The following is a 57,145-nucleotide window of genomic DNA, read 5'->3' on the forward strand; positions in this document are numbered from 1 at the left end:
CATTAAGAGAGGCGGAGCCAGCGTGCCTTGAAAATTTGCCGGGCTGCTAAACCCGATCACTGAACATTCAGCGACCGGACCACGATAGAACTCGACCCCAAAGCGCACAAGCCGGCGGATTCTGGCTTGGCTGTAGGCAATGGCGCAAGGATTTGTAGCCTTGAGACCGTGTCAGCAGGTGTCTTTTAAACAGCTTCGTTTAAATCGAAAAAATGCGCCGCATTCGATGGCCTTTTCGCGAGCAGGCTCGCTCCCACAGCGGCCGTATTCCAAATGTCCGATTGGGAATGCATTTCAAACGGTGGGAGCGAGCCTGCTCGCGAAGGGGTTAGCCCAATCAGCCGATAATCCCAAGTAAAACCGCTCTATTTCATTCCCTGGCAAAAGTTGGAAAGCTTCTTGCAATAGCCGCCCTGCGCCCGTTCGGGGCGTCAAAAGTTTGCTTTAAAGGAACGGGGAAAACCGGTGGATCGCACTCAGTTATTCAATACAGCACGCACCAACGTTGCCGACCTCAGTCGAGGCAATCTGGGCGTGCCGTTGTTGCTGCTGGTCATGCTGGCGATGATGATGTTGCCAGTACCGCCGTTCCTGCTCGACGTCTTCTTTACCTTCAACATCGCTCTGTCGATCGTCGTCCTGCTGGTCTGCGTGTATGCGCTGCGGCCGCTGGATTTCGCGGTGTTCCCGACCATTCTGCTGGTGGCGACGCTGCTGCGGCTGGCCTTGAACGTGGCGTCGACGCGGGTGGTGATGCTCCACGGTCAGGACGGCCACGCCGCTGCCGGTAAGGTGATTCAGGCCTTCGGTGAGGTGGTGATCGGCGGTAACTACGTGGTCGGTATCGTGGTCTTCGCGATCCTCATGATCATCAACTTCGTCGTGGTGACCAAGGGTGCCGGGCGGATTTCCGAGGTGAGCGCGCGTTTCACCCTCGATGCGATGCCCGGCAAACAAATGGCGATCGACGCCGACCTCAACGCCGGTCTGATCGACCAGAATCAAGCCAAGTCGCGCCGTCAGGAAGTCGCCCAGGAGGCGGAGTTCTACGGTTCGATGGACGGTGCGAGCAAGTTCGTCCGCGGTGACGCCATCGCCGGCCTGCTGATTCTGTTCATCAACCTCATCGGCGGTATGGCGGTCGGTATCTTCCAGCACGGCATGAGCTTCGGCGATGCCGGCAAGGTTTACGCTTTGTTGACTATCGGTGACGGTTTGGTGGCGCAATTGCCATCACTGTTGTTATCGACAGCGGCGGCGATCATGGTGACCCGTGCCTCCGGCTCGGAAGACATGGGCAAGCAGATCAACCGCCAGATGTTCGCCTCGCCGAAAGCGCTGGCCGTGGCCGCTGGTTTGATGGCGGTGATGGGCCTGGTGCCGGGCATGCCGCACTTCTCCTTCCTGAGCATGGCGGCGCTGGCCGCAGGCGGCGCGTACCTGTTCTGGAAAAAGCAGAATGTCGCCAAGGTCGTGGCGCTGGAAGAGGTCAAGCGTCAGCAGGAACTGCTGCCGTCGCCGGCCCGCGCCATGGAAACCAAGGAGCTGGGCTGGGACGACGTGACGCCGATCGACATGATCGGCCTGGAAGTCGGCTATCGCCTGATCCCGTTGGTGGACCGCAATCAGGGTGGGCAATTGCTTGCGCGGATCAAGGGCGTGCGCAAGAAGCTCTCGCAGGATCTGGGCTTCCTGATGCCGACCGTGCACATCCGCGACAACCTCGATCTGGCGCCGAGCGCGTATCGCTTGACGCTGATGGGCGTGATCCTCGCCGAGGCCGAGATCTACCCGGATCGCGAACTGGCGATCAACCCCGGCCAGGTGTACGGCTCGCTCAACGGTATCAACGCCAAAGATCCGGCTTTCGGCCTGGAGGCGGTGTGGATCGAAATCAGCCAGCGCGCCCAGGCGCAATCGCTCGGCTACACCGTGGTCGACGCCAGCACCGTGGTCGCCACGCACTTGAACCAGATTCTGTACAAGCACTCCAGTGAGCTGATCGGCCACGAGGAAGTGCAGCAACTCATGCAATTGCTGGCCAAGAGCTCGCCGAAACTGGCGGAAGAGCTGGTGCCGGGCGTGGTTTCGCTGTCGCAGTTGCTCAAAGTTCTGCAAGCGCTGCTCGCTGAGCACGTGCCGGTGCGTGACATCCGCAGCATCGCCGAGGCGATCGCGAACAACGCTGCCAAGAGTCAAGATACCGCCGCGCTGGTCGCCGCTGTGCGGGTCGGCGTATCCCGTGCAATCGTCCAAAGCATTGTAGGCACTGAGTCCGAGCTGCCTGTAATCACATTGGAACCAAGGTTGGAACAGATATTGCTCAACAGTCTGCAGAAGGCAGGACAAGGCTCGGAAGAGGGCGTTCTGCTGGAGCCGAGCATGGCCGAGAAGCTGCAGCGTTCGTTGATCGAAGCGGCCCAGCGTCAGGAAATGCAAGGCCAACCGGTGATCCTGCTGGTGGCAGGCCCGATTCGCGCGATGCTCTCGCGCTTCGGTCGCCTCGCAGTGCCAGGCCTGCATGTACTGGCCTACCAGGAAGTACCGGACAACAAGCAAGTGACCATCGTTGCGACAGTAGGGCCCAACGGCTGAGGTAGTGGTTTATGCAAGTTAAGCGTTTTTTCGCCGCCGATATGCGTCAGGCCATGAAGCTGGTTCGCGATGAGCTGGGCGCTGATGCCGCCATCATCGGCAACCGCCGCATTGCCGGCGGCGTCGAGTTGACGGCGGCTCTGGATTACAAATTGTCGGCGCTGGCGCCACGGGTTCCGAACATGGAACTCGAAGACGAGCTGCGCAAGACCCAGTCGCGCATCGTCACCGCCCAGGCCGAGCTGAGCCTGCGTGGCGAAGCCGACGGCAACACCAATCAGCAATTGTTTGCCGGGCTGCCATTGACCGCAGGCCTGCCGCTGACCGCTGCCGAGCCGCTGAGCGAGCCGACCTACGCCGCACCGACGCGTCCGGCCGCAGCACCTGCGCAGGCCTCGGCGGGTGTCGATCCGCGTGCGCTGGATTCGATGCGTTTTGAATTGAACAGCCTGCGCGAGCTGATGGAAGTTCAGCTCGGCACCCTGGCCTGGAATCAGCTGCAAGGCAGCCGTCCGGCCCAGGCCAATCTGTATCGCCGTCTGCAGCGCATCGGCCTGTCCGGCCCGCTGTCGCGCGATCTGCTGGCGATGATCACCGATATCGAAGAACCCCGTCAGGCCTGGCGCATGCTGCTGGCGCACCTGGCGCGGATGATTGCCGTACCGGAAGTCGAGCCGCTGGAAGAGGGCGGTGTGATTGCCATGGTCGGCCCCGCCGGCATGGGCAAGACCACCACGCTGGCCAAGCTCGCCGCGCGTTACGTGCTCAAGTACGGCGCGCAGAACGTTGCACTGGTGAGCATGGACAGCTTCCGCATCGGCGCGCAGGAACAACTGAAAACCCTCGGGCGCATCCTCAACGTGCCGGTGACGCACGTCGATCCGGGCCAGTCGCTGGTGCAGGCATTGGATCCACTGCTACGCAAACGCGTGGTTTTGATCGATACTGCCGGGCTGCAAGCCAGTGATCCGGCGTTGCGCATGCAGCTTGAGAGCCTGGCCGGGCGTGGCATTCGCTCAAAAAATTATCTGGTCCTGGCAACCACCAGCCAGAAACAGGTTCTAACCGCCGCTTATCACAGTTACAAGCGTTGCGGGCTGGCCGGCTGCATCCTGACTAAACTGGATGAAACGGCCAGTCTCGGCGAAGTGTTGAGCCTGGCGATCAGTCATGAATTGCCGGTCGCGTATCTGACCGATGGCCCACGGATTCCGGATGATTTGCATCTGCCGCGTCGTCATCAGCTGGTCAGCCGCGCCGTCAGCGTGCAAATGCAGGAAGAACCCAGCGAAGAAGCCATGGCTGACATGTTCGCTGATATCTATCACAGCCCGACCAAGCAGGTTGGCTGAGGTAATCATGAACAGTTTTTGTACCTACATCGATGGTCTGCCACGCATTGTTCCGATCAGGAACGCGCAGCCAGTAATGTGGCCTCCGTCTATGCAAGACAAGGTAAAGAAATAACATGGGCAGCATGCATCCCGTACAGGTGATCGCGGTGACCGGCGGCAAAGGTGGCGTCGGCAAGACTAACGTGTCAGTGAACTTGTCGCTGGCGCTGGCAGAGCTTGGCCGTCGGGTCATGCTGCTGGACGCCGACCTGGGCCTGGCTAACGTCGACGTTCTGCTGGGGCTGACACCCAAGCGCACACTGGCCGACGTCATCGAAGGCCGTTGCGAACTGCGCGACGTGCTGTTGCAAGGCCCGGGCGGGATTCGCATCGTGCCGGCGGCCTCCGGCACGCAGAGCATGGTGCACCTGAGCCCGGCGCAACACGCCGGCCTGATCCAGGCGTTCAGCGACATCGGCGACAATCTCGACGTGCTGGTGATCGACACCGCTGCGGGTATTGGTGACTCGGTAGTCAGTTTCGTTCGTGCCGCCCAGGAAGTGTTGCTGGTGGTCTGCGACGAGCCGACTTCGATCACCGACGCTTACGCGCTGATCAAGTTGCTCAACCGCGACTACGGCATGAACCGCTTCCGCGTGCTGGCCAACATGGCGCAGAGCCCGCAGGAAGGGCGCAACCTGTTCGCCAAGTTGACCAAGGTCACGGATCGCTTCCTCGACGTCGCCCTACAATACGTCGGCGCCGTGCCGTACGACGAAAGCGTGCGCAAGGCAGTGCAGAAGCAGCGCGCCGTCTACGAAGCCTTTCCCCGTTCCAAGTGCGCGCTGGCCTTCAAGGCCATCGCCCAGAAGGTCGACACCTGGCCGCTGCCGGCCAACCCGCGCGGGCATCTGGAATTTTTCGTCGAGCGTCTCGTGCAGCAAACCGCAGGGCCTGTGATATGACCGCCAGTGGCATGAATCTTTACAAAAAGTCGGCGCGTGACGCGCAATACGAATTGATCGAGCGCTACGCGCCGCTGGTCAAGCGCATTGCCTATCACTTGCTGGCGCGCCTGCCGGCCAGCGTGCAGGTCGAAGACCTGATCCAGGCCGGGATGATCGGTTTGCTCGAAGTCTCGACCAAATACGACGCCAGCAAAGGCGCCAGTTTCGAAACGTACGCGGGCATTCGAATCCGCGGCGCGATGCTCGATGAAGTGCGCAAAGGGGATTGGGCGCCACGCTCGGTTCACCGTAATACCAGGATGGTCAGCGACGCGATTCGCTCGATTGAAGCTAAAACCGGCCGTGACGCTAAAGATCACGAGGTTGCGGCCGAACTCCAATTGAGTCTCGACGATTACTACGGGATTCTGAATGACACCTTGGGCAGTCGCCTGTTCAGTTTCGACGACCTGTTGCAGGACGGCGAACACGAAGGGCTGCACGAGGATGGCGCGAGTGCTCATATGGAGCCGTCACGCGATCTGGAAGATGAACGCTTCCAGGCGGCGCTGGCGGACGCGATTGCCAATTTGCCGGAGCGTGAGCGACTGGTGTTGGCGCTGTACTACGACGAAGAGCTGAACCTCAAGGAAATCGGTGAAGTCCTTGGCGTCAGTGAATCGCGGGTCAGCCAGTTACACAGCCAGTGCGCGGCCCGTCTGCGGGGGCGTTTGGGGGAGTGGCGAGCGCGCTGAAGGCAGTGTGGGGACACTGCGAAACGAGGCTGGTGCGGTGATGAACGGCGCCGGTCTCGATCCGTTGTGCTCCAGACAAACTTTAAGTGCTGCGCCGATTGATTGAAGTGGCGCGTCCAGGTGCTGGGCGCGTTTAAGACTGCTTGGAGGTCGAATTGAACAAAGACATGAAAATCCTCATCGTTGATGACTTCTCAACGATGCGGCGGATCATCAAGAACCTGCTGCGCGATCTTGGGTTCACCAACACCGTCGAGGCCGACGATGGCACCACTGCCATTCCGGTGCTCAACAGCGGCAGCATCGACTTTCTGGTAACGGACTGGAACATGCCGGGCATGACCGGTATCGACCTGCTGCGTCACGTGCGCGCCGATGAAAAACTCAAGCACCTCCCGGTGTTGATGGTGACTGCTGAAGCCAAGCGCGAGCAGATCATCGAGGCCGCCCAGGCCGGTGTGAACGGTTACGTGGTCAAACCTTTCACGGCTCAAGCGTTGAAAGACAAAATCGAGAAGATTTTCGAACGCATCGGCTGATGAATGCGCGGGGGAGCTATGGAGCATAACGAATCATCACAGGGCGATTTCGAATCGACCCTGAAAAAACACGCGGTCGAACTGGTCGAGAGCCTTGAAAAAGGCAAGTTCGGCGACGCGGTGCAACTGATCCATGAGCTCAATCAGACCCGTGACCGCGGCCTGTATCAGGAAGTGGGCAAGCTCACACGTGAACTGCACAGTGCGATCGTCAATTTCCAGATCGATCCGCACATGCCGCAGGCCGAGGAAGTGTCGCAAATCACCGACGCCACCGAACGCCTGGGCTATGTGGTCAAGCTGACGGAAGCCGCGGCCAACCGCACCATGGATCTGGTGGAAAGCGCCACACCGGTGGTCAACAGTCTGGCTGATGAAGCGCAGACGTTGAGCGCCGATTGGGGCCGCTTCATGCGTCGCGAGGTCGGGGCTGAAGAGTTCCGCGAACTGGCGCGCCGGGTCGACGGTTTTCTGTCACGCAGCAGCACGGACAACCGTGCGGTGTCGAGCAACCTCAACGACATCCTGCTGGCTCAGGATTACCAGGACCTCACAGGTCAAGTGATCAAGCGTGTGACCCAACTGGTCACCGAAGTCGAAAGCAATCTGCTCAAACTCGTGCTCATGGCCAGTCAGGTCGACCGCTTTGCGGGCATCGAACATGACCGCGCCGCAATGCTTGCTGAAAAAGATCCACAAAAACATCTCTCGCAGGGTGAAGGTCCGCAGATTCATGCCGATAAACGAGAAGACGTTGTGTCCGGTCAGGACGATGTGGACGATTTGTTATCCAGCCTTGGATTCTAGAGTTTCGGAATTCGGGTTTTTTGGGTTTTTAGACCTGTAGGAGCACCCCATTAATGAGCTTCGGCGCCGATGAAGAGATCCTTCAGGATTTCCTGGTTGAGGCCGGCGAGATTCTTGAGCAACTGTCCGAACAACTGGTCGAGCTGGAAAGCCGCCCGGATGATGCAGATCTGCTCAATGCAATTTTTCGCGGTTTCCACACTGTAAAAGGGGGCGCCGGCTTCCTTCAGCTCAATGAGCTGGTGGAGTGCTGTCACATCGCCGAAAACGTGTTCGACATCCTGCGCAAGGGTGAGCGTCGCGTTGATGCAGAACTGATGGACGTGGTGCTCGAAGCACTGGACGCGGTGAACAGCATGTTCAGCGAAGTCCGTGAACGTGCACCGATCACCGCTGCCACGCCGGAACTGCTGGCCGCGCTGGCGCGTCTGGCCGAACCGCAATCGGCGGATGAAGCCGTTGCCGCGCCAGTGGAAGTGGTGGAAGAACCGGTCGCCGAAAGCGCATCGGACGACATCACCGATAACGAATTCGAACAACTGCTGGACTCGCTGAATGCCGTCAAGGCCCAGGCCGAGGCCCCGGCCGCTGCCGTGGCGCCCGCGCAGGTTGCCGACACGGCGGCCAGCGATGAAATCACCGACGCCGAATTTGAATCGCTGCTCGATCAACTGCATGGCAAAGGCCAGTTTGCTGTGGATGCGGTCGCTCCGGCGGCACCAGCAGCGCCGGCTGCTCCGGCCGCGCCTGCTGCGGGCGACAGCTCGGACATCACCGACGACGAATTCGAAGCCTTGCTCGATCAGTTGCACGGCAAGGGCAACTTCGCCGTTGACGCGCTGGAATCGGCCATCGCTTCGGCGCCGGCAGCACCTGCTGCACCGGCAGCCGCTGCGGCCGGCAGTGACCTGATCAGCGATCACGAATTCGAATCGCTGCTCGACGAATTGCACGGCAAAGGCAAGTTTGACGCCAGCGCTGCGACTGCCGGCTCTGCGTCGAGCGTCGCCACGCCAGCGGCGAAAGCTCCGGCTGCCGCTGCTGCGCCGAAACCTGCCGCCAAGCCTGAACCGAAAGCTGAGGCGCCGAAACCGGCCGCTGCTGCTGCACCGGCTCCGGCCCGTGCCCCAGCCGCTGCACCGGTGGAAAAACCGGCCAGCGAAGCGGAAACCACTGTGCGCGTCGATACCGCGCGGCTCGACGAGATCATGAACATGGTCGGCGAGCTGGTGCTGGTGCGTAACCGTCTGGTGCGCCTGGGCCTTAACAGCGGCGACGAAGCCATGTCCAAGGCCGTGTCGAACCTCGACGTGGTCACCGCTGACCTGCAGACCGCCGTGATGAAAACGCGGATGCAGCCGATCAAGAAGGTCTTCGGGCGCTTCCCGCGTCTGGTTCGCGACCTCGCACGTCAGCTCAAGAAAGAAATCAACCTGGAACTGGTGGGTGAAGAAACCGACCTCGACAAAAACCTTGTCGAGGCTCTGGCCGACCCGCTGGTCCACTTGGTGCGCAACGCCGTTGACCATGGCATCGAATCGCCGGAAGAACGCGAAGCATCGGGCAAGGCTCGTGGCGGTCGCGTGGTGCTGGCGGCCGAGCAGGAAGGCGACCATATCCTGCTGTCGATCTCCGACGATGGCAAAGGCATGGACCCGAACGTCCTGCGTTCGATCGCGGTAAAACGCGGTGTGATGGACAAGGACGCGGCCGATCGCCTGAGCGATACCGAGTGCTACAACCTGATCTTCGCCCCGGGTTTCTCGACCAAGACCGAGATCTCCGACGTGTCCGGCCGTGGTGTCGGCATGGACGTGGTGAAGACCAAGATTTCCCAGCTCAACGGTTCGATCAACATCTACTCGACCAAGGGCCAGGGCTCGAAGATCGTCATCAAGGTGCCTTTGACCCTGGCGATCATGCCGACGCTGATGGTCATGCTCGGCAATCAGGCGTTCGCGTTCCCGCTGGTCAACGTCAACGAAATCTTCCACCTCGACCTGTCGACCACCAACGTCGTCGACGGTCAGGAAGTGGTGATCGTGCGCGACAAGGCGCTGCCATTGTTCTACCTCAAGCGCTGGCTGGTCAGCTCCGCTGCTCACGAAGAGCAGCGCGAAGGCCATGTGGTGATTCTTTCGGTGGGCACACAGCGGATCGGCTTCGTCGTCGATCAACTGGTCGGCCAGGAAGAAGTGGTCATCAAGCCATTGGGCAAAATGCTCCAGGGAACTCCGGGCATGTCCGGCGCCACCATCACCGGTGACGGCCGCATTGCGCTGATTCTCGATGTTCCAAGCATGCTCAAGCGTTACGCCACAAAGCGTATTTGAATCCGGGGCGGCGGCGCGTTGACGCGCCGCTGCACCTAATGGAGTGTTTATGGCAGTCAAAGTCCTGGTGGTGGACGATTCGGGTTTTTTCCGCCGCCGCGTCTCGGAAATTCTTTCGGCGGATCCGAGCATCCAGGTGGTCGGCACGGCCACCAACGGTAAAGAGGCGATCGATCAGGCCATGGCCCTCAAGCCTGACGTGATCACCATGGACTACGAGATGCCGATGATGGACGGCATCACGGCAGTGCGGCACATCATGCAGCGCTGCCCGACCCCGGTGTTGATGTTCTCCTCGCTGACCCACGAAGGCGCGCGGGTAACCCTCGATGCGCTGGACGCCGGCGCGGTGGATTTCCTGCCGAAGAATTTCGAAGACATCTCGCGCAACCCCGAGAAGGTCAAGCAACTGCTGTGCGAGAAAGTCCACAGCATCTCGCGCAGCAATCGTCGTTTCAGTGCCTACAGCGCGCCGGCTCCCGCCGCTGCGCCAGCGCCGACGCCTGCTCCGGCAGCGTCGAGCTACGGCAGCCACACGAGCCACAGCAGCCCTGTCCCGGCACGTCCGGCGCCTGCGCCAGCGCCTGCTCGCGCATCCGCTGCCAGCGCTTCGTCGCCAGCACCGAAACGCAAAGCCTACAAACTGGTAGCCATCGGTACTTCGACTGGCGGCCCGGTTGCGCTGCAACGCGTACTGACGCAGTTGCCGGCGAACTTCCCGGCGCCGATCGTGTTGATCCAGCACATGCCGGCGGCGTTCACCAAAGCGTTTGCCGAACGTCTCGACAAACTCTGCCGCATCAGCGTCAAGGAAGCCGAGGATGGCGACATCCTGCGTCCGGGCCTGGCGCTGCTGGCGCCGGGTGGCAAGCAGATGATGATCGACGGCCGTGGCGCGGTGAAGATTTTGCCGGGTGACGAACGTCTGAATTACAAGCCGTGCGTGGACATCACTTTCGGTTCTGCAGCCAAGTCCTACGGCGACAAAGTTCTGGCAGTGGTGCTGACCGGCATGGGCGCCGACGGCCGCGAAGGCGCGCGTCTGCTCAAGCAGGGCGGCAGTTCGGTGTGGGCGCAGGACGAAGCAAGCTGCGTGATCTACGGCATGCCGATGGCCATCGTCAAAGCCGATCTGGCTGACGCCGTGTACGGTCTGGACGACATCGGCAAGCACATCGTCGAGGCGTGTATCTGATGGATGTTCTCAGCCTTATCGGCCTCATCATGGCGTTCGTCGCCATCATCGGCGGCAACTACCTTGAAGGCGGTCACCTCGGCGCGCTGGCCAACGGCCCGGCGGCGCTGATCGTACTGGGCGGCACGGTCGGTGCTGCGCTGCTGCAATCGCCGATGAGCGCGTTCAAGCGCGCTATGCAGATTCTCGGCTGGATCTTCTTTCCGCCGCGTGTCGACCTGGCCGGCGGCATCGACCGCGTGGTCAATTGGAGCCTGACGGCGCGCAAGGAAGGCTTGCTTGGCCTCGAAGGCGTGGCCGACGCCGAACCTGACAGCTACTCGCGCAAAGGTCTGCAACTGCTGGTCGACGGCGCCGAGCCGGAGGCGATTCGCAGCATTCTCGAAGTGGATTTCTACACTCAGGAATCCCGCGATATCGAAGCGGCCAAAGTGTTCGAAAGCATGGGCGGCTACGCGCCGACCATCGGCATCATCGGTGCGGTGATGGGCCTGATTCACGTGATGGGCAACCTCGCTGATCCGTCGCAACTGGGTAACGGCATTGCCGTGGCGTTCGTCGCGACCATCTACGGCGTGGCCAGTGCCAACCTGATCCTCTTGCCGGTCGCGGCCAAGCTCAAGTCCATCGCGTTGCGGCAGTCGCGTTATCGCGAAATGTTGCTGGAAGGAATTCTGTCGATCGCCGAAGGTGAAAACCCTCGTTCCATTGAGTTGAAGCTGCAAGGCTTCATGGATTAAGGGAATAACCTCATGGCTCGTCGTCGCCACCAGGAAGAACACGTCAATCACGAGCGCTGGCTCGTGTCCTACGCGGATTTCATCACTTTGCTGTTCGCGTTTTTCGTGGTGATGTACTCGATCTCGTCGATCAACGAAGGCAAGTACAAAGTCATTTCCGAAGCGCTGATCGGCGTGTTTACCGACTCCGATCGCTCGCTCAAACCGATTCCGATCGGCGACGAACGACCGAAAACCGTGACCCCGGCCAAGCCGCTGGTCAAGGATGCCGAGCAGGTCGACGCCGGTATTTCCGGGGCCAGCGACCCGCTGAAAAGCATCGCCGATGACATCAGCGCCGCCTTCGGTGATTTGATCAGCTCCAACCAGATGACCGTGCGCGGCAACGAGTTGTGGGTCGAGATCGAGCTCAATTCCAGCCTGTTGTTTGGCAGCGGCGACGCCATGCCGAGCGACATCGCGTTCAACATCATCGACAAGGTCGCGGCGATCCTCAAACCGTTCGACAACCCGATCCACGTCGAAGGCTTCACCGACGATCAACCGATCCGCACCGCGCAGTACCCGACCAACTGGGAACTGTCCTCGGCGCGTTCGGCGAGCATCGTGCGCATGCTCGCCATGCAGGGCGTAAACCCTGGGCGACTGGCATCGGTAGGCTACGGCGAATTCCAGCCAGTGGCCAACAATGCCACGGTCGAAGGCCGGGCGAAGAACCGTCGAGTGGTGCTGGTGGTGTCGCGCAATCTCGATGTGCGCCGCAGCCTCACCGGCACCGGAACCGCCAATGCGCAACCGGATGCGGCGTTGAAGCGCGCTGGCACACAAACTGCACCGACCCCGGTCAAGACGCCGGGACGCGAGAGTGCCGTCAATTCTCCGTCGCCCGCATTAACACGCTGAAGCATGTCTCGGCCAATCAACCTGGCCGGGAGGAACGAACTGAATGAGAGTCTGGGCAGTCGCCAATCAAAAGGGTGGTGTCGGTAAAACCACATCCTCCATCGCTCTAGCCGGGTTGCTGGCCGAGGCGGGCAAGCGCGTGGTTGTGGTCGATCTCGATCCGCACGGCTCGATGACCAGCTATTTCGGCTACGACCCCGACAGCCTGGAACACAGCAACTACGACCTGTTTCTGCACAAGGGCAGCGTGCCGCACGGCCTGCCGGGGCAGTTGCTGTTGTCGACCAGCGACGAACGCATTTCCCTGCTGCCATCGAGCACCGCACTGGCCACCCTTGAGCGCCAGTCGCCGGGGCAGAGTAGCCTGGGTCTGGTGATCGCCAAGAGTCTGGCGCAACTGTGGCAGGACTTCGATTACGCGATCATCGACAGCCCGCCGTTGCTCGGTGTGCTGATGGTCAACGCCCTCGCCGCGAGCCAGCAACTGGTGATCCCGGTACAGACCGAGCACCTCGCCGTGAAAGGTCTGGAGCGCATGGTCAACACCCTGGCGATGATCAATCGTTCGCGCAAACAGCCGTTGCCGTTCAGCATCGTGCCGACGTTGTTCGACCGCCGCACGCAGGCGTCGATGGGCACCTTGCGCGTGCTGCGTGACAAATTCCCCGACGACATCTGGCACGGCTACATCCCGGTCGATACTCGTCTGCGCGACGCCAGCCGGGCGGGCGTCACGCCTTCGCAATTCGACGGCAAGAGCCGTGGCGTGCTGGCCTACCGCGCGCTGCTCAAGCACCTGCTCGCGCAGCAACTTGTTCCGCAGGTGGCCTGAGATGATTTCGATCTGTTTGCCCGAACCCTGTGGGAGCGAGCCTGCTCGCGAAGCAGACAACGCGGTTTCCCTGTCAGGCGCTGATCACCGATGAACCGCCCAGTGAAACTCACGTCACGTCCGCAACAGGCCTTGCAGTCCTATCTGGAAGACCTGCTGCTCGACTTGCCCGAGGACTTGCCTGCGCCGGTCGAAGCGCTGCCGCCAGTCGTCGAACCGGCGCAGCCTGATGTGGTGGAAAGCACCGAGGCCATGGACGAGTTCCAGGCCGCGGTGCTGGAAGAGCAGGCCCGTGACGCGCAGAAATCTGCCGGCCCGGTCGCCGCGCCCGCTGCTGCCCCGGTGGCCAAAGCACCGGTGGCGCTGATCGATGAACCGCGTGCGCCACTGTCGACACTGGCGCCGCTGCTGCAAACACAATTATTGACCGTGCCGGAACCCGAACCGGAGCCAGAACCCGCGCCGCAGATTGCTGAGCCGCAGGTGCTGGTCCCTCCGCTGGTCGAAGTGCACCTGCCGCCGAACAACCCGCCGCCACCGGTCGAGCCCGATGGCCGTCCGGCCTGGGCTGCCGAAGCCTTCGAATGCTTGTTGTTCGATGTTGCCGGGCTGACCCTGGCGGTGCCGCTGGTGTGCCTTGGCTCGATCTATTCGCTGGCCGGCCACGAGCTGACGCCGCTGTTTGGCCAGCCGGAGTGGTTCCTCGGCATTCTGCCGAGCCAGGCCGGCAATCTGAAAGTCTTGGACACCGCGCGTTGGGTCATGCCGGATCGTTACCGCGATGACTTCCGGCAGGGCCTGCAATACGTGATTTCGGTACAAGGTTACGAGTGGGGGCTGGCGGTGCATCAGGTCAGCCGCTCGTTGCGCCTGGACCCGAATGAAATCAAATGGAGAAGTCACCGGGGTCAGCGGCCATGGCTCGCCGGCACCGTGATCGAGCACATGTGTGCATTGCTTGACGTATCCGCACTGGCCGAGTTGATCGCCAGCGGCGGGGCAAAGCACTTGAGTGGCAACAAGCCGCTACATAAACCGACATAGCAGCCGACATAACAATCAGGCGATGGCATTTTCCAGTGCCACCACACAGAACACACACCGCCCGGGGCGGTTTTTTCGAGGGGTCAGGGTATGAGTAGTCAGGCGTCGAATGCAAAAGGTTCTGAAGATCCGATCCTGCAATGGGTGACCTTCAAACTGGATAACGAAACCTATGGCATCAACGTGATGCGCGTGCAGGAAGTGCTGCGCTACACCGAGATCGCGCCGGTACCGGGTGCACCGAGCTACGTGCTGGGCATCATCAACCTGCGCGGCAACGTGGTCACCGTGATCGACACCCGTCAGCGCTTCGGCCTGCACAGCGGCGAGATCAGCGACAACACCCGTATCGTCATCATCGAAGCCGACAAGCAAGTCGTCGGCATCATGGTCGACAGCGTCGCCGAAGTGGTTTACCTGCGTCAGTCGGAAATCGAAACCGCACCGAACGTCGGTAACGAAGAGTCGGCCAAGTTCATCCAGGGCGTGTGCAACAAGAACAACGAACTGCTGATTCTGGTCGAGCTGGACAAGATGATGAGCGAAGAAGAATGGTCGGAACTGGAGAGCATCTGATTTGATTCTCGAGGTTGCGGTAATTGTTCTGTTCCTGTTCTGGGCCGGCACGCTGGCGATGTTCGTCTCGTACATCAAGGCGCAGCGAGTGATCGCTGCACAGCAGGCCCAGGGTGATGCGCTGCGTGATCAGCGCATCAAGGAACTGGCCAAACGCGTCGACGATTACCAGAACGGCAACGTGCGCATGGGCGAGGCCCTGCACGAGTTGCGCGCGGTGGTAAGCCCGTTGCCGGACAAGATCGTTGCCCTGGAACAACGCGACCCGTCGAGCCTGTCATTCGCCCAGGCGGCGAAACTGGTAGGCATGGGCGCCAGCGTCGATGAACTGACTCAGTCGTGCGGGTTGACCCAGGCTGAAGCGGAGTTGATGCGCAAGTTGCACAAGGGCAGCTAGGAGCTTCAGGCTTCGAGCGGCGAATGCTGCGATTTTTTGCTTTCAGGATTGAGATCGTTCCCACGCTCTGCGTGGGAACGCATCCTGGGACGCTCCGCGTTCCGCCTGTGAAATGTGACGCGGAGCGTCACGGGCGGCATTCCCACGCGGAGCGTGGGAACGATCAAATCAAAAGCGCTATTCGCGAGCAGGCTCGCTCCCACATTTGATCACGGTCGAATGTGGGAGCGAGCCTGCTCGCGAAGGCGTCTTTGAAACCTCAATAATCATTCCCGCGTGCGGTGATGTCCTTCTCGACCATCGGCGCGTTCGGGTCCTGTCCCTCGGGGAATTTGCCTTTCAGGTTCCAGGCAAACGCGATGATCTCGGCGATGGTGCGATAGAGCTCTTCGGGGATGCTGTCGCCCAGTTCCATCCGCGCCAGCAGGCGCACCAGTTCAGGGTTCTCGTAGATCGGCACTTCGTAATCGCGGGCAATGCGTAGGATCTCTTCGGCCAGTTCTTCGTCGCCCTTGGCGGTGAGGGTCGGGGCGTGGTTGCCGTCGTATTTGAGGGCGATGGCCTGGCGTGGAGCAGTGGAATCGTTCATGCGGTTTCGTCGACCCAGCGGTGTTCGAGGCGGGTTTGGTTGCCTTGCGGCGGCGTGCCGTGGTGGCAGTCGAGGTCGCCGACGTTGAGCCCGGAATCGAGCAGGCGCTGGCGCAAGGCAAACAGATTGTTCTCGATCAGATCGGCGGTGTACGGCCGCTCGGCCCACAGCTGACTGGACAGGCTGCCGGCGATCAGTTGCGCCTGAATCTGCATCGGCCCGAGCGGTTCCAGATCGAAGGCCAGATCGACGCGCCACAACTGCTGTTTGGCTTCGCGCTCATCGCGGCGTTCGTGTGGCTGCGGCTCGCGCTCCGGCGCTTCTTCACGCTGGAACTTGACCTGCAACGGCACGATGTCTTGCAAATTGCGCATGGGGATTTCCAGCTGCCAGGTGCTGAGCAGGCGGCCATCGTCGGTGACGCCGGTCTGTTCCAGGCTCGACAGCTGATGGCTTTGCAGACGCGACACCGCAGCGGCGGCGAGGCGCAGCAGTTGTTCGAGATCACCTTCGCCTTCGAGTTTCGCCAGCAGTCGTTCGGGCAACGGGAAGCTGCTGGGCACCGGTTTGGCGCTGACCTGGCCGAGGGTGCCGAGGGCGTTCCGGACGAAACTCGGCAGCGCTTGCGCCAGGGTATTGGCGGCGATGATCGCATTGAAATTGGTGTTGCTCGGCAGGCCCGGAGTCAGTTGCGCGATCAGCTTGAGCAGGTCGGCTTTCATGTCCGGGGCGAGAGTCGGGTTTTGTCCGCCGAGCAATTTCGCTTCGAGGAACGCGCCGCTGTTGGCCAAGGCCAGCGCCACGCCTTTGGCGGTGCTCATTTGCTGCAGGTCCGGCAGGCTGGCAAGCAACTTGTCGACCACCGCGCGCAGATCGGCCGAAGTCTGATCGCTGGATGGCGGCAGGCTCTGCAACAACTTCAGCAAGCCATCGAGCGAGCCCTGACGATTTTGCTGACCGAGCAATTGCTGACTGACCGCCAGTTGCTCCTGACGGCTGCTCAGCGGCACGAATTTGAGGGTCTGCGCATCCTGCACCTGCGCCGACAACAGGGTGCCGATGCGCAGCGGTTGCGGGCTGTCGACGGTCAAAGTGCTGCCGCTCAATGCGGTGTTGAGCAGGGTGACCATCGAGCGAAATACCGCCGCTTGCCCCGGCGTCTGCGGCAGTGCCTGCGAGGTCACGACTTTGCCTTGCAGCAAGGTGCCGGCGGGCAACTGCGCGGTATCGATGCGGGTCAGGGTGGCGACGCTGCTGGCAATCGCTTGTTGCACGGTGATCGCCAGATTACCGGCCGATGGCTGAGTGATTGCCAGGTTGGTGCCCTGTGGCAACGGCAGGTTGCTGCTGGCCTGCACGGTGGTCTGACGGCCGCTGTCGAGGGTGACTTTGAGCAGCAATTCAAAGGTCTGATCGGCCTGCTTGAGCGACAACACCTCAGCCTTGGCGCTTTGCCCCGCGCCGATCAAGCCCTCGACCGGCGTCAGCAGCTTGAGCAGTTCACCCATCTGCGGGCGAGCGCTCGCCGGCACGGTGGGCGGCAGCGGGAGGATGTTCATTTCGCCTGTCATACGCGGACACAACCTGAGGAAATTGCGCTCTTGAGAGTAAGGCACGGCATGTATAATGCCGCGCGTCGTGCGCTTCGTTCAAAAAACCTGGCAATTGTTTGATCCAGCTCGCCAGTTCGAGCGATCAAAGCATCTATGCTGCATCTCTTTAACGGCCGCTCCAGAGCCGACTTGAACCGTATAAGGCCCGTGATCTCTTGACCAGTCCTGTCCTGCAAACCGTTGCCCTGGCGTGTGAACGCGATCTGCGGCTGCTTTTCGAAAACCTCGAATTGCGCCTGGCCAGTGGCGACATGGTGCAGATCAGCGGCCCCAACGGCAGCGGCAAGACCAGTCTTTTACGTCTGCTCGCCGGTTTGATGCAACCCACCGACGGCCAGGTGCTGCTCAACGGTCAGCCGCTGGCCGAGCAACGCAGCGAACTGGCGCGAAACCTGTTGTGGATCGGCCACGCCGCCGGGATCAAGGATCTGCTCACTCCCGAAGAAAACCTGTCGTGGCTGTGCGCCTTGCATCATCCCGCCGAACGCGAGGCGATCTGGCAGGCGCTGGCAGCAGTAGGATTGCGCGGTTTCGAAGACGTTCCCTGCCACAGCCTTTCCGCCGGCCAACAGCGTCGTGTGGCGCTGGCGCGGTTGTATCTGGACAGCCCGCCGTTGTGGATTCTCGACGAACCTTTCACTGCGCTGGACAAGCAGGGCGTCGCTCAGTTGGAAGAGCATCTGGCCGGCCATTGCGAACGCGGCGGCCTGGTGGTGCTGACCACCCACCACACCCTGAGCCGCATGCCGGCCGGTTATCGCGACATCGATCTGGGGAAATGGGCGGTATGAGTGTCTTCGGCCTGCTGCTTGCCCGCGAATCGCGACTGCTGTTCCGCCGCCCGGCGGAGCTGGCCAACCCGCTGATTTTCTTTGCCATCGTCATTGCCCTTTTCCCGCTGGCCGTCGGCCCGGAAACTCAAGTCTTGCAAAACCTGTCCCCGGGGTTAGTCTGGGTGGCGGCGTTGTTGTCGGTCCTGCTGTCGCTGGACGGATTGTTTCGCAGTGACTTCGAAGACGGCTCGCTGGAACAGTGGGTCCTTTCGTCGCACCCGCTGCCGCTTCTGGTCCTGGCCAAGGTGCTGGCACACTGGCTGTTCTCTGGTCTGGCACTGGTGCTGCTGTCGCCGTTGCTGGCGTTGATGCTCGGTTTGCCGGCCGCGTGCCTGCCGGTGCTGCTGCTGTCGTTGCTGTTGGGCACGCCGGTGTTGAGCCTGCTCGGTGCAGTCGGCGCGGCGCTGACGGTCGGTCTGAAGCGCGGCGGCCTGTTGCTGGCGCTGCTGATTCTGCCGTTGTACATCCCGGTGTTGATCCTTGGCAGCGGCGCGTTGCAAGCGGCGCTGCAAGGCATGCCGGCGACCGGATACCTGTTGTGGATGGCCAGCCTCACAGCGCTGGCGATCACCCTGACACCCTTTGCAATAGCCGCTGGCCTGAAGATCAGCGTCGGCGAATAATAATGAGGCCTGGTCAAAAATTGACCACTTCTATCAGAAGAAAGGCATGACCCTCTGCCAGCTCGCGATGATGAGCGGCAACCGTGATGGAAACAGTATGAACTGGACCTGGTTTCACAAGCTCGGCTCGCCCAAGTGGTTCTACGGCATCAGCGGCAAGTTCCTGCCGTGGTTGAGCATTGCAGCGTTGCTGCTGATCGGCGTTGGCGTGGTCTGGGGCCTGGCCTTCGCGCCGCCGGATTACCAGCAAGGCAACAGCTTCCGCATCATCTATATCCACGTACCTGCAGCGATGCTCGCCCAGTCGATCTACGTAATGCTCGCGGTCTGCGGCGTGGTCGGGCTGGTGTGGAAGATGAAACTGGCCGATGTCGCCCTGCAATGCGCCGCACCGATCGGTGCGTGGATGACCGCCGTGGCGCTGGTCACCGGGGCCATCTGGGGCAAACCGACCTGGGGCTCGTGGTGGGTGTGGGATGCGCGCCTGACCTCGATGCTGATTCTGCTGTTCCTGTATTTCGGCGTGATCGCGCTGGGCAATGCCATCAGCAACCGCGACAGCGCCGCCAAGGCCTGCGCGGTGCTGGCGATTGTTGGCGTGATCAACATTCCGATCATCAAATACTCGGTGGAGTGGTGGAACACCCTGCACCAGGGCGCGACGTTCACCCTCACGGAAAAGCCGGCGATGCCGGCGGAAATGTGGCTGCCGCTGCTGCTGACGGTGCTGGGTTTCTACTGCTTCTTCGGCGCCGTGCTGTTGCTGCGCATGCGTCTTGAAGTGCTCAAGCGCGAGGCCCGCGCCAGTTGGGTGAAGACCGAAGTGCAGCAGAGTCTGGAGGCGGTGCGATGAGTTTTGCTTCATTCGGCGATTTTCTCGCCATGGGCCATCACGGCCTGTATGTCTGGTCGGCCTACGGCATCTGTCTGGCGGTGCTGGCCCTCAACGTGGTGGCGCCTATTGCGGCGCGCAAGCGTTATCTGCAACAAGAGGCGCGTCGTCTGCGCCGGGAGAACGGCAAGTGAATGCGCTGCGCAAAAAACGTCTGATCATCATTCTGGCGATTCTGGTCGGAGTGGGCGCTGCTGTCGGCCTGGCCCTGAGCGCGCTGCAGGAAAACATCAATCTGTTTTACACGCCGACGCAGATCGCCAACGGCGAAGCGCCGCAAGACACGCGCATCCGCGCCGGCGGCATGGTCGAGGCCGGTTCGCTGCAACGCTCCAAGGATTCGCTGGACGTCAAATTCGTCGTCACCGATTTCAACAAATCCGTGACCATCGCCTATCGCGGCATCCTCCCGGATCTGTTCCGTGAAGGGCAGGGCATCGTCGCTCTCGGTAAGCTCAATGCTGATGGCGTAGTGGTCGCCGATGAAGTGCTGGCCAAGCACGACGAGAAGTACATGCCGCCGGAAGTGACCAAAGCGCTGAAGGACAGCGGTCAATCCGCACCGACGCCTGTGAAGGAGGGTTGATCGATGGCCGCCGCACTGTTTATTCCGGAGCTGGGCCACCTGGCCATGATCCTCGCGCTGTGTTTTGCACTGGTCCAAGCGCTGGTGCCGATGCTCGGCGCGTGGCGCGGTGACCGCTTGTGGATGAGCCTGGCGCAACCGGCAGCGTGGGGCCAGTTTGCCTTTCTGCTGTTTGCCTTCGGCTGCCTGACCTACGCGTTCATGACCGACGATTTCTCGGTCGGCTACGTGGCGATGAACTCCAACAGCGCGCTGCCGTGGTACTACAAATTCAGCGCGGTGTGGGGCGCCCACGAAGGTTCGCTGCTGCTGTGGGCGTTGATCCTCGGCGGCTGGACCTTCGCCGTGTCGGTGTTCTCCCGGCAGTTGCCGCAAGTCATGCTCGCCCGCGTCCTGGCGGTGATGGGCATGATCAGCACCGGGTTCCTGCTGTTTCTGATTCTTACCTCAAACCCGTTCGCGCGGATCCTGCCGCAGATTCCCGCCGACGGTCGCGACCTCAACCCGTTGCTGCAAGACATCGGCCTGATCGTGCATCCGCCAATGCTGTACATGGGTTACGTCGGTTTCTCTGTGGCCTTCGCATTTGCCATCGCCGCGCTGCTCGGCGGCCGTCTCGATGCGGCATGGGCGCGCTGGTCGCGGCCATGGACCATCGTCGCCTGGGCCTTCCTCGGCATCGGCATCACCCTCGGTTCGTGGTGGGCGTATTACGAACTCGGCTGGGGCGGCTGGTGGTTCTGGGACCCGGTGGAAAACGCCTCGTTCATGCCATGGCTGGTCGGCACCGCGTTGATTCACTCGCTGGCGGTCACCGAGAAACGCGGCGTGTTCAAGAGCTGGACGGTGTTGCTGGCGATCGCCGCGTTTTCGTTGAGCCTGCTCGGCACCTTCCTCGTACGTTCGGGCGTGCTGACTTCGGTGCATGCCTTCGCCTCGGATCCTGAGCGCGGCGTGTTCATCCTGATTTTCCTGCTGTTCGTGGTGGGCGGTTCGCTGACGCTGTTTGCGCTGCGTGCGCCGGTGGTGAAAAGTCAGGTTGGCTTCAACCTGTGGTCGCGTGAGACTTTGCTGCTGGGCAACAACCTGGTGCTGGTCGTCGCTGCATCGATGATCCTGCTTGGCACGTTGTATCCGCTGATTCTTGATGCCATCAGCGGCGCCAAGCTGTCGGTCGGCCCGCCGTACTTCAATGCGCTGTTCATCCCGTTGATGGCGTTGCTGATGCTGGTGATGGCGATCGGCGTGATCGTGCGCTGGAAGGACACGCCGGTGAAATGGCTGGTGAGCATGCTCACTCCGGTCTTGCTCGGCAGCGTTGCACTGGCCGTGGTGGCCGGCGTGGCTTACGGCGATTTCAACTGGGCAGTGATCGCGACGTTCCTGCTGGCGGCGTGGGTGTTGCTCGCCGGCGTGCGCGATCTGTTCGACAAGACCCGGCACAAAGGCCTGATCAAAGGTTTGCCAACGCTGACCCGCAGTTATTGGGGCATGCAGATCGCCCACCTCGGCATCGCCGTGTGCGCGCTGGGCGTGGTGTTGTCGAGCCAGAACAGTGCCGAGCGCGACCTGCGTCTGGCACCGGGCGAGTCGATGGATCTGGCCGGTTATCAGTTCGTCTTCGAAGGCGCGAAGCATTTCGAAGGGCCGAATTTCACCTCGGACAAAGGCACCATCCGCGTCATTCGTGACGGCGAGGAAATCAGCGTGCTGCACCCGGAAAAGCGTCTGTACACCGTGCAGAACTCGGTGATGACCGAAGCCGGCATCGATGCCGGTTTCACCCGCGATCTCTACGTCGCCCTCGGCGAGCCGCTGGATAACGGCGCCTGGGCCGTGCGCGTACACGTCAAACCGTTCGTGCGCTGGATCTGGTTTGGCGGCTTGCTCACCGGATTGGGTGGTTTGCTGGCGGCGCTGGATCGGCGTTATCGGGTCAAGGTGAAAAGCAAAGTGCGCGAAGCGCTGGGCATGACGGGAGCGGCGGCATGAAACGTTGGTTGATGTTGTTGCCGCTAGCGATTTTTCTGCTGGTGGCGGTGTTTCTTTATCGTGGGCTGTATCTGGACCCGGCGGAGCTGCCGTCGGCGATGATCGACAAGCCGTTCCCGGAGTTTTCCCTGCCGAGTGTGCAGGGTGACAAGACGCTGACCAAGGCCGACATTCTCGGCAAACCGGCGCTGGTCAATGTCTGGGGCACCTGGTGCATCTCCTGCCGCGTCGAGCACCCGGTACTGAACAAACTCGCCGAGCGCGGCGTGGTGATCTACGGCATCAACTACAAGGACACCAATGCCGACGCCTTGAAGTGGCTGGCCGAGTTTCACAATCCGTATGCGCTGGATATTCGTGACGACGAGGGTTCGCTGGGCTTGAATCTTGGTGTCTACGGCGCGCCGGAAACCTTCTTCATCGACGCCAAAGGCATCATCCGCGACAAGTTCGTCGGGGTGATCGACGAGCAGGTCTGGCGCGAAAAACTCGCGGCCAAGTATCAGGCGCTGGTCGATGAGGCCAAGCCATGAAGCGTTTTCTCGCAGCAGTAGTGCTGGGCTTGAGCCTGGCCGGTGTCGCCCACGCGGCCATCGACACCTACGAATTTGCCAAAGAGGGCGACCGCGAGCGTTTCCGCGAACTGACCAAGGAACTGCGCTGCCCCAAATGCCAGAACCAGGACATTGCCGACTCCAACGCGCCGATCGCCGCCGACCTGCGCAAGGAGATTTTCCGCATGCTCGGCGAGGGCAAGGACAATCAGCAGATCATCGACTTCATGGTCGATCGCTACGGTGATTTCGTCCGCTACAAACCGGCGCTCAATGCCAAGACCGCGCTGCTGTGGTTCGGCCCGGCCGGGCTGCTGCTCGGTGGTTTCGTGGTGATCGCGCTGATCGTGCGCAGGCGTCGCGGGCAGCGTGCCGAAACGCCGTCATCGCTGTCTGCCGAAGAACGTCAGCGCCTCGACCAACTGTTGGATAAAAACCAAGAATGATTGATTTCTGGCTCGCCGCAGGGCTGTTGCTTCTGGTCGCCCTGAGTTTTCTGCTGATCCCGGTGCTGCGCGAACGCCGCGCCCAGCGGGAAGAAGATCGCACCGCGTTGAACGTCGCGCTGTACCAGGAACGGGTGGCCGAGCTGCAAGCGCAGCAGGCCGAGGGCGTGCTCGACGCCGCGCAACTGGACAGCGGCCGCGCGGAAGCTGCGCGTGAACTGCTCGCCGACACCGAAGGCGCCGCCGCGCCGCGTGTCTCGCGCCTGGGTAAACCGTTGCCGCTGCTGGCCGCTGTGCTGGTACCGGTGCTGGGCCTCGGTCTGTACCTGCATTTCGGCGCCGCCGACAAGGTCGAACTGACCCGCGAATTCGCTCAGGCACCGCAGTCGATGGAAGAGATGACCCAGCGTCTGGAACGTGCGGTCGCCGCACAACCGGATTCCGCTGAAGGTCTGTATTTCCTCGGCCGTACCTACATGGCTCAGGACCGCCCGGCAGACGCGGCGAAGATGTTCGAACGCGCCGCCAACCTCGCCGGTCGCCAGCCGGAGCTGCTCGGCCAGTGGGCGCAGGCGCAGTATTTTGCCGACGGTAAAAAGTGGTCGGAGCAGATTCAGAAACTGACCGACGAAGCGCTGAAGGCCGATCCGAAGGAAGTCACCAGCCTCGGCCTGCTCGGCATCGCTGCGTTCGAAGGCGAGCGTTATCAGGAGGCCATCGACTACTGGAATCGCCTGCTCGCGCAACTGCCGCCGGATGACAACTCTCGCGCTGCGCTGCAAGGCGGCATCGAGCGTGCCGCCGAACGCCTGAAAGCCAGCGGTGGCCAGGTTGCCCAGGCAGCAGCGACGAAAGGCGCGTTGCTGACAGTCAGCGTGGATCTGGCCAGCGAACTCAAAGGCAAGGTGCAACCGGGCGACAGCGTGTTTATTTTCGCCCGCGCCACTTCAGGCCCACCGGCGCCGCTGGCGGCCAAGCGCCTGACCGTAGCTGACCTGCCGGTGACCGTCGAACTGGGCGATGCCGACGCAATGATGCCGCAGTTGAAACTGTCCAACTTCCCTGAAGTCCAACTGGTTGCGCGCATCTCGCGAGCCGGTCAACCGACTGCCGGTGAGTGGATCGGTCGCAGCGGCCCATTGGCCAGCAGCACCACCGCGCCACAAAAACTGACTATCGACAGCCCGGACAAATAACCGGATCCAACAGGAAAGCACCGCCATGCACACCATCGCCCGCATCACAGTCCTCACACTGGCCCTGGGCTTGAGTGCATGTGCGGTACAACGCCCGGAACCGACCACCAGCCTGCCGCCGATCCCGCCGTCTCAGCCAAGCCCGACCCCGTCGACCTCGCCAAGCCCCGGCAAGAGCATCCCGGCCAAACCCGCCAAGCCCGTGCCCCGCACCTCGGCCAGCTTCGCCCCGCCACCGGGCGGTAACAGCCACTGGGACCAGAAGCTCGGCGTCTACGTGCTCGACGACCAGACCAACACCTTCTACCGCCAGCGCACCTACTACCGCTGGAACAACGGCTGGAGCCGCTCGGTCAGCCCCAACGGCCCGTGGGAAGACACCAACATCCACGGCGTCCCGCCGGGGTTGGGCAAGAAGTTCGGGCAGTAAGAGAAACGGCGATCCTGGGATCGCCGTTTTTTTTACCGTTTGAATCACACCTTGTAAAACTACCAACCATCACCCCGTCCCATTCTGTGCTTGAGTAAAGATAACTCTAGAGTTACTTTTGATGGGCCAGGCCAAGGAGGCGGTTGGTGCAGAGCAGGCTATTGATGAAGGAGCTGGAGGAGGCGGACTGGACGCTGGATCGGGTTGCGGGCAGTCATCACATCTTCACTCATCGTTACAACCCGAACACGATTGCCGTCCCGCATCCGAAAAAGGATTTACCGCTGGGGACAGTCAAAAGCATTCGGCGGCGCGCGGGGTTATTCAGCCCGCCAACCCGTCATGAAGGAGATCCGTAATGCAATATCCCATCTGCATCGAGTGGGGTGACGAGAACACTGCCATCGGTATTCAGATCCCCGATATTCCCGGCGCAGTCACGGCCGGGGACAGCTTTGAGGAGGCCTACAACGCGGCCGTGGAAGTGGCTCACCTCATGCTGCAGGAGATCGCGGCGGCCGGTCAGGCGATTCCGATGCCGACCTCGGCAGCGGCGCATCGCAATCATCCGGATTTTGCCGAGATGGGCTGGGGCATGCTGGAACTGGATATCTCGCCGTACCTGGGCAAGACCGAAAAGGTCAACGTTACGCTGCCCGGCTATGTGATTCAGCGTATTGATCGCTATGTACGCGAGCACAACGTCAAAAGCCGCTCCTCGTTTCTAGCGGATGCGGCGATGGAGAAACTGGTTCGGTATTGAGGGGCTGCGCAATTGTGGGAGCGAGCCTGCTCGCGAAAGCGCTGTGTCAGTCGGTGCAAACATGATCTGAACTGACGCCTTCGCGAGCAGGCTCGCTCCCACACTGGTTTTGTGTATTGCAGTGATTCGAAGGTCACCCAAAACCTGTGGGAGCGAGCTTGCTCGCGAAGCTTTTGAAGCCTTAAGCCGTGGCCAATGAAGCGCGTCGTGAAACACTCAGAAACCGCACCAACGCCAACAGCGGAAAGACGCTGCCGACAATCACGATCCACAACCAGCCGCCATGCTCGTACACCGCGCTGGCCACCGAGGAGCCGAAGGCGCCGCCGATAAAGATGCTGGTCATGTACAGCGCGTTCAAACGGCCACGACTTTTCGCGTCCAGCGAGTACACCGCGCGTTGGCCGAGGACCATGTTCATCTGCACGCAGAAGTCCAGCACCACGCCGGTCACGGCCAGGCCGATGACGCTATAGGCCGGGTGGATGAAGGCGGGCAGGAAGCTCAGGCTGGCGAAGAGCATGGCCAGCAGCGAGGCGATGCGTGTGTGGCCGGCATCAGCGAGGCGGCCGCTGATTGGCGCGGCGATGGCACCGATCGCGCCCACCAGAGCGAAGATCGCAATTTCGCTTTGCGACAGGCCATGGTTGCGTGCAAGTTCCAGCGGCACGGCGGTCCAGAACAGGCTGAACGTGGCAAACATGCAACCCTGGTAAAACGCCCGCTGACGCAGCACCGGTTGCTGGCGCAGCAGTGTCCATAGCGAACCGATCAACTGGCCATAAGTAGCGCTGTGATCTGGCTGGCGCTTGGGCACGGTCAGCGCCAGCACCACGCTGATAGCCGCCATCAACGCTGCGGCGATCATGAACATGGCGCGCCAGCCGAGGTGATCGGCGACCACGCTCGACACCGGTCGCGCCAACAGAATACCCAGCAGCAAACCGCCCATGATCCCGCCCACCACCCGGCCACGGGATTCTTCCGGCGCCAGATGCGCGGCCAGCGGAATCAGGATCTGCACCGACACCGAGCTGAACCCCACCAGCAACGAAATCAGCAAGAACACATTCGGCTGATCGGTAAACGCCGCCGCCAGCAGGCTGGCGATTGCCACGAGGGTGGTGACGATCATCAACCGCCGGTTTTCCAGCAGATCGGCCAGCGGCACCAGGAAGAACAGGCCCAGCGCATAACCGATCTGCGTCAACGAGACGATGAAGCTGGCCATCGTGTCGGACAGGCCGATGTCCGGCGCGATCAGGCCGATGATCGGTTGTGCATAGTAGATGTTGGCAACGATGGCGCCGCAGCAGAAGGCGAACAGCAGCACCATGCCTCGGGTCATTGCGTGAGTGGTGGGCATAGGAATACTCGGGTCGGGCACAGGAAAGCGGTGAAGGCTAATGGACAACGCGGGTTGGCAGAAGACAGTTTCGGATGATAACTCTTATTACGTTGTGTAATGACTGATCGGTTGATCGAGGATAGTCGCGAGGGAGGTGGTCATAAGATTACTGTTCTCGCCCAAAAGCCCCTCACCCTAGCCCTCTCCCGGGGGGAGAGGGGACTGATTGGGGGATGCTTGGGATCCTGCCGATCTGAACGTTACTCGGTGAATCCATAATCGACTCGGTCTCGCAGGTCGATGTCTGACGCAAGGCACCTCGGTCGGCCCCCTCTCCCTCTGGGAGAGGGCTGGGGTGAGGGTAACCGGGCTCAACAAAAAGGCGACCTCAGTGGGTCGCCTCTTGTTTTTCAGAGCAAGCCTTATTGGCCCGTGTAAATCTGATCAAATACCCCACCATCATTGAAGTGCGTCTTCTGCACCGTGCGCCAGTCACCAAACGTTTTCTCCACCGAAAGGAAATCCACTCTCGGGAAGCGATCGGTGTACTTCGCCAGCACCGCCGGATCCCGTGGGCGCAGGTAGTTGGCCGCAGCAATTTCCTGACCTTCCGGCGACCACAGGTACTTCAGGTACTCATCAGCCGCAGCGCGCGAGCCCTTCTTGTCGACCACTTTGTCGACCACCGAAACCGGTGGCTCGGCTTCTGCGGAGACGCTTGGGTAGATAACTTCGAACTGATCGCGACCGAACTCGCGAGCGATCATTTCCGCTTCGTTTTCAAAGGTCACCAGCACGTCGCCGATCTGGTTGGTCATGAACGTGGTGGTGGCGGCGCGGCCACCGGTATCGAGCACCGGCGCCTGCTTGAACAGCTTGCCAACGAAGTCCTTGGCCTTGTTCTCGTCACCACCGTTTTTCAGCACATAGCCCCAGGCCGACAGGTAGGTGTAGCGGCCATTACCGGAAGTTTTCGGGTTTGGCACGATCACCTGTACGCCGTCCTTGAGCAGATCCGGCCAGTCTTTCAGGGCCTTCGGGTTGCCCTTGCGGACGATGAACACCGTGGCCGAGGTAAACGGCGCGCTGTTGTTCGGCAGGCGCGTGACCCAGTTGTCCGGGACCAGTTTGCCGTTGTCGGCGAGGGCATTGATGTCGGTGGCCATGTTCATGGTGATGACGTCAGCCGGCAGGCCGTCGATCACCGAACGCGCCTGCTTGCTCGAGCCGCCGAAGGACATCTGCACGGTGATGTTTTCGTTGTGCTCGGCTTGCCAGTGCTTCTGGAACGCAGTGTTGTAGTCCTTGTAGAAATCGCGCATCACGTCGTAGGAAACGTTGAGCAGCGTCGGTGCTGCCTGGGCGATGTTGGCCAAGGCCAGGCCGGCGGCGAGAAGTGAGGCGCCAAAGAGTTTTTTCACTGCGCATTCCTTGTTCTGTGGGGTGTCGTGTCAAAAATGAGGCGATTTGCCAGCGACTATAGCGGGCCTCGCATAGTCGCTTAAAGATTAAAAAGCTCTGTGCTTATTCCACTTTCTTGAACAGCTGACTGCCGCAGCGCGAACAGAACGCTGCGCTCTGTTCATGGTTCTTTTTCTGGCAGCCCGGGCAGTCATGTTGCAGCTGCTCGCCGCGCATGGCATTGGCCAGCTCAGCGGTGAAGATTCCTGTGGGCACAGCGATGATCGAATAACCTGTGATCATCACCAGCGAGGAGATCACCTGGCCCAGCGGCGTCTTCGGCACGATGTCGCCGAAACCCACAGTGGTCAAAGTCACGATCGCCCAATAGATGCCTTTGGGAATGCTGGTGAAGCCATGTTCCGGGCCTTCGATCACGTACATCAGCGTGCCAAACACCGTTACCAGCGTGCATACGCTGACCAGAAACACGACGATTTTCTGCTTGCTGCCGCGCAGCGCCGACATCAGATAGTTGGCTTGCTTGAGATACGGGCTGAGCTTGAGCACGCGGAAAATCCGCAGCATCCGAATGATGCGGATGATCAGCAGATACTGCGCATCGCTGTAATAAAGCGCGAGAATGCCCGGCACGATCGCCAGCAGATCCACCAGGCCATAAAAGCTGAAGGCATAGCGCAGCGGCTTGGGTGAGCAGTACAGACGCAGGATGTACTCGCCGAGGAAAATCGCCGTGAAGCCCCACTCGATATAGGCTAGAACGTCGGCGTAATTACGGTGAATGCTGTCGATACTGTCGAGCATCACGATCACCAGGCTGGCGAGGATGATCACCAGCAGGATGCCGTCGAAGCGACGCCCGGCCGGGGTGTCGCTCTGGAAAATCATGACGTAAAGCCGTTCGCGCCAATTGTTGCTGCTGTCCATGGATAACGCCTGAATCGAAGATCAGCGCAGCCTAGGGTGATTCTCCTCGTGAGCGCAAGACTCATGCGCAAGCGACGCTTTGCCAAGCATTTGAATGCCAGCCCGGATCAACCAGCAGGCGAGGATGAACGGCGCGGTTAGCGTCGCCAATCCAAGGGCAGCAAACAGCGGCGTCACCAGCAGTGCCAGAACAATTGCGAGCAGCGGCAGCCACGGATGTTGCCGTTGCGAGCTGAAGGCGAGGGCGGCGAGTACGGCGTTGTAGCCACCGAGCCCGAGCAGTGCGGCGGACGTTTCGTGGTGCAGCAGGCTGGAACCGAGGCCGATCGCCGACGCCAGCAGCGCCCAGCAGAACGCACGGCGATCGGCGAGCAGCAAACCGCTGGCGATCAACGCCCCGGCCAATGGATGGTCGAGGAACATCACCTGGCCGAATCCGCGCAGTTCAGCGGCCAGCAGATTTGTCGTGCTCAGGTCGACCAATGCCATCGGCGCGGACGGCTCGGCGAACACCAGCAGCACCCAGCTGAGCGCCACGAACGGCGAGGTATACGCCGGTATGGCGCGACTGCGGTACACGTGTTTGAGCCACTGCTGAGTGAGCATCGCACTCAAGCCGCCCGCCGCAAGAATCAACGGCGGCAGCAGTGGCGACCAAGGGAAATACAGGCTCAGCAGCAGACCGAGCAGCACGCCGTTGTAGCTGAACAGACCAGCCTGGCGATCGGCCTTGGCGTAGTTGCGCCGCTGCGCGGTGAGCAGACCGGCAACGCCACCGAGCAGCGCCCCGGCGAACAGCACCGGCGCGGTCAGCAGAATCGCCAACAGACACAGCAGGCCGCACAGCGGATGACGCTGAAAGAAAATTTGACTGAAACCGTTGAGCAAAGCCTCGGCCCAGTCGGGGCAGTGGGTGTTGAAGTGATTGGCAGGCATGGCAGTTCTGAAAGTCAGGGAAACCGAGGCGCCTGCTTCGCGAGCAAGCTCGCTCCCACATGGATCTGCGTCCAGTCATTGAGTTTGTGGTGCACACAAATCAACTGTGGGAGCGAGCCTGCTCGCGAAGAGGCCGGTACAGGCGCTAAATCAACGTCTCAATGCGCAGCGAATTGGTCGACCCCGGCTGCCCGAACGGCACGCCAGCGGTAATCAGCAGCGTGTCGCCACGCTCGGCCATGCCTTGCGCCTGAGCAATCTCCAGTGCGGTCGAGCAGACTTCGTCGACCTGACGCAGGCGATCGTTGACCACCGAATGAATGCCCCACGCCACGCTCAAGCGCCGCGCGGTTTGCAGGTTCGGCGTCAGATTGAGGATCGGTGCTTTCGGCCGCTCCCGCGATGCGCGCAACGTCGAGGCGCCGGACTCGCTGTAATTGACCAGCACCGCCACCGGCAGTACGTTGCTGATCCGGCGGATCGCGCAGCTGATCGCATCGGAAACCGTCGCCTCGGCTTTCGGACGGCTGACGTCGAGCTGGGTTTGATAATCCGGGCCGTTTTCAACCTGACGGATGATCTTGCTCATCATCTGCACGGCCTCCAGCGGGTATTCGCCGGATGCGGTTTCCGCCGAGAGCATCACCGCATCGGCGCCTTCGGCCACGGCGTTGGCGACGTCAGTCACCTCGGCACGGGTTGGGGCAGGGGAGAAGCGCATTGACTCGAGCATCTGCGTCGCCACCACCACCGGTTTGCCCAGCGCGCGGCAGGTGGTGATGATGTTTTTCTGAATCTGCGGCACGCTTTCCGCCGGCACTTCAACACCAAGGTCACCGCGAGCGACCATGATTGCGTCGCTCAACTCAGCAATCTCACGCAATTGCTCGACCGCCGAGGGCTTTTCGATTTTCGCCATCAGGAATGCCTTGTCGCCGATCAACGCGCGGGCTTCGACAATGTCCTGCGGGCGCTGTACGAACGACAGCGCGACCCAGTCCACACCCAATTCCAGGCCGAAGCTCAGATCGCGGCGATCCTTGGCGGTCAGCGGGCTCAGGTCCAGCACCGCTTGCGGCACGTTCACACCTTTGCGATCAGACAGTTCGCCGCCGTTGAGCACGGTGGTGTCGATCGCATCGGCGTACTTGGTGACCACGCGCAGACGCAGCTTGCCGTCGTCGAGCAGCAGGTCCATGCCGGCTTCCAGCGCGGCAATGATCTCCGGATGCGGCAGGTTGACCCGGCGCTCATCGCCCGCTGTCGTATCGAGATCGAGGCGGAACGCCTGACCGCGATGCAACTGCACCTTGCCGTCAGCGAACTTGCCTACGCGCAGTTTCGGCCCCTGCAGATCCATCAGAATGCCCAGCGGGTAGTTGAGCTGACGCTCGACTTCGCGGATCCACTGATAGCGCTTGGCGTGGTCGGCGTGATCGCCGTGGCTGAAGTTCAGGCGGAAGATGTTGACCCCGGCCTCGACCAGCTCGCGGATGTCGTCGATACCGTCGACGGCAGGGCCGAGGGTGGCGAGGATTTTGACCTTTTTATCAGGCGTCATGATTTGCAGTTCTCAAGGATCAGAATGGCGCGGAAGTCGTTGACGTTGGTGCGGGTCGGCTCGGTGACGATCAGCGCATCGAGCGCCTGGAAGTAGCCGTAGCCGTTGTTGTTGTCCAGCTCGTCGCTGGCGCTCATACCCAGTGCGGCGGCGCGGGCGTAGCTGTCCGGGGTCATGATTGCGCCGGCGTTGTCTTCCGAGCCGTCGATGCCATCGGTGTCGCCCGCCAGCGCGTAGACGCCGGGCTGGCCCTTGAGGCTGTCGGTCAGGCTGAGGAGGAACTCGGCGTTACGCCCGCCACGGCCATTGCCGCGCACGGTTACCGTGGTTTCACCGCCGGAGAGAATCACGCAGGGCGCCGCCAGTGGCTGGCCGTGATTGATGATTTGCCGGGCGATGCCGGCGTGGACTTTCGCCACTTCACGGGACTCGCCTTCGAGGTCGCCGAGAATCAAGGTGCTGAAACCGGCCTGACGGCATTTCACCGCCGCCGCGTCCAGCGATTGCTGCGGGCGGGCGATCAACTGGAAATGACTGCGCGCCAGGCTTGGGTCGCCGGGTTTGACCGTCTCCGATTGCGGACTTTGCAGCCAGGTGCGCACGGAGGCAGGAATGTCGATGCCGTAGCGCTTGATAATCGCCAGTGCTTCGGCTGAGGTGCTCGGGTCGGCCACGGTCGGGCCGGAGGCAATGACGGTGGCGAGGTCGCCCGGCACATCGGAAATCGCGTAGGTGTAAACCGTCGCCGGCCAGCAGGCCTTGCCGAGGCGGCCACCCTTGATCGCCGAGAGGTGCTTGCGCACGCAGTTCATCTCGCCGATGGTTGCGCCGGATTTGAGCAGGGCTTTGTTGATCGCCTGTTTGTCGGCGAGAGTGATGCCTTCGGCCGGCAGGGCGAGCAGGGCAGAGCCGCCGCCGGAAAGCAGGAAGATCACGCAGTCGTCTTCAGTCAGGTTGCTGACCAGCTCCAGCACACGTTTGGCCACGGCCAGACCGGCGGCGTCCGGCACCGGGTGCGCGGCTTCGACCACTTCGATTTTTTCGCATGGAGCGCCGTGGCCGTAGCGGGTCACCACCAGGCCGGTGACTTCACCCTCCCAGCAGCGCTCGACCACTTGCGCCATGGCGGCAGCGGCTTTGCCGGCGCCGATGACGATCACCCGACCGCTGCGATCGGCAGGCAAATGGGCTTCGAGGACTTGGTTCGGATGAGCCGCGTCGATGGCTGTGGCAAACAGCTCGCGCAGCAGTTGTTGCGGATCGACCGACATGGCGGGCTCCCGGAATTCTTGTTATTCGAAAGGGCAACTCGGAACCCTTGTGGGAGCGAGCCTGCTCGCGAACGCGGTATGTCAGCCAACATGGATGTTGAATGTGAAGCCGCTTTCGCGAGCAGGCTCGCTCCCACAGGGTTTTGTGCAGGCTTTATTTTTTGTCGCGAATCGAGAAATTGGCCATGTGCTCCAGGCCCTTGATCAGCGCCGAGTGGTCCCAGTTGCTGCCGCCGATGGCCGCGCAGGTGCTGAACACTTGCTGGGCATTGGCGGTGTTCGGCAGGTTGATGTTCAGCTCCTTGGCGCCTTGCAGGGCCAGGTTCAGGTCCTTCTGGTGCAGGCTGATGCGGAAGCCCGGGTCGAAGGTGCCTTTGATCATGCGCTCGCCGTGCACTTCGAGAATCTTCGAAGAAGCGAAACCGCCCATCAGCGCTTCACGCACCTTGGCTGGATCGGCACCGTTTTTCGAGGCGAACAGCAGGGCTTCAGCGACAGCCTGAATGTTCAGCGCCACGATGATCTGGTTCGCCACTTTGGCGGTCTGGCCGTCGCCATTGCCACCGACCAGGGTGATGTTCTTGCCCATGGCCTGGAACAGCGGCAGGGCGCGTTCGAAGGCATCGGCGTCGCCACCGACCATGATGCTCAGGGTTGCGGCCTTGGCGCCGACTTCACCGCCGGACACTGGCGCGTCGAGGTACTGCGCGCCTTTCTCGTTGATCTTGGCGGCGAAGGCTTTGGTCGCGGTCGGCGAAATCGAGCTCATGTCGATGACCACTTTGCCTTTACCGATACCGGCGGCAACACCGTCGGCGCGGAACAGCACGTCGTCGACCTGCGGAGTATCCGGAACCATGACGATGATGAATTCGGCTTCCTGCGCCACTTCGCGCGGGTTGGCCAGGGCGACGGCGCCAGCGGCGACCAGATCGGCCGGGGCCGCGTCGTGGTGTTGCGACAGGAACAGGCTGTGACCGGCTTTCTGCAGGTTCGCCGCCATTGGGTGGCCCATGATGCCGGTGCCGATGAATCCGATTTTAGCCATGAGAAAATCCTCTTGTTTTTGTCGTGCTCAAGCAAATAGGGGAGCTACTTTTCATGTGGGAGCGAGCCTGCTCGCGAATGCGGTGGAACATTCAATATCCGTGTTGACTGAACCACCGCATTCGCGAGCAGGCTCGCTCCCACAGGGGATTTGCTGTGTTTCTTAGATTGCGTTATGGGTTTTCAACCAACCCAGGCCCGCTTCGGTGGTGGTCAGCGGTTTGTATTCGCAACCGACCCAACCCTGATAGCCGATGCGATCAAGGTGTTCGAACAGGAAGCGGTAGTTGATCTCACCAGTGCCCGGCTCGTTGCGTCCCGGGTTGTCCGCGAGTTGCACGTGGTTGATCTCGCCCAGGTGCGATTGCAGGGTGCGGGCCAGATCGCCTTCCATGATTTGCATGTGATAGATGTCGTATTGCAGGAACAGATTGGCGCTGCCGACCTGTTCGCGAATCGACAGGGCTTGCGCCGTGTTGTTCAGGTAGAAACCGGGAATGTCGCGGGTGTTGATCGCTTCCATCACCAGTTTGATGCCCACCGCTTGCAGCTTGTCGGCGGCATATTTAAGGTTGGCAACGAAGGTCTTCTCCACGGTGGCATCGTCAACGCCTTGCGGGCGGATACCGGCCAGGCAGTTGACCTGGGTGTTGCCCAGCACTTGTGCGTAAGCGATCGCCAGATCGACCCCGGCGCGGAACTCTTCGACCCGATCCGGCAGGCAGGCAATACCGCGCTCGCCCTTGGCCCAGTCACCGGCCGGCAGGTTGAACAGCACTTGGGTCAGCCCGTTGGCCTCGAGTTTTGCCTTGATTTCAGCCGAGCTGAAGTCGTACGGGAACAGGTATTCCACGCCACTGAAACCGGCCTTGGCGGCGGCGTCGAAACGGGCAAGGAAATCCTGTTCGGTGAACAGCATGGACAGGTTGGCTGCGAAACGCGGCATGGTGGTCTCCCGTAAATCTTGTGAGGTCCCCTGTGGGAGCGAGCTGTGGCGAGGGGATTTATCCCCGTTCGGCTGCGAAGCAGTCGTAAACCATTGTATGCGGTGTACCTGATACGCCGCGGTTTCAGGTTTTGAGGCCGCTTCGCGCCCTAACGGGGATAAATCCCCTCACCACACAGGCTCGCTCCCACAGGGAGAGCAGTCAGCAGTTAATCCAACATCGAAATCGCCGTCGGCGCATCGTTGCCGACCAGTGCCAGGTCTTCGAACTCGTTGACCGCGTTGATCTCGGTACCCATGGAGATGTTGGTCACACGCTCCAGAATGATCTCGACGATCACCGGCACTTTGAATTCTTCGATCATCTGTTCGGCCTTGCGCAGGGCAGGGGCGATTTCCGACGGTTCGAACACGCGCAGCGCCTTGCAGCCGAGGCCCTCGGCGACTGCGATGTGGTCAACCCCGTAACCGTTGAGTTCCGGCGCATTCAGGTTATCGAAGGACAGCTGCACGCAGTAGTCCATTTCGAACCCGCGCTGGGCCTGACGGATCAGGCCCAGGTACGAGTTGTTCACCACTACGTGGATGTACGGCAGTTTGAACTGAGCGCCGACCGCCAGTTCTTCGATCATGAACTGGAAATCATAGTCCCCCGACAGGGCCACGACTTTGCGGTTCGGATCGGCCTTCACCACGCCCAGCGCCGCCGGAATGGTCCAGCCCAACGGGCCGGCCTGGCCGCAGTTGATCCAGTGACGCGGCTTGTAGACGTGCAGGAACTGCGCGCCGGCAATCTGCGACAGACCAATAGTGCTGACGTAGCAGGTGTCCTTGCCGAACACCTGGTTCATTTCTTCGTAAACGCGCTGCGGCTTGACCGGCACGTTGTCGAAGTGGGTCTTGCGATGCAGGCTGGCCTTGCGCTGCTGGCAATCCTGCAGCCAGGCGCTGCGGTTCTTCAGCTTGCCGGCGGCTTGCCATTCACGGGCGACTTCGATGAACACGGTCAGCGCTGCCGCGGCGTCGGAAACGATGCCCAGATCCGGGGTGAACACACGGCCGATCTGCGTGCCTTCGATGTCGACGTGAATGAACTTGCGACCTTCGGTGTACACGTCAACCGAACCGGTGTGGCGGTTGGCCCAACGGTTACCAATGCCCAGCACCACGTCGGATTTGAGCATCGTCGCGTTGCCGTAACGGTGCGAAGTCTGCAGACCGACCATGCCGACCATCAGCGGGTGGTCGTCAGGGATGGTGCCCCAGCCCATCAGGGTCGGGATGACCGGAATACCTGTCAGCTCGGCGAACTCGACCAGCAGGTCGCTGGCGTCGGCGTTGATGATGCCGCCGCCGGCCACCAGCAGTGGGCGCTCAGCTTGATCCAGCAAAGCCAAAGCTTTTTCAACCTGAACGCGGGTCGCAGTCGGCTTGGCCAATGGCAGCGGTTGGTAAGCGTCGATGTCGAATTCGATTTCGGCCATCTGCACGTCGAACGGCAGGTCGATCAGTACAGGGCCTGGACGGCCGGAGCGCATTTCATAGAAAGCTTTCTGGAACGCGTAAGGCACCTGGCCCGGCTCCAGAACGGTGGTCGCCCACTTGGTGACTGGCTTGACGATGCTGGTGATGTCGACTGCCTGGAAGTCTTCTTTATGCATACGGGCGCGGGGTGCTTGCCCGGTGATGCAGAGGATTGGAATCGAGTCGGCCGAGGCGCTGTAGAGCCCGGTGACCATGTCGGTACCGGCCGGGCCGGACGTGCCGATGCACACGCCGATGTTGCCCGCCTTGGTGCGGGTGTAGCCCTCGGCCATGTGCGAGGCGCCTTCAACGTGGCGAGCAAGGACGTGATCGATGCCACCGACCTTCTGCAAGGCGGAGTACAGCGGGTTGATCGCTGCGCCCGGGATGCCAAAAGCGGTATCAACCCCTTCGCGGCGCATCACCAGAACGGCGGCTTCGATTGCTCTCATTTTGCTCATGGTTTTGTGCCTCTTTACGTTTTGTAATTGTATACAAGTGGCTTTGCGCAGAGTGTATTCACGGCGGACGGCGCAGGTCAATCCATTTTCTCAAGCGCCTGTTTCATTCGTCGGAAGCCCGCTGTGCTGTGGCTTTTCGTCGCATGTGGCGCTTTTCGAGAATTATTGTATACAAAAATATAACTCATTGTGTTCTATTTGTGTCACCGGACTGCGGCACAAACGCGCAGTCCCACGACTTTCCCTATAACAAAATGAGGACGGCACCATGAGCGCTTTAACCTTGAAAGTCGCAGTCAACCTGGTCAGCGAAGCCATCAACGCAGGACGCGGCATCAACGCCGCACCGCTGACCATCGCGGTACTCGATAACGGCGGCCACCTGATCGCCCTGCAACGCGAAGACGGCGCCAGCCTGCTGCGCCCCGACATCGCCATCGGCAAAGCCTGGGGCGCCATCGCTCTGGGTAAAGGTTCACGCCTGCTCGCCCAGGACGCCCAACAACGCCCGGCGTTTTTTTCTTCGTTGAACAGCATGGGGCAGGGCAGCGTTGTGCCGGCACCGGGTGGCGTGTTGATTCGAAATCAGGCGGGTGAAGTGCTGGGCGCGATCGGGATCAGTGGGGATTTGTCGGATGTGGATGAGCAGGTGGCGATCAGAGCGGTGGAAGCGCTGGATTTGAGGGCGGATGGTGGGGTGGTTGGTTGAATGTCAGTGTCTGAATAACCGCTTTCGCGAGCAGGCTCGCTCCCACATTGAGTTTGGGTTGGACACAAAATGTTCGAGTGTTCGAAAGCCCCTGTGGGAGCGAGCCTGCTCGCGAATACGATCTGCGCTACACATCTTGCTAAAAGTCTGACGCTCTCTTCGCCATCTCCACGGCTAGCCTTTTCATGATCAACATATGAAAAGGCAACGGAATGCCGGGTTTATCTGCTTCACATCGCTTGCGCATCGGACGTTATTCAGAACACAACCGCATTTACCTTCTGACCGCCAATACCGCCGGGAGAGAACCCGTATTCAGCGATTTCTTCCTTGGCAGAATGCTTGTAAGCCAATTCCGGGCAGCTGAGGAAACGGGATTGGCCAATTCTCTGGCTTGGGTCGTAATGCCAGATCATTTTCACTGGCTGATTGAATTGAAGAGTGGCTCGCTCGGCGAATTGATGCAGCGAACCAAATCCCTCAGCACCAAAGCGGTAAAGCTTTCGACCGGCCGAAAGACCAGCCTTTGGCAACCTGGCTTCCATGACCGCGCACTGCGTAAAGAGGAGAATCTGGTGAAGATGGCGCGGTATGTCATTGCCAACCCATTGCGGGCAGGACTGGTCAAAAGCCTTGGCGACTATCCGTTGTGGGATTCGATCTGGTTATGAGTTGAGGTCTGCGGTGCGGCTATTCGCGAGCAGGCTCGCTCCCACAGGAGAATGCATTCCAAATGTGGGAGCGAGCCTGCTCGCGAAGCGGTTCCCCCGATCTCACCGATCCGGCTCACACCCCTTCAACACCAACCGGATAATCGTCTGCGCCGCCGCTTCATAATCGGCTTCATCAAGCTTGTCCTTCCCGGTCACCGCGGAAATCTGCCAGTCGAAGTCGGCGTAGGTCTGGGTCGCGGCCCAGATGCTGAACATCAGGTGGTTGGGGTCGATCGGGGCGATCTGGCCGCGGTCGATCCAGCTCTGGATGCAGGCGATGTTGTGCTTGGCCTGGGCATTTAGCTGCTCGACCAGGTCGGCGCTCAGGTGCGGGGCGCCGTGCATGATTTCGCTGGCGAACACTTTGGAGGCGTAGGGCAGGTCGCGGGAGATGCGGATCTTCGAGCGGATGTAGCCGCTCAGCACCTCGCTCGGCACGCCGTCCGGGTTGAACGGGGTCGAGGCCTGCAGAATCGGCTCGATGATGCTTTCCAGCACCTCGCGGTAGAGGTTTTCCTTGGATTTGAAGTAGTAGTAGACGTTGGGCTTGGGCAATCCCGCCTTGGCGGCGATGTCGCTGGTTTTGGTCGCCGCGAAGCCCTTGTCGGCAAACTCTTCGCTGGCGGCGCGCAGGATCAGTTCTTTGTTACGCTCGCGGATTGTGCTCATAAACCCGGTGGTTCCTTGCCTGTTCTGGCGGTGGCGCATGGTAGCACCGGCCTTGAGCGGCGCTCAACAATGCAGCCTGTGGCCGGCGGTCGCGTTATGCTTGGCAACATTCATACACAGAAGGAAACAGGATTCATGGCAGGAAGCAGTTTGCTGGTGCTGATCGATGACATCGCCACCGTTCTGGATGACGTTGCATTGATGACCAAGATGGCCGCGAAGAAGACCGCCGGGGTGCTCGGTGATGATCTGGCGCTCAACGCCCAGCAGGTCTCGGGCGTGCGCGCCGAGCGGGAAATTCCCGTGGTCTGGGCGGTGGCCAAGGGCTCGTTCGTCAACAAGCTGATCCTCGTGCCGTCGGCATTGGCGATCAGCGCTTTCGTACCGTGGCTGGTGACACCACTGTTGATGGTCGGCGGCGCGTACCTGTGCTTCGAGGGTTTCGAGAAGCTCGCGCACAAATTTCTGCACAGCAAAGAGGAAGACGAGGCAGAGCACACGCAGTTGACCGAAGCAGTGGCCGATCCGGCGACCGATCTGGTGGCGTTCGAGAAGGACAAGATCAAAGGCGCAATCCGCACTGACTTCATTCTTTCGGCAGAAATCATCGCCATCACTCTCGGCACCGTGGCAGATGCCTCGCTGACGCAGCAAGTGGTGGTCATGTCCGGCATCGCCATCGTCATGACCGTGGGCGTTTATGGTTTGGTGGCGGGCATCGTCAAGCTCGACGATCTGGGGCTGTGGCTGACACAGAAGCCCGGGCAGATGGCGAAAAAGATCGGCGGCGGCATTCTCAGCGCCGCGCCGTACATGATGAAAACCCTGTCGGTGGTCGGCACGGCGGCGATGTTCCTGGTCGGCGGTGGCATCCTGACTCATGGCGTGCCGGTGCTGCATCACTGGATCGAAGGTGTTGGCGCAGCGGCAGGGAGCGCCGGGTTCGCCGTGCCGATGCTGCTCAATGGTGTTGCGGGGATTATTGCTGGCGCGGTGGTGTTGGCGGTGGTTTCGGTCGTAGGCAAGCTCTGGAAAGCGCTGAAGGGTTAATCAGCAACACATAACAAATGTGGGAGCGAGCCTGCTCGCGAATGCGGTAGCCCAGTCAATATTGATAGAGACTGGTACTCCGCGTTCGCGAGCAGGCTCGCTCCCACAGTGTTTTCCGGCAGCCGATTTACTCGGCGATCTGCAACTTGCGCGCTTCGGTATACACGTACCGCACTTTCTCGTACTCGAACGGCGAGTTCATCTGACCATAGCGGAAGCTGGTCTGGTAGCGCTTGTCGATCGCACGCAAAGCCCAGACTTCCGGGTGGTTGGAGCTGACTTCGGCGACGTTGAGGAAGTTGATCGCAGTGTCGGCGGTGTAATCCACGGCCAGACCTGCGGTGTCGCGGATGTTCGACGGACCGAAGATCGGCAGTACGAAGTAGGCGCCGCCCGGTACGCCGTAGAAGCCCAGAGTCTGACCGAAGTCTTCGTTCTGGCGTGGCAGGCCCATGGCGGTGGCCGGGTCCCACAGGCCGGCGATGCCGATGGTGGTGTTGAGCAGCAGGCGCGCGGTGGTTTCCATCGAGCGCTGGCCCTTGAACTGCAGCAGGCTGTTGACCAGATTCGGCACGTCGCCAATGTTGTTGAAGAAGTTGCTCACCCCGGTACGCACGAAGCTTGGCGTGATGTAGCGGTAACCGTCGACCACCGGCAGGAACACCCACTGGTCGAAGCGATAGTTGAAGTGGTAGACCCGGCGGTTCCACGATTCCAGCGGGTCATAGACGTTCAGCGCGTTGAGCGTCGAACGTTCGAACTCGCGCTGGTCCAGGCCCGGGTTGAACTTGAGTTTGGTCAGCGGTTCCTTGAAGCCGTCGCTGTCGACCACTACCGGGGCATCGGCTTTACTGTTGTCGGCCTGGGCCACGCCTGCACAGAGGAACGCTGCAATCAGCAGGAGATATTTAGCCACGGAAGAACTCCAGCATGGCGTCGCTGTTGACGCGATAGTTAAGGTTGCCGCAGTGGCCGCCCAGTGGATAAACGGTCAGGCGATCACCGAAGGTTTTACGCAGGAAGCCCAGGTCGCCAGGGCCGAGGATGACGTCGTCGGCGTTGTGCATGACGGCGATTTTCGGGCTGTCGTGCAGGTAATCCTTGAGCGCATACAGGCTGACCTGATCGATCAGTTGCAGCAGGCTGCCGCCGTCAGTGCGCGCGCGCCACATCGGAATGACCTGCTCGGTGATGTAGCAGTCGAAATCGCATTGCAGCGCACGCTTGAGGAACGGCGTGAGGCTGGTGCCTTCGGTGATCGGGAATTTCGGCGGGGTAATCAGACCGCGACGGTTGACCAGGTCCGAGGTGTAGGCAATGTCGGCTGCCGAGAAGCGGAACGACGTGCCAATCAGCATGGCCATCTGTTCGTTGGTCAGGTGCTGCTTGGACTGCTGGAAGTCATACAGCAGCGCATCGTTGAGGTCGATGTAGCCTTTCTGCTGGAAGTAGCGGGTCAGCTTGGTCAGTACCAGCTCATAGAAGGTGGTGCTGTTGTTGATGCCTTTCACCTCGGTCTGTACCAGCTTGTCGAGGTTGGTCACCGAGGTATAGAGATTGACCGGCGGGTTCAGCAACAGGACTTTCTTGAAATTGAAGCTGCGGCGTGTCTCGTCCAGATGCGCGACGAACGCCGCATCGAGGGCGCCGAGGCTGTAACCGGTGAGATAGTACTCGGTGACCGGCAGTTTCGGGTTCTGCGCCCGCACGGCCTGCATCACCCGATACATGTCTTCGGCATCTTCCTTGGTCACGCCTGGGGTGGCGAAACGCGAGGCGGCGCTAATGAAGTCGAAGCTGGTCGGCGACGACAACTGCACGACATGGTAGCCGGCCTTGTAATACAGCTTTTTCAGGTATTCGTTGAGCGTGCTGTCAAAGCGCGCGCCGGTGCCGGCGATCAGGAAGATCAGCGGCGCCGGTTTGTCCTGCGTGGCGATGCGGTAGGTGAGTTTTTTGACTGCCCAGAAATTGTCCGGCAGCTGGAATTCACGCTCCGGGCGCAGGGTGAGGCTGCGGTCCGTTTGATTGATGTCGTCGTCCAGCGGCAACTCCGGACGCAAATCCGGTGGTGTCGTGGCGATCGTCGCCTCGAACGGGTTGGTCAGCGGGTAGCCATAGCTGGCGGCGTCGATATCCACCGCCAGCGCGGACGCACTCAAGATAAGGCCGCTGAACAGCGCGGCGAAGCGCAAGGAACGGAGCATGACTAGATCCCTTAGAGGAAGGTGCCGATTGAAGTTCGCAGGCTATGACCACCGGCCGTGCGCCAAAGTGCCATGCTGCGGCACCAAACAGGCGGAATTCGGGGTAATAGTAGCTGGACGATACACGTTGCGAGGGCTTGCTGAACAGTTAACAGTTGTTAGTGCTTGCGAATGCCGGTCGGCAGATTAAGCTGGCCGCCGATTTCCGCAGATTGGAGTGCCCCATGTCCCGCCGCTTGCCCGTGATTGTGCTGCTTGTTTTGTTGCCGCTGTGGCTGGCCGCCAGTTATGCCGCGCGCTATGGCTTCATGGAAGACGGGCAGTGGGTAGGCATCTGCGTCGACGAGGCCAGTCGTTGGCAATGCCTGGTGCGTGCGAATCTGGGGCTGATGATTCATTTCAAGGTGTTGGGCTGGGCGGCGGTGGCCACCGCGGTATTGGCATTTGTCGTGCAGGGACGGGCAGGGTGGTGGCTGGCGGTGCTGGCGCTGGTGTTCGGCCTGCCGGCGCTGGCGTTGTACAACACTACATTAGCGGTGTTTGCGGTGGTGATTGCCGGGTTGCGCCTGGTCCGCGAGTCCCGCAGCGCCTGACAGTCAGTCATCGCGGGCAAGCCCGCTCCCACAGGAATTGAGGTGAACACAGCATTTGTGTGCAGCAGAAATCCTGTGGGAGCTGGCTTGCCAGCGATGGCGATTTCGAAGGCGCTGAAATCAGGCCTTGCGAACCCGCAGGCAGCGCCACAACGCCACCACCATCAAGCCACTCACCAGCGCCCAACCCCACGCCTGCTGATTCAGCATCCCTTCCTGATACAACTGCGGTGCAATCCCGGCGCCGATGATAAAGGTCAGCAGAGCAATCTCCCGACGCGGCACGCTCACCGGGCGGCACAGGTAGACCAGCGCCGGCAGGACGAACGCCATGCTGGCGAAACTGCGATAACGCGGATCGAAGACCATCTCCAGCATCATCACCGCCGCGGCAAAACCGGCCGCCACGACCAGCCAGCCGGCGCGCCGTTCGAGGAAATCGAAGGCTCGCGCGCGCCAACCGCTACGCGCGCTTAGCGTCAGCGCGGCATGCGCGAGGACCAACAGATTCAACCCGGTCAGCAAGCCGACCCACAGCCATTCACCGGCAAATCGCGTGGTCAATCGAGCCAGATCGCCCCAGGCGCCAATCGAGCACGCTGCGACCGCGCCCAGCAGTGGCAGCAAAAGCGCCGAACGTGTGCTGCGCACGCGTCCACCAAGGATCAGCGTGCCGAGGAAAATCAAGGCACCGACCGCCAGCCATTCTTTCCAGTACGGCACGTTGCTCACCGGCCCAGCGAGTACGCCCTTGTCCTGCCGATCGGCATCGAACAGCCCCCAATAGCCGCCGACCGCGCCTTCACTGCCGCGCTTCCACGGTTGGTCGAAGGCTTCGATCAGGTTGTAACGCCAGCCTTCCTGCTCGGCCATCGCCACAAAGCCACGAATGAATTTTGCCTCGTTGACCCGGCTCGGTACGGCTGTTTCACGCTGACGGCCTTCGCTCGGCCAGCCGGTTTCGCCAATCATCACGTCTTTGGGCGCGAACTTGTTGCCGAACACCTGACGCACATCCGCCACATGCTGCAGCGCCACGTCGATGTTCGACGGATCGTCTTCCCAGTACGGCAGCAGGTGAATGGTCAGAAAGTCCACGGCCGGGGCGATTTCCGGATGCTTGAGCCAGAATTCCCAGACGTCGGCGTAGGTCACCGGTTGCTTGACCTGGCTTTTGACCTTGTTGATCAGCCGGGCCAGTTGCGCGCCGGTGACCTCTTTGCGCAGCAGTGCCTCGTTGCCGACGATTACGGCTGTGACCACGTCGGGGTTGGCATTGGCCGATTTGATCAGCAGCTCGACTTCCTGCTCGGTGTCGACCGGGTTGCTGTTGACCCAGGCGCCGATCATCAACTTCAGACCGTGCTTGCGCGCCAGATCGGGCAGGGCGTCGAGGCCGGTCATCGAGTAGGTGCGGATGCATTCGAAGCGCGTCGCCAGCAGCGCGAGGTCGGCGTCCATGCGCTCGGGGCGCAATTTGAACGGCACGTCGAACGGCGATTGGTCTTTGTCGAACGGTGTGTAGGAGGCGCATTGCAACTTGTGCGTCGGCGTCGCGGCGTCCGGCAGGATCACCGGTTGGCCGAGGCCATACCAGAAACCGCCAAGGGCCAGGAGCCCGAGCAGGCAGGCGAACAGATAAGGCAGAAAAGGAAATCGGGACGTCGCGGACATGGTCAGGCCGAGTGGCTGCAAAGCGACGCATGTTACCTGCATTTATACAAGGGCAGGTGGCTCGCAGGCGTTGTACATGCAAAGTTCGGGCGGATTGTCTGGCGTCAATTAATCGCGTTTGATTAATGGCTTTCTGATGTCGTTTCTCGCTGCCTCGAGGTCGCTGACAGAGCAGGTCGCCGGCCGCTTGAGGTTGATGATCAAACCATCAGTACCCTTTCTGAAAAATCGGCTGATGTTCGGTGTGTGAGGTCCGGCGTGATGGGGGCGCTGAGCACCATAACAATACGTTGACGATGCCCGGCATCCGTCGGGCGCAGCATTTCGGGGAAGTAAACGATGAAGATGCGACGACTTTTAGGCGCAGGTGCCGCTCTGGCGCTTGCGATGAGTTCCACTTTCGCCAACGCTGAAAAACAGACCCTGAACATCGGTTACGTTGACGGCTGGTCCGACAGCGTCGCGACCACTCACGTGGCGGCCGAAGTGATCAAACAGAAACTCGGTTATGACGTGAAGCTGCAGGCCGTCGCCACCGGGATCATGTGGCAGGGCGTGGCCACCGGCAAACTCGATGCCATGCTCTCGGCCTGGCTGCCCGTGACCCACGGTGACTACTGGACGAAAAACAAGGATCAGGTCGTCGATTACGGCCCGAACTTCAAGGACGCGAAGATCGGCTTGATCGTGCCGGAGTACGTCAAAGCCAAATCGATCGAAGACCTGAAAACCGACGACACCTTCAAAAACCGTATTGTCGGCATCGACGCCGGTTCAGGCGTAATGCTCAAGACCGATCAGGCGATCAAGGATTACGGTCTGGACAAGTACAGCCTCAAGGCCAGTTCCGGCGCCGGCATGATTGCCGAGCTGACCCGCGCCGAGAAGAAGAACGAATCCATCGCCGTCACCGGTTGGGTGCCGCACTGGATGTTCGCCAAGTGGAAACTGCGCTTCCTCGACGACCCGAAAGGCGTGTATGGCCAGGCTGAAACCGTGAACAGCATCGGCAGCAAAGGCCTGGACGCCAAGGCGCCGGAAGTGGCCAAGTTCCTGAAAAACTTCCAGTGGGCGTCGAAAGACGAAATCGGCGAGGTCATGCTGGCAATTCAGGACGGCGCCAAGCCTGATGCTGCGGCCAAGGACTGGGTGGCCAAACACCCGGATCGTGTAGCTGACTGGACCAAATAATTTAAACACCGCCACACCCCTGTGGGAGCGAGCCTGCTCGCGAATGCAATCTGTCAGTTGATGCGATATCGACTGATACGACGCCTTCGCGAGCAGGCTCGCTCCCACAGTTGTTTTTGTGTGTGCTTGAAAATGGCCAGAACATCATGGCCATCTACTACTAAGGTCGTCTGGATCCTCTCTCGCAGCCGCATACATTAGCTACGTTCCAACAATAATTTGTGCTGCGAGGATAAAAACAATGAACGACAGCATTTACCTCTCGATTCAAAACAGTCCCCGATTCAAGGAGCTGGTTCAGAAAAGGGAACGATTCGCCTGGATTCTCTCGGCAATCATGCTCGGGCTGTACTCCGCATTCATCCTGCTGATCGCATACGGGCCGCACGTGCTCGGGGCGAAACTCAGTCCTGAATCCTCGATCACTTGGGGCATCCCGATCGGTGTCGGCCTGATCATTTCAGCCTTCGTCCTGACCGGCATCTACGTGCGCCGCGCCAATGGCGAGTTCGACGACCTGAACAATGCGATTCTCAAGGAGGCTCAGCAATGATCCGGCGTCTACTGGCTCTATTGAGTGTTGCGGCTTTCGCGCCGAGTGTCTGGGCGGCTGACGCGTTGACGGGGGAGGTGGCCAAGCAGCCGCTGAACATCCCGGCGATCCTGATGTTCGTGGCCTTCGTCGGCGCGACGTTGTACGTCACCTACTGGGCTTCGAAGAAAAACAATTCGGCCGCCGACTACTACGCGGCGGGCGGCAAGATCACCGGTTTCCAGAACGGCCTGGCGATCGCCGGCGACTACATGTCGGCGGCGTCCTTCCTGGGTATTTCCGCGCTGGTGTTCACCTCCGGCTACGACGGCCTGATCTACTCGATCGGCTTCCTCGTGGGCTGGCCGATCATTCTGTTCCTGATCGCCGAACGCCTGCGCAACCTGGGTAAATACACCTTTGCCGACGTGGCGTCCTACCGCCTCGGGCAAACCCAGATTCGCACCCTGTCCGCCTGCGGTTCGCTGGTGGTGGTGGCGTTCTACCTGATCGCGCAGATGGTCGGTGCCGGCAAGCTGATCCAGCTGCTGTTCGGCCTCGATTACCACGTTGCGGTGATTCTGGTCGGCGTGCTGATGTGCATGTACGTGCTGTTCGGCGGCATGCTCGCGACCACTTGGGTGCAGATCATCAAGGCAGTGTTGCTGCTGTCCGGTGCCTCGTTCATGGCACTGATGGTAATGAAGCACGTGGGCTTCGACTTCAACACGCTGTTCTCCGAAGCGATCAAGGTTCACGCCAAGGGCGAAGCGATCATGAGCCCGGGCGGGCTGGTCAAGGATCCGATCTCGGCGTTCTCGCTGGGTCTGGCACTGATGTTCGGTACCGCTGGCCTGCCGCACATTCTGATGCGCTTCTTCACCGTGAGTGACGCAAAAGAAGCGCGCAAGAGCGTGCTGTACGCTACCGGCTTCATTGGCTACTTCTACATCCTGACCTTCATCATCGGCTTCGGCGCGATCCTGCTGGTCAGCACCAACCCGGCCTTCAAAGATGCAGCGGGCGCCTTGCTCGGCGGCAACAACATGGCGGCGGTGCACCTGGCCAACGCGGTGGGCGGCAGCATCTTCCTAGGCTTCATCTCGGCAGTGGCGTTCGCAACCATTCTGGCTGTGGTAGCCGGTCTGACCCTGGCGGGTGCTTCGGCGGTTTCTCACGACCTGTACGCCAGTGTGATCAAGAAGGGCAAAGCCAACGAGAAGGATGAGATTCGCGTATCGAAGATCACCACTATCGCCCTGGCGGTGCTGGCGATTGGTCTGGGCATTCTGTTTGAAAGCCAGAACATCGCGTTCATGGTCGGCCTGGCGTTCTCCATCGCGGCGAGCTGCAACTTCCCTGTGCTGCTGCTTTCGATGTACTGGAAGAAGCTGACCACTCGCGGCGCGATGATCGGCGGCTGGCTGGGTCTGGTGAGTGCTGTTGGTCTGATGATCCTTGGCCCGACCATCTGGGTGCAGATTCTGCATCACGAGAAGGCGATCTTCCCTTACGAATATCCGGCGCTGTTCTCGATGATGATTGCGTTCATCGGGATCTGGTTCTTCTCGATTACCGACAAGTCGGCGGCTGCGGACAATGAGCGGGCGCTGTTCTTCCCGCAGTTTGTGCGTTCGCAGACCGGGTTGGGGGCGAGTGGGGCGGTTTCGCACTAAGAGATCAGATGTAAGCTGCAAGCTGCAAGCTTCAAGAAAACGCCCTGATTGAGAGATTGGGGCGTTTTTTTGTGGGCGGTTATCGGTTGGTTTTGGGTGTATATCCGTTTTTTGAGGTGATGCGGCTGGCGGTTTCGCCCTTACGGCGACTTACTTTTTTTACAAACGCCTAAAAAAAGTAAGCAAAAAAACGCTTGCTCCTACGTTCGGCCCTCGCAGGCTCGGGTTCCTTCGCTGCGGAATCGATCCGGGCGCAGCGGCTACGGTTTGCTTCGCTGCACCTCCTTCCGCTGTGTCTGGCTGCGCCAGACGGTCGCTACGCTCCCACCCCCGAATCAATCCCTCCACTCAGCCTTCCGACGTCGCCGGTGGCTCAAGATCAAGAGCACTCGAGCTTGCGCTCATTGTTGAGTGGTTAGAAGCGTCGCATGGCTTGAGATTTTCGGTGGATTCGCCCCTCACCCCAGCCCTCTCCCGAGGGAGAGGGAGCCGATTTGTGTGGTGTTCAAAACCTGCATTCGACTCGGTATCGCAAGTCGGCGTGTTTCGCCCAAACACCTCGGTCAGTCCCCTCTCCCTCTGGGAGAGGGCTAGGGTGAGGGGCTCTTGATCTGGCTTTGGCTTTCGCTTTTGATCTTTTGGCCCTTCGGCAGCTGCGCCCGGATCGGTCCCGTAACGAAGGAACCCCGAGCCCCAGCGAGCGGGCCGTACGCCGGGGAAAAGCCTTTTGGGTTACGTTTTCGCTGGGCCGGCGCTCCGGCGTTTGGAAAAGGTGACTCGCTGTAAGAGCGAAACCGCCAGCGGCAGCACCCGCAGCAACGGATATGCCCCCAGAATCCAAGAACCAGTCGGCCCGAAGGCCGCTGAGACCACAAACAAAAACGGCCTCTATATAAGAGGCCGTTCCTGACACACCACTAAACCATCACAAAAAAAGAAAAACCCTTATTTGCGATCTTCCAGCTTGGTGATGTCACGCGACTCGTAACCGGTGTACAGCTGGCGCGGGCGGCCAATCTTGTACGGGCTCGAGAGCATTTCTTTCCAGTGCGAAATCCAGCCCACGGTACGTGCCAAGGCGAAAATCACCGTGAACATGCTGGTTGGAATGCCGATCGCCTTGAGGATGATCCCCGAGTAGAAGTCGACGTTCGGGTACAGCGAGCGTTCGATGAAGTACGGGTCGGTCAGGGCGATCTCTTCCAGGCGCATGGCCAGTTCGAGTTGCGGATCGTTGTTGATGCCCAGTTCCTTCAGCACTTCGTCGCAGGTCTGCTTCATGACAGTCGCGCGAGGGTCGCGGTTCTTGTAGACGCGGTGACCGAAGCCCATCAACTTGAACGGATCGTTCTTGTCCTTGGCCTTGGCGATGAACTTGTCGATGTTCGACACATCGCCAATCTCGTCGAGCATGGTCAGCACGGCTTCGTTCGCACCGCCGTGGGCAGGGCCCCACAGTGCGGCGATACCGGCGGCGATACAGGCGAACGGGTTGGCACCCGAAGAACCGGCCAGACGCACGGTGGAGGTCGAAGCGTTCTGCTCGTGGTCGGCGTGGAGGATGAAGATCCGGTCCATGGCCTTGGCGAGTACCGGGCTGATCGGTTTGATCTCGCACGGGGTGTTGAACATCATGTGCAGGAAGTTTTCCGCGTACGTCAGGTCGTTGCGCGGGTACATCATGGGTTGGCCCATGGAGTACTTGTAAACCATCGCTGCCAGGGTCGGCATCTTCGCAACCAGACGGATCGCGGAAATTTCGCGATGCTGCGGGTTATTGATGTCCAGGGAGTCGTGGTAGAAGGCCGAGAGGGCGCCGACTACACCGCACATGACGGCCATCGGGTGGGCGTCGCGACGGAAACCGTTGAAGAAGGTTTTCAGCTGCTCGTGAACCATGGTGTGGTTTTTCACGGTGCTGACGAACTGGGCCTTCTGTTCTGCGGTCGGCAATTCGCCGTTGAGCAGCAGGTAGCAGGTTTCCAGGTAGTCCGACTTTTCAGCCAGCTGTTCGATCGGGTAGCCGCGGTGCAACAAAATGCCGTTGTCGCCGTCGATATAGGTGATTTTCGATTCGCACGAAGCGGTCGACATGAAACCCGGGTCGAAAGTGAAGCGGCCCGTGGCCGTCAGGCCCCGAACATCGATTACATCGGGACCAACGGTGCCGGTTAAAATGGGCAGCTCGACGGGGGCTGCGCCCTCGATGATCAACTGCGCTTTTTTGTCAGCCATGTGGCCTCCTATTTATGCTTGAACCATCAGACAGACCCCCCACGCAGGGCCCGCACCACTATAGTGAGATAAATTCGAATGTCAATTTGCCTAAAGTCTTGCTCCAGAAGGCTTTAAGCCGACTTTTTCCTCGAAATTGCCTGCCATTTACGCCTTTTATGCAACTTGTGCAATCCGCTATTGGGGGTAGGTGAACGCGTTGTCATTAGTAGCCTAACTGTCTATACTCGGCCACCGACCGCCAAGGGCTTTTGGGCTTGCTTTCATTGGGGGTCGCATCCCTGGGTGGTGGTTACCTGACCAGTGCACTCCCCAACAACTTTGCCCTGATTGTTAGGGGCTCTTCAGTGTGAAAAAAAAGCCGTGAAAAGCCAACGACCTGTAAACCTAGACCTAAGGACCATCAAACTCCCAGTCACTGCTTACACGTCCATTCTTCACCGTATCTCCGGTGTCATCCTCTTCGTGTGCCTTGCCATCATGCTTTACGCATTGGACAAGTCGCTGAACTCCGAGGAAGGCTTCGGTCAGGTGAAAGCGTGTCTGACCAGTCCGCTAGCCAAGCTAGTGATTTGGGGCATCCTGTCCGCTCTGCTGTATCACCTGGTAGCCGGTGTGCGCCACTTGATCATGGACATGGGCATCGGTGAGACGCTGGAAGGCGGCAAACTGGGCTCGAAAATCGTTATCGCCGTTTCCGTGGTGGTAATCGTTCTGGCAGGAGTCTGGATATGGTAACTAACGTCACTAACCTGTCGCGTTCGGGCCTCTATGACTGGATGGCACAGCGTGTGTCTGCGGTCGTTCTCGCGGCTTACTTCATCTTTCTGATCGGATACATCGTCGCCAACCCTGGCCTCGAGTATGCCCAGTGGCATGAACTGTTCGCTCACAACGGAATGCGTATTTTCAGCCTGCTGGCCCTTGTTGCTCTGGGCGCTCACGCCTGGGTCGGCATGTGGACCATCGCGACCGACTACCTGACGCCAATGGCGTTCGGCAAGTCCGCAACGGCGATACGTTTCCTTTTCCAGGCGGTATGCGGCGTTGCGATGTTCGCTTACTTCGTCTGGGGTGTGCAGATTCTCTGGGGTATCTGATTCATGGCTAACATTCCAACGATTTCTTTCGACGCCATCATTATTGGTGGTGGCGGTGCCGGCATGCGCGCTGCGCTGCAGCTGGCACAGGGCGGCCACAAGACTGCGGTGATCACCAAGGTTTTCCCGACCCGTTCGCACACTGTATCCGCACAGGGCGGCATCACTTGCGCCATCGCTTCCGCTGACCCGAACGATGACTGGCGCTGGCACATGTACGATACCGTCAAGGGTTCCGACTACATCGGTGACCAGGACGCTATCGAATACATGTGTCAGGAAGGCCCGGCCGCTGTTTTCGAGCTGGACCACATGGGTCTGCCGTTCTCGCGTACCGAGCAAGGCCGCATCTACCAGCGTCCGTTCGGTGGCCAGTCCAAGGACTATGGCAAGGGCGGTCAGGCTGCACGTACTTGCGCTGCATCCGACCGTACCGGTCACGCGCTGCTGCACACGCTTTATCAGGGCAACCTGAAAGCCGGTACCACGTTCCTCAACGAGTACTACGCTGTTGATCTGGTGAAAAACCAGGAAGGCGAATTCGTTGGCGTGATCGCGATCTGCATCGAAACCGGCGAAACCTCCTACATCCGTGCCAAGGCCACCGTTCTGGCCACTGGCGGTGCAGGCCGTATCTACGCGTCCACCACCAACGCCCTGATCAACACCGGTGACGGCGTCGGCATGGCTCTGCGTGCTGGCGTGCCGGTACAAGACATCGAAATGTGGCAGTTCCACCCGACCGGCATCGCCGGCGCCGGTGTACTGGTTACCGAAGGTTGCCGTGGTGAAGGTGGTTACCTGATCAACAAGCACGGCGAGCGTTTCATGGAGCGTTATGCTCCGAACGCGAAAGACCTTGCAGGTCGTGACGTGGTTGCCCGTTCGATGGTCAAGGAAATCATCGCCGGCAACGGTTGCGGTCCGAATGGCGACCACGTAATGCTCAAACTCGACCACCTGGGCGAGGAAGTGCTGCACAGCCGTCTGCCAGGCATCTGCGAACTGTCGAAGACTTTCGCCCACGTTGACCCGGTCGTTGCTCCGGTTCCGGTTGTGCCGACCTGCCACTACATGATGGGCGGCGTTGCCACCAACATTCATGGCCAGGCGATCACCCAGAACGCCGAAGGTCAGGACCAGATCATTCCTGGCCTGTTCGCGGTAGGCGAAGTGGCTTGCGTATCGGTTCACGGTGCGAACCGTCTGGGCGGCAACTCGCTGCTCGACCTGGTGGTCTTCGGTCGCGCTGCCGGCCTGCACCTGGAAAAGGCGTTGACCGATGGCATCGAATACGACGACGCTACCGAGTCCGACATCGAAGCTGCACTGTCGCGTCTGAACGCGCTGAACAACCGTACCGACGGTGAAGACGTTGCCACCCTGCGTCGCGAGCTGCAAAGCTGCATGCAGAACTACTTCGGTGTATTCCGTACCGGCGAATACATGCAGAAGGGCATCGCTCAGCTGGCCGATCTGCGCAAGCGTATCGCCAACGTGAAGATCAACGACAAGTCGCAAGCGTTCAACACTGCACGTATCGAAGCGCTGGAACTGCAGAACCTGCTGGAAGTGGCTGAAGCTACCGCCATCGCGGCCGAAGTACGTAAAGAGTCCCGCGGCGCTCACGCCCGTGAAGACTTCGAAGACCGTGATGACGAAAACTGGCTGTGCCACACCCTGTACTTCCCGGGTGACAAGCGCGTCACCAAGCGTGCCGTGAACTTCTCGCCGAAGACTGTTCCGACTTTCGAACCTAAAGTCCGGACTTATTAAGGGTGACCGCCATGTTGCAAGTCAGTGTTTATCGCTACAACCCTGATCAGGACGCCGCGCCGTTCATGCAGGATTTCCAGGTCGATACCGGTGGTAAAGACCTGATGGTGCTGGACGTGCTGGCCCTGATCAAAGAGCAGGACGAAGGTTTCTCCTATCGTCGCTCCTGCCGTGAAGGCGTCTGCGGCTCCGACGGCATGAACATCAACGGCAAGAACGGTCTGGCCTGCATCACGCCGCTGTCTGCCGTTGTAAAAGGCAACAAGCTGATCGTTCGTCCACTGCCAGGTTTGCCGGTTATCCGTGACCTGGTCGTCGATATGAGCATCTTCTACAAGCAATACGAGAAGGTGAAGCCTTACCTGCAGAACGACACGCCGGCTCCGGCCATCGAGCGTCTGCAGTCGCCAGAAGAGCGCGAAAAGCTCGACGGTCTGTACGAGTGCATCCTGTGCGCCTGCTGCTCGACCTCTTGCCCGTCCTTCTGGTGGAACCCGGACAAGTTCCTGGGTCCTGCTGCGCTGCTGCAAGCCTACCGCTTCCTGGCAGACAGCCGCGACACCAAGACCAGCGAGCGTCTGGCTTCACTTGACGACCCGTTCAGCGTTTTCCGCTGCCGGGGCATCATGAACTGCGTCAACGTATGTCCGAAAGGCCTGAACCCGACTAAGGCCATCGGTCACATCCGTAACATGCTGCTTTCGAGCGGCGTGTGATTCAGCTGCTGTAACCGTTGCACCGTAGAGGCTGTGGCGCGGGCTTCAACCCGCGTCATGGCTATAACCAGAGCCGTAGCCATAAGCTGCAGCTCTTCTTTTGAAGAAATGAGACAAGCAGGGGCATCCGGGCTGGTACCCGGACTATCAGTGTGATCCTAGGTGGCTTGTTTTAGTCGCTGCATTCGGACTTCTGCAAGTTTGCTCGGTGTCGACACCGATGGTGTTCCCCTAACCGAGGGTGACCAAGCATGCAAGAAAGCGTGATGCAGCGCATGTGGAACAGCGCCTACCTTTCAGGTGGAAACGCTGCCTATGTGGAAGAGCTTTATGAGCTCTACCTGCACGACCCTAACGCTGTGCCAGAAGAGTGGCGCACCTACTTTCAGAAGTTGCCAGCCGACGGCAACTCTGCCACTGATGTTTCGCACTCGACGATTCGCGATCATTTCGTGCTGCTGGCAAAGAACCAGCGCCGCGCCCAACCGGTTTCCGCCGGCAGCGTGAGCAGTGAGCACGAGAAGAAGCAAGTTGAAGTGCTGCGATTGATCCAGGCCTACCGTATGCGTGGCCACCAGGCAGCCCAGCTTGACCCGCTGGGGCTGTGGCAGCGTCCTGCACCTGCAGACCTGTCGATCAATCATTACGGCTTGACCAATGCCGATCTTGATACGACCTTCCGTGCCGGCGACCTGTTCATCGGCAAAGAGGAAGCGAGCCTACGCGAAATTCACGAAGCGTTGCAGCAGACATATTGCCGCACCATCGGCGCTGAATTCACGCACATCACCGATTCCGAGCAGCGCCAGTGGTTCCAGCAGCGTCTGGAAAGCGTGCGTGGCCGTCCGACGTACTCCGCCGACATCAAGAGCCACCTGCTTGAGCGCGTGACTGCCGGTGAAGGCCTGGAAAAATACCTGGGTACCAAATACCCGGGCACCAAGCGTTTCGGTCTGGAAGGCGGCGAAAGCCTGATTCCGATGCTCGACGAACTGATCCAGCGTTCCGGCTCGTACGGCACCAAGGAAGTCGTCATCGGCATGGCCCACCGTGGCCGTCTGAACGTACTGGTCAACACCTTCGGCAAGAACCCGCGCGAGCTGTTCGACGAGTTCGAAGGCAAGAAGAAGGTCGAGCTGGGTTCCGGTGACGTTAAATACCACCAGGGCTTCTCGTCCAACGTGATGACCACCGGCGGTGAAGTTCACCTGGCCATGGCGTTCAACCCGTCCCACCTGGAAATCGTTTCCCCGGTGGTTGAAGGTTCGGTGCGCGCCCGTCAGGACCGTCGCAACGACCTGACCGGTGAGAAAGTTCTGCCGATCTCCATCCACGGTGACGCGGCATTCGCCGGTCAGGGCGTGGTCATGGAAACCTTCCAGATGTCGCAGACCCGCGGTTTCAAGACCGGCGGTACCGTGCACATCGTGATCAACAACCAGGTCGGTTTCACCATCAGCAACCCGCTGGACTCGCGCTCCACCGAGTACGCCACCGACGTTGCCAAGATGATCCAGGCGCCGATCCTCCATGTGAATGGTGATGATCCGGAAGCCGTGCTGTTCGTGACCCAGCTGGCCATCGACTACCGCATGCAGTTCAAGCGTGACGTGGTGATCGATCTGGTCTGCTACCGTCGTCGCGGCCACAACGAGGCCGACGAGCCAAGCGGCACCCAGCCCCTGATGTATCAGCAGATCACCAAGCAGCGCACCACCCGTGAGCTGTACGCTGATCGCCTGACCCAGGCCGGTGTGCTCGACGCTGAACGTGTTCAGGCCAAGGTCGACGAATACCGCAACGCGCTGGACAACGGTCTGCACGTAGTGAAATCGCTGGTCAAAGAGCCGAACAAAGAGCTGTTCGTCGACTGGCGTCCGTACCTGGGCCACGCCTGGACTGCGCGTCACGACACGCGTTTCGATCTTAAAACCTTGCAAGAACTGTCCGCCAAGCTGCTGGAAATTCCGGAAGGCTTCGTCGTTCAGCGTCAGGTCGCGAAGATCTACGAAGACCGTCAGAAGATGCAAGCCGGCGGCCTGCCGATCAACTGGGGTTACGCTGAAACGATGGCGTACGCGACCCTGGCGTTCGAAGGTCACCCGATTCGCATGACCGGTCAGGACATCGGCCGCGGTACGTTCTCGCACCGTCACGCTGTGTTGCACAACCAGAAAGACGCGGGCACCTACATTCCGCTGCAGAACCTGTACGACGGTCAGCCACGTTTCGACCTGTACGACTCGTTCCTCTCGGAAGAAGCGGTACTGGCATTCGAATACGGTTACTCGACCACCACGCCAAACGCGCTGGTGATCTGGGAAGCCCAGTTCGGCGACTTCGCCAACGGTGCTCAGGTCGTGATCGACCAGTTCATCACCAGCGGCGAGCACAAGTGGGGCCGTCTCTGCGGTCTGACCATGCTGCTGCCACACGGTTACGAAGGCCAGGGCCCTGAGCACAGCTCGGCACGTCTTGAGCGTTACCTGCAGCTGTGCGCCGAGCACAACATTCAGGTGTGCATGCCGACCACGCCAGCACAGATCTACCACTTGCTGCGTCGTCAGGTGATCCGTCCGCTGCGCAAGCCGCTGGTCGTGCTGACGCCGAAGTCGCTGCTGCGCCACAAGCTGGCCATCTCGACGCTGGAAGATCTGGCCGAAGGTTCGTTCCAGACCGTGATCCCGGAAATCGACGCACTGGACCCGAAAAAGGTCGAGCGCGTGGTTCTGTGCAGCGGCAAGGTCTACTACGACCTGCTGGAAAAACGCCGTGCCGAAGGCCGCGAAGATATCGCCATCGTGCGTATCGAGCAGCTGTATCCGTTCCCTGAGGATGACTTGAAAGAAGTCCTGGCTCCGTACACCAACGTCAAACACGCCGTTTGGTGTCAGGAAGAGCCGATGAACCAGGGTGCCTGGTACTGCAGCCAGCATCACTTGCGTCGCAGCATCGCTAACCTCGACAAGACTCTCGTACTTGAGTACGCGGGCCGTGAGGCTTCGGCTGCGCCAGCTTGTGGTTACGCATCGATGCACGCCGAGCAGCAGGAAAAACTGCTGCAAGATGCTTTCACTGTTTAACGCCTTCGCGCTGACTGAAACCGAATTTTAAGGACCCACAGATAATGGCTATCGAAATCAAAGCCCCGTCATTCCCGGAATCGGTTGCCGATGGCACCGTTGCCACCTGGCACAAGAAACCAGGTGAGGCCGTCAAGCGTGACGACCTGATCGTCGACATCGAAACCGACAAAGTCGTGCTCGAAGTGTTGGCTGAAGCAGACGGCGTGCTGGGCGCAATCGTTGCCGAAGAGGGCGCTACCGTTCTGTCGAACCAGGTTCTGG

Annotated in this window: 55 protein-coding genes (1 of these 55 cut by a window edge); 39 read left to right on the top strand and 16 right to left on the bottom strand. The window is 60.4% G+C overall.

Translation table 11 applies throughout. The features are described from left to right. Positions 1-465 precede the first annotated feature (465 nt). From flhA to V8J63_RS05425, 14 genes are all read left to right on the top strand, one after another. Positions 466-2,595, top strand: coding sequence for a flagellar biosynthesis protein FlhA (gene flhA / locus V8J63_RS05360; protein WP_016771062.1), 2,130 nt, complete (start codon positions 466-468; stop codon positions 2,593-2,595). Positions 2,596-2,606: 11 nt separating this feature from the next. After that, the gene (gene flhF / locus V8J63_RS05365) at positions 2,607-3,947 is read left to right on the top strand and encodes a flagellar biosynthesis protein FlhF (protein ID WP_024012117.1); all 1,341 of its coding nucleotides are present in this window, start codon (positions 2,607-2,609) and stop codon (positions 3,945-3,947) included. A 116-nt stretch (positions 3,948-4,063) separates the two neighbouring features. Further along, positions 4,064-4,894, top strand: coding sequence for a flagellar synthesis regulator FleN (gene fleN / locus V8J63_RS05370; protein WP_016771060.1), 831 nt, complete (start codon positions 4,064-4,066; stop codon positions 4,892-4,894). Beyond that, positions 4,891-5,631 (top strand): RNA polymerase sigma factor FliA, encoded by a 741-nt coding sequence (gene fliA, locus V8J63_RS05375; protein WP_016771059.1) that lies wholly within the window; start codon positions 4,891-4,893, stop codon positions 5,629-5,631. The genes fleN and fliA overlap by 4 nt, the downstream gene beginning before the upstream one ends. A 167-nt stretch (positions 5,632-5,798) precedes the next feature. Then, positions 5,799-6,170, top strand: a complete 372-nt coding sequence (locus tag V8J63_RS05380; protein ID WP_024012118.1) for a chemotaxis response regulator CheY — start codon at positions 5,799-5,801, stop codon at positions 6,168-6,170. Positions 6,171-6,188: 18 nt separating this feature from the next. After that, a complete protein-coding gene (locus tag V8J63_RS05385; RefSeq protein WP_016771058.1) occupies positions 6,189-6,977 on the top strand; it encodes a protein phosphatase CheZ in 789 nt (262 codons plus the stop codon). A gap of 53 nt (positions 6,978-7,030) precedes the next feature. Next, on the top strand, positions 7,031-9,310 hold the full coding sequence (locus tag V8J63_RS05390) for a chemotaxis protein CheA (RefSeq protein WP_336463723.1): 2,280 nt from the start codon (positions 7,031-7,033) through the stop codon (positions 9,308-9,310). A gap of 49 nt (positions 9,311-9,359) precedes the next feature. Further along, the gene (locus V8J63_RS05395) at positions 9,360-10,505 is read left to right on the top strand and encodes a protein-glutamate methylesterase/protein-glutamine glutaminase (protein ID WP_056783833.1); all 1,146 of its coding nucleotides are present in this window, start codon (positions 9,360-9,362) and stop codon (positions 10,503-10,505) included. Further along, positions 10,505-11,245, top strand: a complete 741-nt coding sequence (locus V8J63_RS05400; protein WP_016771055.1) for a flagellar motor protein — start codon at positions 10,505-10,507, stop codon at positions 11,243-11,245. Before V8J63_RS05395 ends, V8J63_RS05400 begins: the two co-directional genes overlap by 1 nt. 12 nt (positions 11,246-11,257) lie before the next feature. Continuing rightward, a complete protein-coding gene (gene motD, locus V8J63_RS05405; RefSeq protein WP_016771054.1) occupies positions 11,258-12,148 on the top strand; it encodes a flagellar motor protein MotD in 891 nt (296 codons plus the stop codon). A gap of 43 nt (positions 12,149-12,191) precedes the next feature. Further along, positions 12,192-12,980, top strand: coding sequence for a ParA family protein (locus V8J63_RS05410; RefSeq protein ID WP_336463725.1), 789 nt, complete (start codon positions 12,192-12,194; stop codon positions 12,978-12,980). 90 nt (positions 12,981-13,070) lie between these two features. Then, positions 13,071-14,024: a CheW domain-containing protein gene (locus V8J63_RS05415; protein ID WP_130902402.1), complete on the top strand. Its 954-nt coding sequence runs from the start codon at positions 13,071-13,073 to the stop codon at positions 14,022-14,024. Between the two features lie 90 nt (positions 14,025-14,114). After that, positions 14,115-14,600 carry a chemotaxis protein CheW gene (locus tag V8J63_RS05420; protein ID WP_016771050.1) on the top strand — a complete coding sequence of 162 codons (486 nt, stop codon included), beginning with the start codon at positions 14,115-14,117 and terminating at the stop codon, positions 14,598-14,600. Between the two features lies 1 nt (position 14,601). Further along, on the top strand, positions 14,602-14,997 hold the full coding sequence (locus V8J63_RS05425; RefSeq protein WP_016771049.1) for a DUF2802 domain-containing protein: 396 nt from the start codon (positions 14,602-14,604) through the stop codon (positions 14,995-14,997). Between the two features lie 259 nt (positions 14,998-15,256). Here the strand turns inward: V8J63_RS05425 and V8J63_RS05430 are convergent, their stop codons facing one another. Together V8J63_RS05430 and fliK are read right to left on the bottom strand one after the other, a co-directional pair. Next, entirely contained in the window at positions 15,257-15,586 is a 330-nt protein-coding gene (locus tag V8J63_RS05430; RefSeq protein ID WP_076566625.1) for an EscU/YscU/HrcU family type III secretion system export apparatus switch protein, read from the bottom strand. Then, positions 15,583-17,157, bottom strand: a complete 1,575-nt coding sequence (gene fliK, locus V8J63_RS05435; protein ID WP_016770587.1) for a flagellar hook-length control protein FliK — start codon at positions 17,155-17,157, stop codon at positions 15,583-15,585. The genes V8J63_RS05430 and fliK overlap by 4 nt, the downstream gene beginning before the upstream one ends. Before the next feature lie 197 nt (positions 17,158-17,354). Between fliK and ccmA the strand changes: the two genes are divergently transcribed. From ccmA to V8J63_RS05495, 12 genes are all read left to right on the top strand, one after another. Next, positions 17,355-17,990, top strand: coding sequence for a cytochrome c biogenesis heme-transporting ATPase CcmA (ccmA, locus tag V8J63_RS05440; RefSeq protein ID WP_041479623.1), 636 nt, complete (start codon positions 17,355-17,357; stop codon positions 17,988-17,990). Next, positions 17,987-18,655 carry a heme exporter protein CcmB gene (ccmB, locus tag V8J63_RS05445; RefSeq protein ID WP_039763615.1) on the top strand — a complete coding sequence of 223 codons (669 nt, stop codon included), beginning with the start codon at positions 17,987-17,989 and terminating at the stop codon, positions 18,653-18,655. The genes ccmA and ccmB overlap by 4 nt, the downstream gene beginning before the upstream one ends. Before the next feature lie 97 nt (positions 18,656-18,752). Next, positions 18,753-19,508, top strand: coding sequence for a heme ABC transporter permease (locus V8J63_RS05450; protein ID WP_122611635.1), 756 nt, complete (start codon positions 18,753-18,755; stop codon positions 19,506-19,508). After that, on the top strand, positions 19,505-19,681 hold the full coding sequence (ccmD, locus tag V8J63_RS05455) for a heme exporter protein CcmD (RefSeq protein WP_016771045.1): 177 nt from the start codon (positions 19,505-19,507) through the stop codon (positions 19,679-19,681). The genes V8J63_RS05450 and ccmD overlap by 4 nt, the downstream gene beginning before the upstream one ends. Further along, the gene (ccmE, locus tag V8J63_RS05460; RefSeq protein ID WP_016771044.1) at positions 19,678-20,133 is read left to right on the top strand and encodes a cytochrome c maturation protein CcmE; all 456 of its coding nucleotides are present in this window, start codon (positions 19,678-19,680) and stop codon (positions 20,131-20,133) included. Before ccmD ends, ccmE begins: the two co-directional genes overlap by 4 nt. Before the next feature lie 3 nt (positions 20,134-20,136). Then, positions 20,137-22,125 (top strand): heme lyase CcmF/NrfE family subunit, encoded by a 1,989-nt coding sequence (locus V8J63_RS05465; RefSeq protein ID WP_336463726.1) that lies wholly within the window; start codon positions 20,137-20,139, stop codon positions 22,123-22,125. Then, on the top strand, positions 22,122-22,658 hold the full coding sequence (locus tag V8J63_RS05470) for a DsbE family thiol:disulfide interchange protein (protein WP_336463727.1): 537 nt from the start codon (positions 22,122-22,124) through the stop codon (positions 22,656-22,658). Before V8J63_RS05465 ends, V8J63_RS05470 begins: the two co-directional genes overlap by 4 nt. Continuing rightward, positions 22,655-23,125 carry a cytochrome c-type biogenesis protein gene (locus V8J63_RS05475; protein WP_016771041.1) on the top strand — a complete coding sequence of 157 codons (471 nt, stop codon included), beginning with the start codon at positions 22,655-22,657 and terminating at the stop codon, positions 23,123-23,125. The genes V8J63_RS05470 and V8J63_RS05475 overlap by 4 nt, the downstream gene beginning before the upstream one ends. Beyond that, complete coding sequence (gene ccmI, locus V8J63_RS05480; RefSeq protein ID WP_197892870.1) at positions 23,122-24,321, top strand: c-type cytochrome biogenesis protein CcmI; 1,200 nt, start codon at positions 23,122-23,124, stop codon at positions 24,319-24,321. Before V8J63_RS05475 ends, ccmI begins: the two co-directional genes overlap by 4 nt. Positions 24,322-24,346: 25 nt before the next feature. Beyond that, on the top strand, positions 24,347-24,751 hold the full coding sequence (locus tag V8J63_RS05485) for a hypothetical protein (protein ID WP_016771039.1): 405 nt from the start codon (positions 24,347-24,349) through the stop codon (positions 24,749-24,751). A 146-nt stretch (positions 24,752-24,897) separates the two neighbouring features. Beyond that, positions 24,898-25,110 (top strand): type II toxin-antitoxin system HicA family toxin, encoded by a 213-nt coding sequence (locus V8J63_RS05490; protein ID WP_130887162.1) that lies wholly within the window; start codon positions 24,898-24,900, stop codon positions 25,108-25,110. Then, on the top strand, positions 25,110-25,514 hold the full coding sequence (locus V8J63_RS05495) for a type II toxin-antitoxin system HicB family antitoxin (protein WP_016771035.1): 405 nt from the start codon (positions 25,110-25,112) through the stop codon (positions 25,512-25,514). Before V8J63_RS05490 ends, V8J63_RS05495 begins: the two co-directional genes overlap by 1 nt. A gap of 181 nt (positions 25,515-25,695) precedes the next feature. Here V8J63_RS05495 and V8J63_RS05500 read toward each other — a convergent pair whose 3' ends face one another. The 9 genes from V8J63_RS05500 to gcl all read right to left on the bottom strand — a co-directional run bounded on the left by V8J63_RS05500 (position 25,696) and on the right by gcl (position 36,957). Continuing rightward, on the bottom strand, positions 25,696-26,880 hold the full coding sequence (locus V8J63_RS05500) for an MFS transporter (RefSeq protein WP_130887160.1): 1,185 nt from the start codon (positions 26,878-26,880) through the stop codon (positions 25,696-25,698). A 404-nt stretch (positions 26,881-27,284) separates the two neighbouring features. Next, positions 27,285-28,283 (bottom strand): sulfate ABC transporter substrate-binding protein, encoded by a 999-nt coding sequence (locus tag V8J63_RS05505; RefSeq protein ID WP_130887159.1) that lies wholly within the window; start codon positions 28,281-28,283, stop codon positions 27,285-27,287. 103 nt (positions 28,284-28,386) lie between these two features. Further along, the gene (locus V8J63_RS05510) at positions 28,387-29,211 is read right to left on the bottom strand and encodes an ion transporter (protein ID WP_122611606.1); all 825 of its coding nucleotides are present in this window, start codon (positions 29,209-29,211) and stop codon (positions 28,387-28,389) included. A 21-nt stretch (positions 29,212-29,232) separates the two neighbouring features. Then, positions 29,233-30,147 (bottom strand): urea transporter, encoded by a 915-nt coding sequence (locus V8J63_RS05515; protein ID WP_125927010.1) that lies wholly within the window; start codon positions 30,145-30,147, stop codon positions 29,233-29,235. A 145-nt stretch (positions 30,148-30,292) separates the two neighbouring features. After that, a complete protein-coding gene (gene pyk, locus V8J63_RS05520; protein ID WP_073472724.1) occupies positions 30,293-31,708 on the bottom strand; it encodes a pyruvate kinase in 1,416 nt (471 codons plus the stop codon). Beyond that, complete coding sequence (locus V8J63_RS05525; protein WP_336463728.1) at positions 31,705-32,979, bottom strand: glycerate kinase type-2 family protein; 1,275 nt, start codon at positions 32,977-32,979, stop codon at positions 31,705-31,707. Before V8J63_RS05525 ends, pyk begins: the two co-directional genes overlap by 4 nt. Positions 32,980-33,133: 154 nt before the next feature. Then, on the bottom strand, positions 33,134-34,027 hold the full coding sequence (locus V8J63_RS05530) for a 2-hydroxy-3-oxopropionate reductase (protein WP_056783869.1): 894 nt from the start codon (positions 34,025-34,027) through the stop codon (positions 33,134-33,136). A 162-nt stretch (positions 34,028-34,189) separates the two neighbouring features. Then, positions 34,190-34,972, bottom strand: a complete 783-nt coding sequence (gene hyi / locus V8J63_RS05535) for a hydroxypyruvate isomerase (RefSeq protein WP_122691603.1) — start codon at positions 34,970-34,972, stop codon at positions 34,190-34,192. A gap of 209 nt (positions 34,973-35,181) precedes the next feature. Continuing rightward, positions 35,182-36,957 carry a glyoxylate carboligase gene (gene gcl / locus V8J63_RS05540; protein WP_016771026.1) on the bottom strand — a complete coding sequence of 592 codons (1,776 nt, stop codon included), beginning with the start codon at positions 36,955-36,957 and terminating at the stop codon, positions 35,182-35,184. A gap of 268 nt (positions 36,958-37,225) precedes the next feature. Here gcl and V8J63_RS05545 point away from each other — a divergent pair, with 268 nt between their 5' ends. Together V8J63_RS05545 and V8J63_RS05550 are read left to right on the top strand one after the other, a co-directional pair. Next, a complete protein-coding gene (locus V8J63_RS05545) occupies positions 37,226-37,666 on the top strand; it encodes a GlcG/HbpS family heme-binding protein (RefSeq protein WP_041479606.1) in 441 nt (146 codons plus the stop codon). Positions 37,667-37,878: 212 nt separating this feature from the next. Continuing rightward, positions 37,879-38,337, top strand: a complete 459-nt coding sequence (locus V8J63_RS05550; protein WP_073472715.1) for an REP-associated tyrosine transposase — start codon at positions 37,879-37,881, stop codon at positions 38,335-38,337. A gap of 102 nt (positions 38,338-38,439) precedes the next feature. On the opposite strand, the gene V8J63_RS05555 is transcribed toward V8J63_RS05550, so the two are convergent. Next, complete coding sequence (locus V8J63_RS05555; protein ID WP_041479604.1) at positions 38,440-39,048, bottom strand: TetR/AcrR family transcriptional regulator; 609 nt, start codon at positions 39,046-39,048, stop codon at positions 38,440-38,442. Between the two features lie 135 nt (positions 39,049-39,183). Here V8J63_RS05555 and V8J63_RS05560 point away from each other — a divergent pair, with 135 nt between their 5' ends. Beyond that, positions 39,184-40,098: a DUF808 domain-containing protein gene (locus V8J63_RS05560; RefSeq protein WP_123442825.1), complete on the top strand. Its 915-nt coding sequence runs from the start codon at positions 39,184-39,186 to the stop codon at positions 40,096-40,098. A gap of 127 nt (positions 40,099-40,225) precedes the next feature. On the opposite strand, the gene V8J63_RS05565 is transcribed toward V8J63_RS05560, so the two are convergent. Further along, positions 40,226-41,014: an MlaA family lipoprotein gene (locus V8J63_RS05565; protein ID WP_024012144.1), complete on the bottom strand. Its 789-nt coding sequence runs from the start codon at positions 41,012-41,014 to the stop codon at positions 40,226-40,228. Then, positions 41,007-42,305 (bottom strand): serine protein kinase PrkA, encoded by a 1,299-nt coding sequence (locus V8J63_RS05570; RefSeq protein ID WP_024012145.1) that lies wholly within the window; start codon positions 42,303-42,305, stop codon positions 41,007-41,009. The genes V8J63_RS05565 and V8J63_RS05570 overlap by 8 nt, the downstream gene beginning before the upstream one ends. A gap of 224 nt (positions 42,306-42,529) precedes the next feature. Here V8J63_RS05570 and V8J63_RS05575 point away from each other — a divergent pair, with 224 nt between their 5' ends. Then, complete coding sequence (locus V8J63_RS05575; protein ID WP_336463729.1) at positions 42,530-42,898, top strand: hypothetical protein; 369 nt, start codon at positions 42,530-42,532, stop codon at positions 42,896-42,898. Positions 42,899-43,018: 120 nt separating this feature from the next. On the opposite strand, the gene V8J63_RS05580 is transcribed toward V8J63_RS05575, so the two are convergent. Next, positions 43,019-44,614 carry a glycoside hydrolase family 17 protein gene (locus V8J63_RS05580; RefSeq protein ID WP_336463730.1) on the bottom strand — a complete coding sequence of 532 codons (1,596 nt, stop codon included), beginning with the start codon at positions 44,612-44,614 and terminating at the stop codon, positions 43,019-43,021. 297 nt (positions 44,615-44,911) lie between these two features. On the opposite strand from V8J63_RS05580, the gene V8J63_RS05585 reads away from it, so the two are divergent. The 3 genes from V8J63_RS05585 to V8J63_RS05595 all read left to right on the top strand — a co-directional run bounded on the left by V8J63_RS05585 (position 44,912) and on the right by V8J63_RS05595 (position 47,971). Then, positions 44,912-45,763, top strand: a complete 852-nt coding sequence (locus tag V8J63_RS05585) for a glycine betaine ABC transporter substrate-binding protein (RefSeq protein ID WP_041479599.1) — start codon at positions 44,912-44,914, stop codon at positions 45,761-45,763. A gap of 241 nt (positions 45,764-46,004) precedes the next feature. Continuing rightward, positions 46,005-46,316 carry a DUF485 domain-containing protein gene (locus V8J63_RS05590; protein WP_016771016.1) on the top strand — a complete coding sequence of 104 codons (312 nt, stop codon included), beginning with the start codon at positions 46,005-46,007 and terminating at the stop codon, positions 46,314-46,316. Continuing rightward, positions 46,313-47,971, top strand: coding sequence for a cation acetate symporter (locus tag V8J63_RS05595; RefSeq protein WP_336463731.1), 1,659 nt, complete (start codon positions 46,313-46,315; stop codon positions 47,969-47,971). Before V8J63_RS05590 ends, V8J63_RS05595 begins: the two co-directional genes overlap by 4 nt. 945 nt (positions 47,972-48,916) lie before the next feature. Here V8J63_RS05595 and gltA read toward each other — a convergent pair. Continuing rightward, entirely contained in the window at positions 48,917-50,206 is a 1,290-nt protein-coding gene (gene gltA, locus V8J63_RS05600; RefSeq protein ID WP_003222994.1) for a citrate synthase, read from the bottom strand. Between the two features lie 363 nt (positions 50,207-50,569). Here gltA and sdhC point away from each other — a divergent pair, with 363 nt between their 5' ends. The 6 genes from sdhC to odhB all read left to right on the top strand — a co-directional run. Beyond that, positions 50,570-50,944 carry a succinate dehydrogenase, cytochrome b556 subunit gene (gene sdhC, locus V8J63_RS05605; protein WP_336463732.1) on the top strand — a complete coding sequence of 125 codons (375 nt, stop codon included), beginning with the start codon at positions 50,570-50,572 and terminating at the stop codon, positions 50,942-50,944. Next, complete coding sequence (gene sdhD / locus V8J63_RS05610) at positions 50,938-51,306, top strand: succinate dehydrogenase, hydrophobic membrane anchor protein (protein ID WP_008049683.1); 369 nt, start codon at positions 50,938-50,940, stop codon at positions 51,304-51,306. Before sdhC ends, sdhD begins: the two co-directional genes overlap by 7 nt. Positions 51,307-51,309: 3 nt before the next feature. After that, entirely contained in the window at positions 51,310-53,082 is a 1,773-nt protein-coding gene (gene sdhA, locus V8J63_RS05615; protein ID WP_024012149.1) for a succinate dehydrogenase flavoprotein subunit, read from the top strand. Between the two features lie 11 nt (positions 53,083-53,093). After that, the gene (locus V8J63_RS05620; RefSeq protein WP_016773675.1) at positions 53,094-53,798 is read left to right on the top strand and encodes a succinate dehydrogenase iron-sulfur subunit; all 705 of its coding nucleotides are present in this window, start codon (positions 53,094-53,096) and stop codon (positions 53,796-53,798) included. 251 nt (positions 53,799-54,049) lie between these two features. Then, the gene (locus V8J63_RS05625; protein WP_041479560.1) at positions 54,050-56,881 is read left to right on the top strand and encodes a 2-oxoglutarate dehydrogenase E1 component; all 2,832 of its coding nucleotides are present in this window, start codon (positions 54,050-54,052) and stop codon (positions 56,879-56,881) included. 44 nt (positions 56,882-56,925) lie between these two features. Beyond that, positions 56,926-57,145, top strand: partial view of a 2-oxoglutarate dehydrogenase complex dihydrolipoyllysine-residue succinyltransferase gene (gene odhB, locus V8J63_RS05630; protein ID WP_024012151.1) — the beginning only. It continues 1,007 nt past the right edge of the window; the window shows 220 of its 1,227 coding nt (coding positions 1-220); its start codon is at positions 56,926-56,928; its stop codon lies beyond the right edge, outside the window.

Source organism: Pseudomonas sp. CCNWLW23, from assembly GCF_037095675.1.
In the GTDB taxonomy this organism is placed as follows: domain Bacteria; phylum Pseudomonadota; class Gammaproteobacteria; order Pseudomonadales; family Pseudomonadaceae; genus Aquipseudomonas; species Aquipseudomonas atacamensis.

Coding starts and splice junctions, on each gene's coding strand:
- V8J63_RS05465 (WP_336463726.1), top strand. CDS start 20,137: ATGGCCGCCGCACTGTTTATTCCGGAGCTGGGCCACCTGGCCATGATC.
- V8J63_RS05595 (WP_336463731.1), top strand. CDS start 46,313: ATGATCCGGCGTCTACTGGCTCTATTGAGTGTTGCGGCTTTCGCGCCG.
- ccmI (WP_197892870.1), top strand. CDS start 23,122: ATGATTGATTTCTGGCTCGCCGCAGGGCTGTTGCTTCTGGTCGCCCTG.
- pyk (WP_073472724.1), bottom strand. CDS start 31,708: ATGACGCCTGATAAAAAGGTCAAAATCCTCGCCACCCTCGGCCCTGCC.
- V8J63_RS05380 (WP_024012118.1), top strand. CDS start 5,799: ATGAAAATCCTCATCGTTGATGACTTCTCAACGATGCGGCGGATCATC.
- V8J63_RS05590 (WP_016771016.1), top strand. CDS start 46,005: ATGAACGACAGCATTTACCTCTCGATTCAAAACAGTCCCCGATTCAAG.
- V8J63_RS05390 (WP_336463723.1), top strand. CDS start 7,031: ATGAGCTTCGGCGCCGATGAAGAGATCCTTCAGGATTTCCTGGTTGAG.
- V8J63_RS05575 (WP_336463729.1), top strand. CDS start 42,530: ATGTCCCGCCGCTTGCCCGTGATTGTGCTGCTTGTTTTGTTGCCGCTG.
- motD (WP_016771054.1), top strand. CDS start 11,258: ATGGCTCGTCGTCGCCACCAGGAAGAACACGTCAATCACGAGCGCTGG.
- V8J63_RS05620 (WP_016773675.1), top strand. CDS start 53,094: ATGTTGCAAGTCAGTGTTTATCGCTACAACCCTGATCAGGACGCCGCG.
- V8J63_RS05500 (WP_130887160.1), bottom strand. CDS start 26,880: ATGCCCACCACTCACGCAATGACCCGAGGCATGGTGCTGCTGTTCGCC.
- sdhD (WP_008049683.1), top strand. CDS start 50,938: ATGGTAACTAACGTCACTAACCTGTCGCGTTCGGGCCTCTATGACTGG.
- gcl (WP_016771026.1), bottom strand. CDS start 36,957: ATGAGCAAAATGAGAGCAATCGAAGCCGCCGTTCTGGTGATGCGCCGC.
- V8J63_RS05555 (WP_041479604.1), bottom strand. CDS start 39,048: ATGAGCACAATCCGCGAGCGTAACAAAGAACTGATCCTGCGCGCCGCC.
- V8J63_RS05585 (WP_041479599.1), top strand. CDS start 44,912: ATGAAGATGCGACGACTTTTAGGCGCAGGTGCCGCTCTGGCGCTTGCG.
- V8J63_RS05475 (WP_016771041.1), top strand. CDS start 22,655: ATGAAGCGTTTTCTCGCAGCAGTAGTGCTGGGCTTGAGCCTGGCCGGT.
- V8J63_RS05550 (WP_073472715.1), top strand. CDS start 37,879: ATGCCGGGTTTATCTGCTTCACATCGCTTGCGCATCGGACGTTATTCA.
- V8J63_RS05530 (WP_056783869.1), bottom strand. CDS start 34,027: ATGGCTAAAATCGGATTCATCGGCACCGGCATCATGGGCCACCCAATG.
- fliK (WP_016770587.1), bottom strand. CDS start 17,157: ATGACAGGCGAAATGAACATCCTCCCGCTGCCGCCCACCGTGCCGGCG.
- fleN (WP_016771060.1), top strand. CDS start 4,064: ATGGGCAGCATGCATCCCGTACAGGTGATCGCGGTGACCGGCGGCAAA.
- V8J63_RS05525 (WP_336463728.1), bottom strand. CDS start 32,979: ATGTCGGTCGATCCGCAACAACTGCTGCGCGAGCTGTTTGCCACAGCC.
- V8J63_RS05415 (WP_130902402.1), top strand. CDS start 13,071: ATGAACCGCCCAGTGAAACTCACGTCACGTCCGCAACAGGCCTTGCAG.
- gltA (WP_003222994.1), bottom strand. CDS start 50,206: ATGGCTGACAAAAAAGCGCAGTTGATCATCGAGGGCGCAGCCCCCGTC.
- V8J63_RS05410 (WP_336463725.1), top strand. CDS start 12,192: ATGAGAGTCTGGGCAGTCGCCAATCAAAAGGGTGGTGTCGGTAAAACC.
- ccmD (WP_016771045.1), top strand. CDS start 19,505: ATGAGTTTTGCTTCATTCGGCGATTTTCTCGCCATGGGCCATCACGGC.
- V8J63_RS05625 (WP_041479560.1), top strand. CDS start 54,050: ATGCAAGAAAGCGTGATGCAGCGCATGTGGAACAGCGCCTACCTTTCA.
- sdhA (WP_024012149.1), top strand. CDS start 51,310: ATGGCTAACATTCCAACGATTTCTTTCGACGCCATCATTATTGGTGGT.
- V8J63_RS05420 (WP_016771050.1), top strand. CDS start 14,115: ATGAGTAGTCAGGCGTCGAATGCAAAAGGTTCTGAAGATCCGATCCTG.
- V8J63_RS05395 (WP_056783833.1), top strand. CDS start 9,360: ATGGCAGTCAAAGTCCTGGTGGTGGACGATTCGGGTTTTTTCCGCCGC.
- V8J63_RS05385 (WP_016771058.1), top strand. CDS start 6,189: ATGGAGCATAACGAATCATCACAGGGCGATTTCGAATCGACCCTGAAA.
- V8J63_RS05580 (WP_336463730.1), bottom strand. CDS start 44,614: ATGCAGGTAACATGCGTCGCTTTGCAGCCACTCGGCCTGACCATGTCC.
- V8J63_RS05560 (WP_123442825.1), top strand. CDS start 39,184: ATGGCAGGAAGCAGTTTGCTGGTGCTGATCGATGACATCGCCACCGTT.
- V8J63_RS05450 (WP_122611635.1), top strand. CDS start 18,753: ATGAACTGGACCTGGTTTCACAAGCTCGGCTCGCCCAAGTGGTTCTAC.
- flhF (WP_024012117.1), top strand. CDS start 2,607: ATGCAAGTTAAGCGTTTTTTCGCCGCCGATATGCGTCAGGCCATGAAG.
- V8J63_RS05515 (WP_125927010.1), bottom strand. CDS start 30,147: ATGCCTGCCAATCACTTCAACACCCACTGCCCCGACTGGGCCGAGGCT.
- V8J63_RS05485 (WP_016771039.1), top strand. CDS start 24,347: ATGCACACCATCGCCCGCATCACAGTCCTCACACTGGCCCTGGGCTTG.
- hyi (WP_122691603.1), bottom strand. CDS start 34,972: ATGCCGCGTTTCGCAGCCAACCTGTCCATGCTGTTCACCGAACAGGAT.
- V8J63_RS05570 (WP_024012145.1), bottom strand. CDS start 42,305: ATGCTCCGTTCCTTGCGCTTCGCCGCGCTGTTCAGCGGCCTTATCTTG.
- V8J63_RS05510 (WP_122611606.1), bottom strand. CDS start 29,211: ATGGACAGCAGCAACAATTGGCGCGAACGGCTTTACGTCATGATTTTC.
- V8J63_RS05470 (WP_336463727.1), top strand. CDS start 22,122: ATGAAACGTTGGTTGATGTTGTTGCCGCTAGCGATTTTTCTGCTGGTG.
- V8J63_RS05430 (WP_076566625.1), bottom strand. CDS start 15,586: ATGAACGATTCCACTGCTCCACGCCAGGCCATCGCCCTCAAATACGAC.
- V8J63_RS05495 (WP_016771035.1), top strand. CDS start 25,110: ATGCAATATCCCATCTGCATCGAGTGGGGTGACGAGAACACTGCCATC.
- V8J63_RS05400 (WP_016771055.1), top strand. CDS start 10,505: ATGGATGTTCTCAGCCTTATCGGCCTCATCATGGCGTTCGTCGCCATC.
- V8J63_RS05545 (WP_041479606.1), top strand. CDS start 37,226: ATGAGCGCTTTAACCTTGAAAGTCGCAGTCAACCTGGTCAGCGAAGCC.
- fliA (WP_016771059.1), top strand. CDS start 4,891: ATGACCGCCAGTGGCATGAATCTTTACAAAAAGTCGGCGCGTGACGCG.
- ccmB (WP_039763615.1), top strand. CDS start 17,987: ATGAGTGTCTTCGGCCTGCTGCTTGCCCGCGAATCGCGACTGCTGTTC.